Origin of the sequence: Cupriavidus sp. SW-Y-13, from assembly GCF_009793345.1 — a bacterium.
Lineage (GTDB): Bacteria > Pseudomonadota > Gammaproteobacteria > Burkholderiales > Burkholderiaceae > Cupriavidus.
This window is the reverse complement of sequence record NZ_WHLX01000001.1, coordinates 1,892,799-1,950,469: the sequence shown is the minus strand read 5'-3', so window position 1 is coordinate 1,950,469 and position 57,671 is coordinate 1,892,799. Positions and strand designations below refer to the sequence as shown.

The following is a 57,671-nucleotide window of genomic DNA, read 5'->3' as shown; positions in this document are numbered from 1 at the left end:
GGCGATGGCCATGTGCAGCGGCATCGCCATGCCCAGCACGTCAAGCGTGACGGCCGGCATGGTGTCCTTGGTATAGAACGCCATCAGCATGACGGTGGCGCCCATGGCCACCCCGAACGGCAGTACTGACAGCGAGCGGCGCAGCGGAATGCGTGCGGCAGCCGCGATGGCACCCACGGCCACACCCACGGCCACCACGGCCTGCAGCAGTGCGCCCTGCGAGAGATTCAGGCCCAGCGACTTCTCGGCCCACTTGAGCACGATGAACTGCAGCGTGGCGCCCACGCCCCAGAACAGCGTGGTCACGGCCAGCGAGATCTGGCCCAGCTTGTCGCGCCACAAGGCGATAAAGCAGTCGCCGAACTCGGCAATCAGCTTGATGGGGTTCTTTTCCTGCTGGGGATAGCGGGCGCCGGTGTCCGGAATGAAGAAGTTGAAGACCGCCGCGATCAGGTAGAAGAACATGATCACCACCATCGCCGCTTCGGCGGGGGTGGTGATGCCGGTGTCGATGAAGGGGAGGTCCCAGCTCAGCAGGATAGACGACAGGTGGACCGAGATCAGCGCGCCGCCCACGACGGTGCCGAGAATGATCGAGCCGACCGTGAGGCCCTCGATCCAGCCGTTGGCCATCACGAGTTTTTCGGGGGGGAGCAGTTCGGTGAGGATGCCGTACTTGGCGGGTGAGTATGCCGCCGCTCCGAATCCGACGATGCCATAGGCCAGCAGCGGATGCAGTCCGAACATCATGATGGCGCAGCCGACGATCTTGATCGAGTTGGTGATCAGCATCACCTTGCCCTTGGGCATCGAATCGGCAAAGGCGCCCACGAATGCAGCCAGCACCACATAGGACAACACGAAGAACAGCTTGAGCAGCGGGGTCATCCACTGCGGGGAATGCAACTCGGTGAGAAGGGCAATGGCTGCGATGAGCAAGGCATTGTCGGCCAGCGACGAGAAAAACTGCGCGGCCATGATTGTGTAGAAACCCTTCTTCATACCTTGAACTTTGTCTCCATCGCGGATATCCGTGTGGACGGGCAAAAGCGCGCCGGCCGGCAGCGCCACAGCTTGCAGGGAACCTGTCGCGCCGGCCTTGTCAAACTGGGTCGGCGGCTTGGTCCGCACGCGTCGTGCAGCTTGCCTCACAGTCATTGACATATTGCATCTCTTTCAAAACATGGCCGGAGCGTCCGGCTTTATATCACGAAACAACGACATTTCAGCACATTGCGGGACGCGTATTGGACAGTACATCCACGGATGGTTTCCCCGACGCGAGGTTCCCGATGTGTTCAAATATCGCCTGCGCTACGTGGCCACGGCTGCGCGGTCCTGCACCTCCGGAGCGTCCGGAATGCCTGCCGCTGCACAGTGCCAGCCTCAGTAACGCCCCATTCCGCCAGGATGCCGACCGGGTTTCCCCGATCGGCGGCCGGCAAAGTGCCACATCCATGCCAAGACCCATTCACGCCGTCATCCACCAGCCAGCGCTGGCCAACAACCTCGAAGTGGTGCGCCGCCATGCGCCCAACTCCCGCGTATGGGCCGTGGTCAAGGCCAATGCCTACGGGCACGGCATCCGCCGCGCCTTCGCGGGCCTGAAAGGCACCGACGGCTTCGGCCTGCTCGACCTCAACGAAGCCGTTTTGCTGCGCGAACTCGGCTGGCAGGGACCCATCCTGCTTCTGGAGGGATTCTTCCAGCCGCAAGATGTTCCCCTGATCGAGCAATACCGCCTGACCACTGCCGTGCATTGCGAGGAACAATTGCGGATGCTGGAGCAGGCCCGGCCCAAGGGGCCGCTGGCCATCCAGCTCAAGCTGAACACCGGGATGAACCGCCTTGGCTTCCGGCCGGCGCAGTACCGTGCCGCCTGGGAGCGGGCGCGGACAATGTCTTTTTTGGGAAGTATCGATCACATGACGCATTTCTCGGACGCGGACAGCCCGCGCGGGATTGCGCACCAGATCGAAGCATTCGAGGCCGCCACGGCCAACCTGCCGGGCGAGGCGTCGCTGTCCAACTCTGCAGCGGTGCTGTGGCACCCATCGGCGCACCGCAACTGGGTGCGCCCTGGCGTGATCCTGTATGGCGCGTCGCCAACCGGTCTGTCGGCCGATATCGCCGAGACGGGTTTGCAGCCGGCCATGTCGCTGCATAGCGAACTGATCGGCATCCAGGATTTGCAGCCCGGCGATACGGTTGGCTACGGTTCGATGTTCACGGCGGACCGCGCGATGCGGATTGGCGTGGTGGCCTGTGGCTATGCCGATGGCTATCCGCGCCACGCGTCCGGCTGGGGCGAGCGGCGCGCGCCAGTGCTGGTAGATGGTGTGCGCACGGAACTTGTGGGCCGGGTGTCGATGGACATGATCTGCGTGGACCTGACGCCTTGCCCCAAGGCAAAGGTCGGCGCGCCGGTCACGCTTTGGGGCCACGGCCTGCCGATCGACGATGTGGCCGCCGCTGCGGGCACCGTCGGGTACGAACTCATGTGCGCACTCGCGCTGCGGGTGCCAACCACGGTGGCCATGCTGACCACCGCCGATCCTGTCAGCCACGGCTGATCCCGCACCGTCCCGCCTCCTTTCGTATCGATTTGCAGATGGCAAAAGCGAAGACCGTTTATAGCTGTACCGAGTGCGGCGGCACCACGCCGCGCTGGGCAGGCCAGTGCCCGCAGTGCAATGCGTGGAATACGCTCGTGGAAAGCGTGGCCGAGACGGGCTCGGCTACCGCGCGGCGTTTCCAGCCGCTGGCGGCATCGGCCGTGGTGCGCAAGCTCAGTGAAATCGAGGCAGCAGATGTGCCGCGTTTTTCATCGGGAATCGACGAGTTCGACCGCGTGCTCGGCGGCGGATTGGTCTCCGGCGGGGTGGTGCTGATCGGCGGTGATCCCGGCATCGGGAAGTCCACGCTGTTGCTGCAGGCGCTGGCCAACCTGTCGGCCAGCAAGCGCGTGCTGTATGTGAGCGGCGAGGAATCGGGCGCCCAGATCGCCTTGCGCGCGCAGCGGCTGGGCGTGGAAGCGGCGTCGCTGGGCCTGCTGGCCGAGATCCAGCTGGAGAAGATCCAGGCGGCGCTCGATGCCGACAAGCCTGACGTGGCAGTCATCGACTCCATCCAGACGCTGTACTCGGAGGCGCTGACCTCGGCGCCGGGCTCGGTGGCCCAGGTGCGCGAATGCGCGGCGCAACTGACGCGCATCGCCAAGAGCACGGGCATCACGATCATCCTCGTGGGGCACGTGACCAAGGAGGGCAGCCTGGCCGGCCCCCGCGTGCTGGAGCACATCGTCGATACGGTGTTGTACTTCGAGGGCGATACCCATTCGTCGCACCGGCTGATCCGTGCCTTCAAGAACCGGTTCGGCGCAGTCAACGAACTAGGCGTGTTTGCGATGACCGAGCGCGGACTGCGCGGCATCAGCAACCCGTCGGCGCTATTTTTGTCGCAGCATGAAGAGCAGGTGGCCGGCTCCTGCGTGCTGGTGACGCAGGAGGGTACGCGACCCTTGCTGGTGGAGGTGCAGGCGTTAGTGGATACGGCCAACGTGCCCAATCCGCGCCGGCTGGCCGTGGGCCTGGAGCAGAACCGGCTGGCGATGCTGCTGGCCGTGCTGCACCGTCATGCGGGCGTGGCGTGCTTCGACCAGGACGTATTCCTGAACGCGGTGGGCGGGGTCAAGATCACCGAGCCGGCAGCCGACCTGGCCGTGCTGCTGTCGATCCATTCGTCGATGCGCAACAAGCCGCTGCCGCGCGGGCTGGTGGTGTTTGGCGAAGTGGGTCTGGCGGGTGAGATCCGGCCCAGCCCACGCGGTCAGGAGCGTCTCAAGGAAGCGGCGAAGCTGGGCTTTACGATGGCCGTGATTCCGAAAGCGAATGCCCCGAAGCAGCCGATCGAGGGGATCGAGGTGATCGCGGTGGACCGGCTGGAGCAGGCCATCGACCGGGTGCGGCATTTTGACTGAGTCTGTTTGCGCAGGGGTCAGGATCACCCGTTGAAAAATGGGTAATAATGCGCCTCGACGCCATTCCTGCTGCTAACTCATGCAAGCCAACTCCAGAGCTTATTTCCTGCTGATTGCCATCCTTTCCTTCGCGATGGTCGGCGCCGCACTCTATCTGCAGCATGTCGAGGGCTACCAGCCGTGCCCGCTCTGCGTCATGCAGCGTTTTGCTTTCGTAGGCATCGGCATCTTCTCGCTGCTGGCTGCTATCGCACAGAACATCCGCACGCTGTGGCAGGGGCTGGGCATGCTGTCCGGCGTGGCTGGCATCGCCGTGGCGGGATATCACGTGTCGCTGCTGCTGAATCCCAAGGCTTCGTGTGGCATCGACCCGCTGGAGAACTGGGTCAACCAACTGCCAACTGCCCGTCTGTTGCCGCAATTGTTCTACTCGGACGGCCTGTGCACCGCGCCGCTGCCCCCGCTGCTGGGTCTGTCGATCCCGGCGTGGTCATTGATCTGGCTGGTGATTCTGACGCTGACGCTGGCAGTGGGACTGATCCGTCGGGAGAAGCATTATCGGTATTGATGGGGCTCTCTCCCACTGATTGCTTACTCCCCTCTCCCTATGGGAGAGGGGCGGGGGAGAGGGCAAGCGGTGCAACTTGCGATGTGGTCGGCAAGCAGAACCTCATGCCCTCTCCCCCAGCCCCTCTCCCGCAAGGCGGGAGAGGGGAGCTAAAACAGAGAGATATGCAAATGCATCAAGCAATCTGCTCAATCTGCTCCTGCAACTCCAGCCACCGCTCTTCAAGCTGATCCAGTTCGCCGGTCACCTCGCCCTGGCGTTTCAGCATCTCCATCAGCTTCGACTTGTTGGCCTCTTCATAGCTTGAAGAATCGGCCATGAACGCGTCGATGATGGCCTTGTCGGCCTGCAGCGTCGACATGCGTTTCTCCACCTTTTCCAGTTCCTTGGTCAGCGGCTTGCGCAGGATCGACAGGCGTTGGCGTTCGTCGGCCTCGGCGCGGCGCTGGTCCTTGCGGTTCACGCTCGGAGCACCATCGGCCGATTCCGACGCGTGGCTAGCCGCGGCGGCGTTGCGCTTGGCGGCGGCCTGTTGCAGCAGCCAGTCGCGGTAGTCGTCAAGGTCGCCGTCGAAGGGGCGGATCGTGCCATCGGCCACGAGCATGAACTGGTCGGACGTGGCGCGCAGCAGGTGACGGTCGTGCGAGACCAGGATCAGCGTGCCTTCGAACTGGGCCAGTGCCATGGTCAGCGCTTCGCGGGTGTCGAGGTCCAGGTGGTTGGTCGGCTCGTCGAGCAACAGCAGATTGGGCTTTTGCCAGACGATCAGCGACAGGGCCAGTCGCGCCTTCTCGCCGCCCGAGAACGGTTCGATGGGCGACGTTGCCATGTCGCCCCGGAAGTTGAAGCTGCCGAGGAAGTCGCGCAGTTCCTGCTCGCGGACGTCGGGCGCCAGGCGGGCCAGATGCTGCAGCGGGGAATCATGGTCACGGAGGGTTTCGAGCTGATGCTGGGCGAAGTAGCCGATGACCAGGCCCTTGCCCAGCCGTACGGTGCCGTTCATCGGCGGCTGGGTGCCGGCCAGCGTCTTGACCAGTGTGGACTTGCCCTGGCCGTTGGCGCCGAGCAGGCCAATGCGCTGCCCGTTCTGGATCGACATCGCCAGCTTGTGCAAGATGGTGACGGGCGGCTCGGCCTCGGCGTAGCCGCAGTCCACACCTTCGAGCACCATCATCGGGTTCGGCGCCGAATCGGGCTCGCGGAACTCGAAGGCGAAGCCAGCGGCCACATGCACCGGCGCCAGGCGCTCCATCTTCTCCAAAGCCTTGACGCGGCTCTGCGCCTGCCGGGCCTTGGTGGCCTTGGCCTTGAAGCGCGTGATGAAAGACTCCAGATGCGCGATTTCCTTCTGCTGGCGCGAGTAGGCCGATTGCTGCTGGGCCATCTGCTGCAGCCGCATCGTCTCGAATTGCGTGTAATTGCCGCCGTAGCGCTTCAACTGCTGGTTCTCGATGTGCACCGTAACGGTGCAGATGGCATCGAGAAACTCGCGATCGTGCGAAATCATGACGAGCGTGCCCTGATAGCGTGCAAGCCAGTCTTCCAACCAGACGATGGCGTCGAGGTCCAGGTGGTTTGTCGGTTCGTCGAGCAGGAGCAGGTCCGAGGGGCACATCAGCGCCTGGGCCAGGTTCAGGCGCATGCGCCAGCCGCCGGAGAACGAGGCCACTGGCTGCGAGACCTGCGGCAGCGTGAAACCCAGCCCCAGCAACAGCGCCTCGGCTCGCGCAGCGGCGGTGTAGCCATCGGCATCGGCATAGGCCGCATGGGCTTCGCCTTCCGCCGATCCGTCGCCGCTGGCCTGCGCGGCGGCAATCTTCGCTTCGATATCGCGCAGGCGCGTGTCGCCATCGATCACGTACTCCACCGCAGTGCGTCCCACGGCAGGCGTTTCCTGCGCGACGTGGGCAATCCGCCATTGGGCCGGCACGAAGAGATCGCCGCCATCCGGGTGCAACTCGCCGCGCAGCATGGCGAACAGCGTGGATTTACCGCTGCCATTGGCGCCAACAAGGCCCACGCGCTCCCCGGGGTTGAGCGTGACGGTGGTGTGGTCGAACAGCACCTTGGTGCCGCGCTGGAGGACAAGCTGGTCGATTCGTATCACGGAGGGAAGCGGAAACGGGTTCTTTTGGCAGGCCGGCATTGTAGCGCGCCATGGGTTGCGGCTCTCCGAGGCTTACCGGGAGCTTTCATGTTTGCTGCCATGTATTGAGGGATTTCCCCTAATCCTGCACTTTCGTTCTGCCGGGCACAGCATTTGCGTGTAAATTTATTTACATAGATCGACGCACCGGGAAAGTGCCTTTTCATTGTGGCTCCCGGTTCATACAGAAAACCCTCGCTCAAGACATGTCCGACGGCCAGACGATTTCCGAACGCATTGCCCGCGCCATGCCCACACTGACGCCTGCACATCAGCGCATGGCGAACTACGTGCTGGACAACCTGTTCCGCGCCGCGACGATGCGTATCGACGAGTTCGCCACGGCCGTGGATGTCTCGGTGGCCACCGCCAACCGTTTCGCCAAGGCATTGGGCTTCGACGGCTATCCGCAGTTCCGCGCCGAGTTGGTGCGCGGTTTCGAAGCCACGCTGGCCCCGGTGGAGCGGCTGCGCGACGAACTGGCGCGTCCGACCACGGTGGGCGAGGTTTTCGCCGCTGCGCTGGAAGACGGCGCGCGCAACCTCGAACAGACACGCCGCAACCTCGACGCCGATGCCGTCGAGCGTGCCTGCGATGCGATCCTTGGCGCCCAGCGTGTCTACGTGATGGGCTTCGGCGCCAGTGGCTTCCTGTCCGGGCTGATGCAGCACGGGCTGGAAATGCACTGCCGCATGGTCACGTCGGTCTCTACCGTCGGCGGCGCCTCGCACGCGGCACGGCAGTTGTTCAAGCTGACGCCCGAAGACCTGGTCATCGTGGTGGCGTTTCCGCGCTACGTGACCGACACGATGCTGCTGGCGCAGCGCGTCAAGGCACATGGCGGCCGGCTGCTGGCGCTGACCGATGGACCGACATCGCCGCTGGCGCCGCTGGCCGATATCGCGCTCTACGCCAATGCCGGCAATCGCCTTTCCGCCAACTCCGACGCCACCGTGCTGGCGCTGATCGAGGCGCTGTGTGGCGCCGTGGCCTACCGTTCCGCGCGCTCCGTGAAGGCGGCGGCCGAGATGACCGAATTCCTGCTGCCGTGGCTGTACGGCGCGCCCGGTGCGCGCGATGGCCGCACTGCATCGAAAACCCAAGACTGAAGTAGAAGGACCTATGTCTCAAGCTGTTATTGCCATCCACGGCGGCGCCGGCACGATTACCCGTGCGGCCATGGACCCCCAGCGCGAACGCGAGTACACCGCGGCGCTGGAGCAGGTATTGCTGGCCGGCCAGCGCGTGCTGGCCGATGGCGGCAGTGCGCTCGACGCCGTGACCGAAGCCGTGCGGCTGCTCGAAGAGTGCCCGCTGTTCAATGCCGGCCGTGGCGCTGTGCTGACGCACGCCGGCACCTACGAACTCGATGCCTCGGTCATGGATGGCGCCACGCTGAACGCGGGTGCCGTGGCCTGCGTCAAGCGCCTGCGCAACCCGGTGCTGGCGGCGCGCGCGGTGCTGGAGCACAGCGAACACGTGTTGTTCGCGGCCGAAGGTGCCGAGGCGTTTGCCGAAGCGCAAGGCCTGGAACTCGTCTCGCCGGAATACTTCTTTACGCAGGCACGGCATGACCAGTGGCTGCGCGCCCGCGAAACCGCCGGCATGGCGCTGCTCGATCATGACGCGGCAACGCTGGCTGCGAAGGCGGCCCAGGCAGCTGATCCGCTCGACGCGGACAAGAAATTCGGTACGGTCGGTGCAGTGGCGTGCGATGCCAACGGCAACGTGGCGGCGGCTACCTCGACGGGCGGCGTGACCAACAAGCAGGTGGGCCGAGTGGGCGACACGCCGCTGCTGGGCGCTGGCTGCTATGCCGACGATTTCGCGGCGGTCTCCTGCACGGGCACCGGCGAGATGTTCATTCGTACTTCGGCGGCGTTCGATGTGTCGGCGCAGATGCGCTACGCGGGGCTGTCGCTGGAGGAATCGGCGCGGCGCGTGGTCATGGAAAAGCTACCCGCCATTCAGGGCCGTGGCGGCCTGATCGCGGTGGATCGCGCGGGCAACGTTACGCTGCCTTTCAACACCGAAGGCATGTACCGCGGCGTGGCCCGCGTGGGTGAACCGGTCAACGTCTGGATTTACGGCTGATATGGCGAATACAGTTTCAAAGCAGGGCATTGTGCTGCCGCCCAATCGTGCGGTGGCGGTGGACAACCTGACCGTGCGATTTTCCACGTCGGAGCGGACGGTGGAGGCGGTGCGCAACTTGTCCTTCCACGTCGACCGTGGCGAGACGCTGGCCGTGGTCGGTGAATCGGGATCGGGCAAGTCGGTCACGTCGCTGGCGCTGATGCGTCTGGTGGAGCACGGCGGCGGCAAGATCGCGGGCGGCAGCATGCTGCTGCGTCGCCGTAGCGGCGAGGTGCTGGATCTGGTCAACTCGTCCGAAGCGACGCTGCGCGGTGCGCGTGGTTCGGACATGGCGATGATTTTCCAGGAGCCGATGACGTCGCTGAACCCGGTGTTCCCGGTGGGCGAGCAGATCGCCGAATCGATCCGGCTGCACCAGGGCAAGTCCAAGTCCGCCGCGCGGGCCGAGGCATTGCGCATGCTCGAACTGGTGCGTATTCCCGAGGCGCGCCGCGTGCTGGACCGCTTCCCGCATCAACTTTCGGGCGGCATGCGTCAGCGCGTGATGATCGCCATGGCGCTGTCGTGCAAGCCGGCGCTGCTGATTGCCGATGAGCCGACCACCGCGCTGGACGTGACGATCCAGGCCGAAATCCTGCAACTGATCCGCAACCTGCAGTCCGAGATGGACATGGGCGTGGTCTTCATCACCCACGACATGGGCGTGGTGGCCGAAGTGGCGGACCGCGTGCTGGTGATGTTCCGTGGCGAGAAAGTGGAAGAGGGCACGTCCGACGATGTGTTCCACGCTCCGGCCCATCCATATACGCGCGCGCTGCTGTCGGCCGTGCCGAAGCTCGGCGCGATGTCGGGCACCGACCTGCCCGCGCGTTTCCCGCTGGTGCAGGTCAATGACGCGGCTGCGCCGGTCAAGGAACTGCCGCAGGACACGATTCCCGCCGGTGCCCAGCCGATCCTTCGCGTGAAGGATCTGGTCACGCGCTTCGACGTGCCGGGCGGCCTGTTCGGCAAGGTCACGCGCCGCGTGCACGCCGTGGAGCAGGTCAGCTTCGATCTCTATCCGGGCGAGACGCTCGCGCTGGTGGGCGAGTCGGGCTGCGGCAAGTCCACCACGGGCCGTTCGCTGCTGCGCCTGGTGGATGCGCAGAGCGGCACCATCGAGTTCGCCGGCCAGAACATCAGCCAGATGCAGGGCCCGGCGCTGCAGGCACTGCGCCGCAATATCCAGTTCATCTTCCAGGACCCGTACGCATCGCTCGATCCGCGCGTGCCGGTGGGTTACTCGATCATGGAGCCGCTGCTGGTGCACAAGGTAGCCAGCGGCAAGGAAGCCGAGGCCCGCGTGGCGTGGCTGCTGGAGAAGGTGGGTTTGACGGCGGCACATGCCTCGCGTTATCCGCACGAGTTCTCGGGTGGCCAGCGTCAGCGTATCTGTATCGCGCGCGCGCTCGCGCTGAATCCGAAGGTGGTGGTGGCCGATGAATCGGTCTCCGCACTGGACGTATCGATCCAGGCACAGATCGTCAACCTGATGCTCGACCTGCAGCGTGAGCTGGGCGTGGCCTTCCTGTTCATCTCGCACGACATGGCGGTGGTGGAACGCGTCAGCCATCGCGTGGCGGTCATGTACCTGGGCCAGATCGTCGAGATCGGCCCGCGCCGCGCGATCTTCGAGAACCCGCAGCACCCGTACACGAAGAAGCTGATGTCGGCGGTGCCTATCGCCGATCCGGCGCGCCGCCACCTGAAGCGCGAGCCGCTGTCCGATGAAATTCCCAGCCCGATCCGCGCGGTTGGCGACGAGCCGGTGGTGCAACCACTGGTAGCCGTTGCTGGCAGCGGGGCGCAAGGGCACTTTGTAGCCCGGCACGCCGTTGGCGGCGCCTATTGATTTGCAGTCCCTGAATTTCCCTAGAGGAGAAGAGATGTCGAAGGTTTCTTTCCGGCTGATGGCCGGTGCTGCCGCAGTGGGCGCCATGGGCATGATGGCCGCCGCGCCGGCCTTTGCCGCCAAGGATGCGGTGATGGCCGTGTATTCCACGTTCACCACGCTGGACCCGTACGATGCCAACGACACGCTGTCGCAGGCCGCTACCAAATCGTTCTACCAGGGCCTGTTCGGTTTCGACAAGGACCTGAAGCTCATCAACGTGCTGGCCGAAAGCTATGACGTGAGCAAGGACGGCCTGGTTTACACGTTCAAGCTCAAGAAGAACGTGAAGTTCCATGACGGCACCACGTTCGATGCCACCGCGGTCAAGGCCAACTTCGATCGCGTGACCGATCCGGCCAACAAGCTCAAGCGCTACACGCTGTTCAACCGCGTGGCCAAGACCGAAGTGGTGGATCAGTACACCGCCCGCGTGACGCTCAAGGAGCCGTTCTCGCCGTTCATCAACGTGCTGGCCCACCCGTCGGCCGTGATGATCAGCCCGACCGCGCTGAAGAAGTACGGCAAGGACATCGCCTTCAACCCGGTGGGTACCGGCCCGTTCGAGTTCGTTGAATGGAAGCAGACCGATTACCTGAAGGGCAAGAAATTCGCAGGCTACTGGAAGACCGGCTATCCGAAGATCGACACGATCACCTGGAAGCCCGTGGTGGACAACAACACGCGTTCGGCCGTGATGCAGACCGGCGAGGCTGACTTCGCGTTCAGCATCCCGTTCGAACAGGCTGCCGTGCTCAAGGCCAGCCCGAAGGTGGACCTGATCGACTCGCCGTCGATCATCCAGCGCTACCTGTCGTTCAACACCCAGGTCAAGCCGTTCAACGACCCGAAGGTGCGCCAGGCCATCAACTACGCGATCAACAAGGACGCGCTGGTCAAAGTGGCGTTCGCCGGCCATGCGATCCCGGCCGAGGGCGTGGTGCCCAAGGGCGTGGACTACGCCGAGAAGCTGGGCCCGTGGCCGTACAACCCGGCCAAGGCCCGCGAGCTGCTGAAGGAAGCTGGCTACCCGAACGGCTTCGAGACCACGCTGTGGTCCGCCTATAACCACACCACCGCGCAGAAGGTGATCCAGTTCGTGCAGCAGCAGCTGCAGCAGGTTGGCATCAAGGCCCAGGTGCAGGCACTGGAAGCCGGCCAGCGCGTGGAGCGCGTGGAATCGGTGCAGAAGCCGGAAGACGCTGGCGTGCGCATGTACTACGTGGGCTGGTCGTCGTCGACCGGTGAATCGGACTGGGCGCTGCGTCCGCTGCTGGCCTCGGAATCGATGCCGCCCAAGCTGCTGAACACCGCGTACTACAAGAACGACCAGGTCGACGCCGACATCGCCGGCGCCCTGCGCACGACCGATCGCGCCGAAAAGTCGAAGCTGTACAAGGACGCGCAGGAACGCATCTGGAAGGACGCACCGTGGGCCTTCCTGGTGACCGAGAAAATCGTCTACGCACGCTCGAAGCGCCTGACCGGTGCCTTCGTGATGCCTGACGGCTCGTTCAACTTCGACGAGATCGATATCAAGCAGTAAGGAGTGGGTGGTTTTCTCCCGCTGTTGATTTTCTCCCCTCTCCCTCTGGGAGAGGGGCGGGGGTGAGGGCAGGCGGTGGTTGCGCGATATGCGTGATCGGTAGCGAAAGGCTTGCCCTCACCCCCAACCCCTCTCCCGCTCGCGGGAGAGGGGAGTAGTAAAGCGGTAGCAGTTTGCCGTTGCAGTAATAAGAGAAGTGGTAGCAGTACCCATAACAAGCTGTTGCTGTAAAGCGGTAAGCCGCGAGGCCGCCTGCCTGTGTATTGCGGGGTGAAAGGGCGGGCGGCCGCCGGCCTCAAATTTCTGTTTTCTGGTGTCAGATGCTGAATTATTTCCTCAAACGTTTCCTGGGCGTGATACCCACCATGCTGATCGTGGCGGTGTTGGTATTCCTGTTCGTCCACCTCTTGCCTGGCGATCCCGCACGGCTGGCTGCCGGCCCCGAGGCCGACCAGGCCACTGTGGAACTCGTCCGCAAGGATCTTGGACTCGACAAGCCCATGCACGAGCAGTTCGTGCGTTTCTTCACGAATGCGTTGCGGGGGGAGTTCGGCACGTCGCTGCGCAGCAAGCGCCCCGTCTCCGAGGAGATCGGCGAACGCTTCCTGCCCACGCTTTACCTGACGCTGGCCTCGATGGTGTGGGCTGTCATCTTCGGCATGATCATCGGCATCACGTCGGCGGTGTGGCGTAACAAATGGCCGGACCGGTTGGGCATGACGCTGGCCGTCTCCGGTATCTCGTTCCCTGCCTTCGCGCTCGGCATGCTGCTGATGGAAGTGTTCTCGGTGCAACTGGGCTGGCTGCCGTCGATTGGCGCCGATACCTGGAAGCACTACATTCTGCCGTCGCTGACGCTGGGCGCCGCCGTGGCCGCCGTGATGGCGCGTTTCACGCGGGCATCGTTCATCGAAGTGCTGCAGGAAGATTTCGTGCGCACCGCCCGTGCCAAGGGCGTGCGTGAAACCGTGGTGGTGGCCAAGCACACGCTGCGCAACGCCATGATTCCCGTGGTGACGATGATGGGCCTGCAGTTCGGCTTCCTGCTGGGCGGCTCGATCCTCGTGGAGAAGGTGTTCAACTGGCCGGGCCTGGGACGCCTGCTCGTGGACGCCGTGGAGATGCGCGACTATCCGGTCATCCAGGCCGAGGTCCTGCTGTTCTCGCTCGAATTCATCCTGATCAACCTGGTGGTGGACATGCTCTACACCGTGATCAACCCCACCATCCGCTACAAGTAAGGAGGCTGACATGACCGAGCTTTCCACGTCCGCCGCCGCGCCCGCTACCGTTCCGGAAGCCGTTCGCACCCCCTGGACCGAGTTCTGGCGCAAGTTCCGCAAGCAGCATCTGGCGCTGGGCGCCGGTGCGTTCGTGCTGCTGCTGGTGGCCATCGCCATTCTGGCGCCGTACATCGCACCGTTCGATCCCGAGAACTACTTCGACTACGACGCGCTGAACGCAGGTCCGTCGATGGCGCACTGGATGGGTGTCGATTCGCTGGGCCGCGACATCTTCAGCCGTATCCTGGCCGGCACGCGTATCTCGCTGGCAGCAGGCTTCTTCTCCGTCATCATCGGCGCGATCATCGGCACAGTGCTGGGCCTGATGGCCGGCTACTACGAAGGCTGGTGGGACCGCATCGTCACGCGTATCTGCGACGTGCTGTTTGCCTTCCCCGGCATCCTGCTGGCGATTGCCATCGTGGCCATTCTCGGCAACGGCATGGTCAACGTGATCTTTGCCGTGGCGGTGTTCAGCGTGCCGGCGTTTGCGCGGCTCGTGCGCGGCAACACGCTGGTGCTCAAGCGCCTGACCTACGTGGAAGCTGCGCGCAGTATCGGCGCCTCGGACTTCACGATCCTGACGCGACATATCCTGCCCGGTACGGTCTCGTCGATCGTCGTGTACTTCTCGATGCGGATCGGTACGTCGATCATCACTGCCGCTGGCTTGTCGTTCCTCGGTCTCGGCGCGCAACCGCCTACGCCCGAATGGGGCGCGATGCTCAACGAAGCCCGTGCCGACATGGTCACCGCACCGCACGTTGCGATCTTCCCGAGCTTGGCCATCTTCCTGACCGTGCTCGCGTTCAACCTGCTTGGCGACGGTCTGCGCGATGCGCTGGACCCGAAGATCGATCGTCGCTGATTCCATGGCGGACGTTCCCAATGCGCCGGCTCCGGTAGTCGGCACGCTGCCCGCCGGGCCGCGCAACGCGATCACCGATGTAGCCGGCATCACGGTCGGGCACTGCACGCTGGCCGATGGCGCATGCCAGACCGGCGTGACCGTGATCCGTCCGCACGCGGGCGACGTGTACCGCGACAAGGTGCCGGCAGCGGCTACCGTGCTCAACGGTTTCGGCAAGAGCATCGGTCTCGTGCAGGTGGACGAACTGGGCGTGCTGGAAACACCGCTGGCGCTGACCAACACGTTCTCGGTAGGCGCGCTGGCGCAGGCGCAGATCCGCGCCGCCATCGCGGCCAATCCCGAGATCGGCCGCGCGTGGCCCACGGTCAATCCGCTGGTCTTCGAATGCAATGATGGTTACCTGAACGATATCCAGGCCATGGCCGTGCAGGCGTCGCACTATGACGCGGCGCTTGCGGCGGCTGGGCAGGACGTGGAGCAGGGCGCAGTCGGGGCGGGGCGCGGGATGTCGTCGTTCGGGGCCAAGGGCGGCATCGGCACTGCATCGCGCATGGCCAGCGGCTATTCCGTCGGCGCACTGGTGCTGTCGAACTTTGGTACGCCGGATTCGCTGATCCTCGCGGGCCGTCCGCTTGGCGCGGTGCTCGAGAAGACATTGAAGCAACTGGCCGAACCCGAGAAAGGTTCGATCATCATGATCGTGGCCACCGATGCACCGCTCGACGCGAGGCAGTTGCGCCGCCTCTCGATGCGCGCCGGCACCGGGCTGGCGCGTACCGGTTCCGTCTACGGACACGGCTCGGGCGATATCGCGCTGGCATTCACCACGGCCTATACCGTTCCGCACGCTGCCGAGGCACCGATGCCTGCCATGTCGATGGTGCATGAATCGAAACTCGATCCGCTGTTCCGCGCGGCCGCCGATAGCGTGGAGCAGGCCATCGTCCATGCACTGTGGCATGCCGAGGCCGTACAGGGCCGCGATGGCCATATCCGCCGCGCACTGCGCGACATCCTGCAAGACCTGAACGCATGAAGATCCTGATTTCCGCCGATATCGAGGGCGTGGCTGGCGTGTTCCATCCGGAGCAGACGCGCGCTGGCAACGGCGAATACGAACGCGCCCGCGCATGGATGACCGGCGAGGCCAATGCCGCCGTGCAGGGCGCATTCGCCGGCGGTGCCACCGAAGTCCTCGTCAATGATTCGCATGGCGGCTTCCGTAACCTGCTGCCGGACCAGATCGATCCGCGCGCCCAACTCGTGCTCGGCAAGCCGCGTTACCTGAGCATGGTGGCTGGCGTGGAGCAGGATTGCGATGGCGTGTTCATGATCGGCTACCACGGCCGCGCGCAAAGCCGGGGCGTACTGGCCCACACGATCAACAGCGGCGCGTTTGCACGCGTCTGGTTCAACGGACTGGAACTGGGAGAGGCCGGCATTTATGCCGCTTTGGCCGGCGAGTTCGATGTGCCCGTACTGATGGCCAGCGGCGACGACGTGTTCATCGCCGAAACCCGCCCGCTGATGCCGTGGGTGCACTACGTACAGACCAAGACCGCCGGCGGGCAGGGCAGCGGCACATCGCTCTCACCCGCCGCCGCCCGCGAAGCGATCGCCGCCGCAGCCGAGACCGCCACACGCGCCGCCATCGCTCAACCCCAGGCGCGCTGCTTCGAACTGGCAGGCCCGATTACCTGCCGCCTGCAGACCCAGACCCCGGCCCACGCCGACCTGTTCTGCCAATGGCCCACCTTCGAACGCGTGGATGGCGTCACGCTGACCTTCACCGCCGCCAACGTGCAGGCTGCCGTGCGCATGCTGAACTGCTGCTCGGCGATGTCTTTCATGTTGAAGTGAGGGGGGAGCTTTCGGGGCATGCGCGGAAGATGGGACAATAGCGTCCGCTATCCCCATCGTTCCTCCCCACATGACCTCACCCCTGCCCGGGAGCTGGATTCCCGTTCGCAAGGATTTTGCCGATCCGACCACCACGCGTTGCCACGCACGCAGCGCGAAGGGCGGGCGGCATCACGGCTTTCCCGAGGGGCACGCGTGGATTCTGCGCGGGCCGGACGGCCACGAGTATCCCTTCGGTCTCGAATGCGCGCGGGCCGCGCTGGCGGTGCCGGCCACGCTCGACCAGATTCCCGACTTTACCGAGCGCGATGCCATCCAGCGCGTGGATGCGGCGTTCGCGACGCTGCCGCGCCGCAAGCCCACGGCGGCGGAGTTGGCGCTGGAACGGCGCAACGCCGCCACGCGCTATGTGGTGCTGCGGATGGACAAGGTAGCCGGTGTGCCGCGCGTGCAGCCGACCGTGAGGTTTGCGGCGCTCGAAGACCTGTATCAGCAGATCGTTGCCGGGCGTCCGCTGGAGCATGCGCAGGTGCAGCGCGTACTGGCTATCGAGCGCAGCGCGGCCACGCCGCCCAAGCTCAAGAGTGTGAACCTGCTCGACGTCTATACCGCGCACGTCAAGCTTGAATGGCTGATTGCCGCATCGAACCGTGTGGATCGCATACGTTTTCTGCGCAGCCTGCATGACTGGCTGGCCAGACATCTGGTGTTGTCCGCCGCGCAGATCGAGGCGGCCGGCATCGTCATGCATCCGCATGCATTCCGCTCGGCATGGCCCGACGATGGCGCGAAGGCCGAGAACGGCAACAAGACGAATGACCGGGGCAGGGGCGGAGCAAAGGAACTGTTCTAGCGCACGGCGGTCACCACATCGCACGCCGAATGGCGGTACATTGGCGGCATCCCCACTTGGCCCAGGCCCCGTCCCGCCATGCCAGCCAGTCCCGACGCATCCCTTGTTTCCCCTGTTTCTCAATATTTCGCGCGCTCGTACGCCGAGGCGAGAAAGAAGTTTCTGAATGCCGCCCACGCCTGCGGCGCCGCGCTGACCGAGTTTCCCCATCCCACCGAAATCGGCCATGAGGGCGAGGTACTGGCCATGGACGTGGCCTGGGTGGGCGATGCCGACGCGCCGCGCGTGCTGATGGTGACCTCTGGTACACATGGCGCGGAAGGGTTCTGCGGTGCCGGCGCGCAGGTGGCGCTGCTGGCCGATAGGGGGCTGCACGATGCGTGCCGCGCGGCAAATACCGCGCTGTTGCTGGTGCATGCGGTGAATCCGTACGGTTTCTCGCACTTGCGCCGCGTGAACGAGGACAACGTCGACCTCAATCGCAACTTCATGGATTTCGAGCAGCCATTGCCCGGCAATCCGGCCTATGCCGAGGTGGCGCCGCTGCTGCTGCCCCCGCAATGGCCGCCATCATGCGAAGACCACACGGCGCTGATGGCCACCGTGTCGCGCAAGGGCATGGCGTGGTATCAGGCGGCAGTCAGTGCGGGTCAATACCAGGACCCGGCAGGCATGTTCTTCGGCGGGCAGAAGGCAACGTGGAGCAACTACACCTTGCGGCGCATCCTGGCGCGCTTCGGCGCGGGGCGTCGGTCATTGCGCTGGATCGATGTACATACGGGACTCGGCCCGTGGGGCTATGGCGAGCCGATCTACATGGGCCCGGACGATGCGGGGCAGTTGCAGCGCACGCAGGCGATCTGGGGTAACGGCGTGACGTCGATCTACGATGGATCGTCAACATCCGCGAACCTGACCGGGCTGGCGTGGCTGGCGGTGCCGCAGACGCTGCCGGCGGTGGACTACGCTGGCGTGGCGCTGGAGTTCGGTACGCTGCCGCTGGCCGAGGTGCTTGACGCGCTGCGGGGCGATCACTGGCTTCATGTGCATCCGGAAGCCGACGAGAACCAGCGGGCGCTGATCCGGCGGGCAATGTGGCAGGCGTTCTACGGGGATGCCGATGACTGGCGCGAAGGTGTGGTGACGCAGGTTACCGACGCCGTGCACAAGGCGCTGCACGCGTAAGGTTGCGAGCGGGTTCACGCATCGGCGCCGCTTTCCTCAATCAGCCACTGGCGGAAGGCCCGCGCCGCGGCTGGCTCGGCGCGATCGCGCGGCCACACCGCGTAATAGCCGCCGCCCAGTGACGCACTGGCGTCGCAGGCGCGTACCAGCAGGCCCGTATCGAGGCACCGGTCGATCATATGGCGCCACGCCAGCACGATGCCCTGGCCTTCGATGGCCATTTGCACCAGCACCGGATAGGTGTTGGCCACGAGTTCGCGCTCGAAGCGCGTCTCGCGCAGGCCGTTGTGCGCGAACCAGGTCGGCCACGACATCCAGATGCGCTGCGCATCTTCCAGCACGAGCAGCGACTCCTTCGGCAGGTCGGCCGCGCGTAATTGGCGGCCTTCGAGATAGTGCGGCGCGCAGACCGGGAAGACCTCCTCGTCATACAGCCGTCGCGACGCCATGCCGCCTGGTGCTCCTTCGCGCAGGTAGTACAGGCCGATATCGAAATCGGTGCCCGATAGCGAAGCCAGGCTATCGTTGACCAACAGCCGCACGTGGAAGTCCGGATGCCGCGCCCGGAACGTTGCCAGCCGCGGTGTCAGCCACAGCACCGCTACGCCCGAGGAACACGCGACGGTCAGCTCGACCTGGCCCTTGCGCTTCATCACGTCCTCGGTGGCCTCCGCGCAGCCTACCAGCAGCCGCTGCACCTGCTCGGCGTATTGTTGCCCGCTGACGGTCAGTCGCAACGCACGCGGTTCGCGGATGAACAGCTTCTTGCCGAGGAATCGTTCGAGCTGCGCCACCTGGCGGCTGATCGCACTTTGCGTCAGATGGAGTTCGGAAGCAGCGCGGGTGAAACTGCCATGCCGCATCGCCGATTCGAAGGCAACGAGGCAGGCAAGCGGGGGAAGAGGGGTGATGCGCATGAGGCAGGATCATTGGCGGGGGTGATGCCAATGATAGATGCAAGGGGTGTGCCTGTGGGAGCTCTTGCATGTCGATGGTTTCAAGCTCCCCTCTCCCACACGGTGGGAGAGGGGAGTTAACACCGGGAGCAAACTGGCTCAGCGAGCGTAAGCCTTCCCCGCCTGCATCACCACTTCGATCTTTGCCTGCGGACCTGCCAGCACGCCGATGTCTTTCAGCGGATCGCCATCCACCACCAGTACGTCGGCAATCGCGCCGGCCTGGATCACGCCGAGTTCGCCTTCACGCTGCAGGATTTCCGCGGCAATCGACGTTGCCGAGCGCACGGCTTCCGCATTGCCGAGCAGTTCTGCGCGGATCAGGAATTCCTCGGACTGGTATTGATGCATCTCGCCCAGCAGGTCGGAGCCGTAGCCCATCTTCACACCGGCTTCGGCGTAGATGGCCAGCGAGTCGCGGCCGGCCTGACGCACGGTTTCGATCTTGGCCACGGAGTCGGGCGGCAGGCCCAGACGCGCACCATCACGCGCCAGGGCGTCGTAGGTGATCAGCGTCGGCACTACGAAAGCGCCATGCTCGCGCATCACGCGTGCCGCTGCGGCATCCACGAGGTTGCCGTGCTCGATGGTGCGCGCACCGCAACGCACGGCGCGGGTAATCGCGCGCGGCGTGTAGGCGTGGGCCATGACATAGGTCTGTGCAGCCTCGGCTTCGGCCACGATCGCACGGATCTCGTCCTCGCTGTACTGCGTATTGCCGATGGGATCGGTCGGCGATGCCACGCCGCCCGAGGCCATGATCTTGATCTGCGTGGCGCCCTTCTGGATTTCCTCGCGCACAGCCAGACGCACGGCGTCCACGCCATCCACCACGCGCGCAATCGCGCCGGCACGGAAGGCGCAGGAGCAGGGCTCCAGCGTATCGGAGCGCGGACGGAAATCGCCGTGGCCACCGGTCTGCGACAGGGCCTTGCCCGACGGGAAGATGCGCGGGCCGGGAATCAGCCCCGTGGCTACCGCCTGGGACAGGCCCCAGTCGGCGCCGCCCGCATCGCGTACGGTCGTGAATCCGCGTTCGAGCATGCTGCGCATGATCGGCATGGCGCGGAACGCCACCAGCACGTTCGGTTGCACAGCGTTCAGGCCGAGGTTAGCCAGCGAGGCCAGCACGTGGACGTGCAGGTCGATCAGGCCCGGCATCACGGTCTTGCCGGTGACGTCGATCACGCGGGCATTGGGCGCGTGGATGGCCGAGGCGGACACTTCGACGATGCGCTCGCCGTCAATCAGCACATCATGGCGCGGCAGCAGGGCGCCGCGCACGGGATCGAGGACGTTGCCGCCCTTGAGCAGGATCTGGGTCATGGTGTTACTTGTTCTGGAGATAGGCGGGCTCGCGCACCAGACGCGTGCCGAAGAAACTGATGGCAGCGGCGATCATCACGTAGAACGCCGGGGCCATCGTGCTGCCCGTGCTGGCAATCAGCCACGTGATGAAGAACGACGCGAAGCCGCCGAAGATCGTCACGGCGAGGTTGTACGACACCGACAGACCCGTGGACAGCACCTTGGCCGGGAACATTTCCGAGAACGCGGCCAGGATCGGGCCGGTGTACGCGGCAATCAGCACGCCGAAGACCAGCTGGAACACCAGCAACGTGGCAAGGCTCGGTGCCTGGTTGATGTAGACGAACATCGGCCATGCCAGTACGAAGATCAGCGCGGCAGCGCCCGACAGGAAGCGGCGACGGCCATAGCGGTCAGCCAGCATGCCCACGATGGGCGCGAACACCAGGATGGCCAGGCCGCCCGCCATGCCGGCGATGAAGCCGGTGGACTGCGGCACCTTCAGCACCTTCACCGAGTAGGTCGGCATGTAGAACAACAGCACGTAGGTGCAGACCGTCCACAGGATCACCATCGAGAAGCTGGCGGCGGTCTGGCGCGGATAGTCGCGCAGCACTTCGGTCAGCGGCGAATCGGTCTTGTCGGTCGTGGCCTGGAACGTCGGCGTTTCGTCGAGGTTGTGGCGGATATAGAAGCCAACCGGTCCGATGATCATGCCGATCAGGAACGGCAGGCGCCAGCCCCAGCTATTCAGCGCTTCGGCACTCAGCGTGGACGTGACGAACGTGCCCACCGCAGCGCCCAGCAACACGGCCACGCCGATGCTCGCCTGGATCCAGCTCGAGTAGTAGGCGCGCTGCTTCTCCGGCGCGTATTCGGTCAGGAATGCGGTAGCGCCGCCCATCTCGCCACCGGCAGAGAACCCCTGCATCAGACGCGCAATCACGATCAGCATCGGCGCGAACACACCGATCTGGTCATACGTCGGCGCGATGCCGATCAGCGTGGTGCCAGCCGCCATCAGCAGGATGGTCAGCGACAACGCTGCCTTGCGGCCCACGCGGTCTGCGTAGACACCGAGGATGATGCCGCCCACCGGACGCATGAAGAAGCCCACGCCGAACGTGGCCACGGCCAGCAACAGCGACGACAGGTCGTTACCAGTGGGAAAAAACAGTTTGGCGATGATCACGGCGAAGAAGCTGTACACCGTGAAGTCGAACCACTCGAGTCCGTTGCCGATCACCGTGGCGATGATGGCGCGGCGGCGTTGCGTGACCCCGACCTGGGGCCGCGTGTCCGCGTAGGCGGGGGCGCTGGCTTGCATGTCTCTCTCTTCCTTTGATAGCCCTCTGTCCAGCACCAGGATCGGACGGCTGGCAGGCTTCGGGCGATCTTAGGGGCGGCACCGTGACACGAAAAACGAATTCTGCGCATGCAGCCATGACGCCAGCGCATGGCTGGCCTGCGCGCGCCGCAGGCGAGGCCGCGTTTCCGTTTTGCAGATGCTACCGGCGCGGGTATCAAATCTACCGGCAAAACTACACCTGATAGCGGTACCGAGTGATCACGAAGCCAAGTGATCCGAACCCTATTTATTTCCCAACCTGTTGAATATATGGGACAAATTTCGATGCAAGCGATGAGGGGCATGGGCTCCGCCTTATGCGGGCCTCGCATTTGCTACTAAGCTTGGTTGGGACTGTCCGGTTCGCGGGCAGTCTGACGTGTTCCATCTTCCATCTGTGAGGAGATCACGATGCAAAAGAAGACGTTGATTCCCGCTGTCCTGATCGCGCTAGGCATGCTGGCGGCGCCCATCGCGCAAGCCCAGCAACCGCAGCCGATGCCGGGACAACCCCAGCCGTCCGGTCCGCGACCGATGCCCGCACCGGGCCAGGCCGGCGCGATGCCGCCGAATGCACAGCCAATGCCGCCCGCGAGCGGCGGAAGAAGCCCGGGCATGACGCCAGGCATGCGCGGCGGTCCGGGCCAGGGCATGCAGGACCCCGGCATGCGGCAAGGCATGCCGCCGCCCTCCGGCAACATGCCAATGGGCGCGCAGTCGCCGTACACCCCCAAGACCTGGCAGAAGGGCGACAAGCTGCCAACCGAGTTTCGGGATCGTCAGTACGTGATCGACAAGTACAAGGACTACAACCTGCCCGCGCCGAGAAAGGGTCATCACTGGGTAGGCGTGGGAGCGGATTACTACCAGGTATCGTCGAATGGGACGATCTATTCGGTGGGGCCGAATTGATAGGGCCTGCGCCATGCGGATGACGCCGGGAGACGGGCGCGTTTTCGAGGCGCCAAGTCAAAACGCGCCGTGGATGTCACGGCGCGTTTTTTTTGTTGTTTGCTGCGGAGTTTCAATCAGGCAGCGCTTCGTAAGTCACCAGGAACACCTGGTCGTCCCCCGCGCTGACCGACAGCCAGACGATTTCCAGATCCGGGAAGGCCGCTTCGACATACGCGCGTTCGTTACCAATTTCCACTACCAGCGCGCCGCCCGGGTTAAGGCGCTTCTTGGCGCCCGCGACGATGCGGCGCACGATGTCCATCCCGTCGTCGCCGCCGGCCAGCGCAATGCGCGGTTCGGCCTGGTATTCGGCAGGCAGTTCGCGCATCGACTGTTCGTTGACGTAAGGCGGGTTGGTCAGGATCACGTCATAGGTGGCGCCCGACGGCAGCGGCGCGTAAAGATCGCCCTCGTACAGCGAGATGCGGCCTTCCATCTTGTAGTCGGACACATTGCGGCGGGCCACTGCCAGCGCATCGGGAGAGATGTCCACCGCGTCGATCTTCGCGTTCGGCCAGACGTGTGCAGCGATGATCGGCAGGCAGCCGGAACCCGTGCAGAGTTCGAGCACGGGGCCGATCTTTTCGATATCACCGATCCACGGCTCCAGCCCGTCATGCAGCAGTTCGCCGACAAAGCTGCGCGGCACGATCACACGGGAATCCACGTAGAAGCGCAGGCCATGCATGAACGCTTCGTGCGTGATGTAGGCGGCCGGAACGCGTTCGGTCACGCGGCGGTCGATGACCTTGAGCACCGCATCCACTTCCTCGGGCAGCAGGCGTGCATCGAGGAAGGGGTCGAGGGTGTCCAGCGGCAAGTTCAGCGTATGCAGCACCAGGTAGGCGGCTTCGTCGTAGGCGTTGGCACTGCCGTGTCCAAAGGACAGCCGGGCGGCCGTGAAGCGTGAGACGGCCAGGCGCAGCAGGTCGCGCACGGTTTGCAGGGGGGAAGTCGTAGCCATGGTGTCAGCAGTAATGATGGGTGAGGCTCAGGCGATCAGGCGTTCCAGCACGCCACGGTAGACGTTCTTGAGCGGCTCGATAAAGCGCACTTCCACGTGTTCGTCGATCTTGTGGATGCTGGCATTCGGCGGCCCGAACTCGATGACCTGCGGGCAGATCTTCGCGATAAAGCGGCCGTCCGAGGTGCCGCCCGTGGTCGACAGTTCGGTGGTCACGCCCATCTCGGCCGAGATCGCTGCCGACAGCGCATCGGACAGATCGCCACGCGGCGTCAGGAACGGCTCGCCGCCCAGCGTCCAGTCCAGCGTGTATTCGAGCCCATGCTGATCGAGGATGGCGTGCACGCGGGATTTCAGTTGCTCAGGCGTGCTCGCCGTCGAGAAACGGAAATTGAAATCGATCGTCACATGGCCCGGAATCACGTTCGTGGCGCCCGTGCCGGCGTGGATGTTCGACATCTGCCACGTGGTCGGCGGGAAGTACTCGTTGCCCTGGTCCCAGGTCTCGGCCACCAGCGCGGTCAGTGCCGGCGCAGCCTGATGGATCGGGTTGCGTGCCAGGTGCGGATACGCGATATGGCCCTGCACGCCCTGGATGGTGAGCTTGCCCGACAGCGACCCGCGACGGCCATTCTTCACCATGTCGCCGAGCGTATCGACCGAAGTCGGCTCGCCGATCACGCAATAGTCGAGACGCTCGCCGCGCGCCTTCAGCGCTTCCACCACCTTGACGGTGCCGTCGTGCGCCGGGCCTTCCTCGTCGCTGGTGATCAGGAAGGCGATGGAGCCTGCGTGATCGGGATGCCTAGCGACGAATTCCTCGCAGGCCACCACGAAGCCGGCAATCGACGTCTTCATGTCTGCGGCGCCCCGGCCATAGAGCTTGCCGTCACGGTGGGTCGGCTCGAACGGATCGGAGGACCATTGCTCGACCGGGCCCGTGGGCACCACATCGGTATGCCCGGCGAAGGCCAGCAGCTTGCCAGCCGTGCCCTGCGTGCCGCGCCTCACCGCCCAGAGGTTGGTCACGCGAAACGTGTCGGGGCCGCTGACGAGGTTCTCGCAGCTGAAGCCAATCGCCTTGAGGCGCGCTTCCAGCACGGACTGGCAGCCTTCGTCGGCGGGGGTGACCGAGCGGCGGCGCATCAGGTCTTCGGTCAGGGCAAGGGTCGGATTCATGGTGTCTACAGAAAACTTCAGAACAGCGAGGCGTAGTTGTCAGCGGAGAAACCCACGCTGACCTTGCCGTCGCGATCCAGTACGGGGCGCTTGATCAGCGAGGGGCTGGCCTGCATCAGTGCGATGGCGCCGGCTTCGCTCTCGGCCTTGGCCTTGTCCGCATCGGACAGCGCACGATACGTCGTGCCTTTCTTGTTCAGCAAGGTTGCCAGCGGCACGTGCTTGAGCCAGGCGCGCAGCATCTTTTCATCGATGCCTTGCTTCTTGAAATCGTGGAACGTGAAATCGACCCCGTTCGCGTCCAGCCACGTACGGGCCTTCTTGACGGTGTCGCAGTTCGGAATGCCGTAGAGCAGGACGGTCATGGTGTCGGGGCTCCGAAAATCAACGGAACAGCAGGTTAAGGGCAATCACGAGCCCGCCCAGGCCCAGCGCCACGCCGGCCATGGCCACGCCCGTCATCAGGCGCAGGCGCCGATCCAGGCGCGCTGCCTCTTTCCGCAGGGCCTCGATGGTGATGGCGTGCTGCTCGGCCAGCATCTTGACGGCCTCGGCCTGCTGCATGGCAACGGCTTCCAGCTCGGCGATGCGGGCTGCGGCGTCGCGTGGCTCGGCAGCTTCGGCAGATTCAGATGGCGCGCCGTCTTCCTTGCGCTTGCCTTTCTTGAACCGGTCGATGGTCTTGTTGGCCTGTTCGAGAATGGTGGGGAGCAGGGAGAGCACGGTGCTGACGGTGGCGGGGTCGAGGGCCATGAGTCGCTTGCGGAGGGATGGCATCGGCGGGGCTTGCATCGCCGCCGGCAGGGCCGGCGGCTCGGACAACAAACGGCGTAACAGCGTAACCAGCGAGGGGCGATCAGTCGCCGCGCAGCAGATCGTTCAGGCTGGTCTTTGCGCGGGTTTGCGCGTCCACCTTCTTCACGATCACGGCGCAGTACAGGCTGTACTTGCCATCCTTCGACGGCAGGTTGCCAGCGACCACGACCGAGCCGGCCGGCACGCGGCCATAGTGGATCTCGCCCGTTTCACGATCATAGATCTTGGTCGACTGGCCCAGGTACACGCCCATCGAGATCACCGAATTTTCTTCGACGATCACGCCTTCCACCACTTCCGAACGCGCGCCGATGAAGCAGTTGTCCTCGATGATGACCGGGTTGGCCTGCAGCGGCTCCAGCACGCCGCCGATGCCCACGCCACCCGACAGGTGAACGTTCTTGCCGATCTGGGCGCACGAACCGACGGTGGCCCACGTGTCGACCATCGTGCCTTCATCCACATAGGCGCCGATGTTCACGTACGACGGCATCAGCACGGCGTTCTTGGCGATGAACGAACCACGGCGGGCCACGGCCGGCGGCACCACGCGGAAACCGGCGCGGGCGAAGTCTTCCTGCGACCAGTTGGCGAACTTGGTCGGCACCTTGTCGTAGAACTGGGCGAAGCCGCCAGCGCTCATCGGCGCGTTGTCTTCCAGACGGAACGACAGCAGTACGGCCTTCTTGACCCACTGGTTGACGATCCATTCGCTACCCTGCTTCTCGGCCACGCGCAGCGTGCCGGCGTCCAGTTGCGAAATCACGTTGGCCACGCCTTCACGGATATCGTTCGGGGCGGACTTCGGGCTCAGGCTGGTGCGGTCTTCCCAGGCTTGATCGATCAGGGCTTGCAGCGCTTGCGTCATGATGTGTGTTCTCGATTTGATAGGTGAAAGGAATGCGGCGCCGGCAACGTTTGCCCCGGCGCCGGGGCGTTCAATCGGTGATGCGGTAGAGCGTACTGCGCCGGCTCAGGCCAGCGACTTGCAGAATTCAACGATACGGCGCGCACCTTCGACGCATTCGTCAGGCGTGGCAACCAGCGCCATGCGCACCCGGTTCTGGCCCGGATTCACACCATGCGCCTCACGGGCAAGATAGCTGCCGGGCAGGACCGCCACGTTTTGCTCGGCCAGCAAGCGCACCGCGAACTCGGTGTCGGAGAGGCCAGTGCGGGAGATATCGGCCCACAGGTAGAACGCGGCATCCGGCAGGGCCACGTCCATCACTTCGGCCAGCATCGGCGTGACTTCGGCAAACTTCTTCACGTAAGCGGCGCGGTTCTCGCGCACATGCGCTTCGTCATCCCATGCGGCTGCGCTGGCGGCCTGTACAGCGGGGTTCAGCGCAGCGCCATGGTAGGTGCGGTACAGCAGGAATTTCTTGAGGATTGCAGCATCGCCGGCCACGAAGCCAGAGCGCAGGCCCGGCACGTTCGAACGCTTGGACAGGCTCGAGAACATCACGAGCCGCTCGAAGCCGCGTCCGAGCTTGTGGGCAGCTTCCAGCGCGCCCAGCGGCGGGTTGGCTTCGTCGAAATAGATCTCGGAGTAGCACTCGTCCGAGGCAATCACGAAGCCATATTGATCGGACAGGGCGAACAGGCGCTTCCAGTCATCGAGCGACAGCACGGCACCCGTGGGATTGCCGGGCGAGCAGACGTACAGCAGTTGCACCTTCGGCCAGACATCGGCATCGACCTGGTCGAAGTCAGGCGCGAAGTTGCGCGCCGGATCGCTGTTGGCGAATACCGGCCGCGCCCCGGCCAGCAGGGCCGCGCCTTCGTAAATCTGATAGAACGGGTTCGGGCACACCACCAGCGGATCGGGTTGGCTGGCATCGATCACGGTCTGGGCGAAGGCAAACAGTGCTTCGCGCGAACCGCTGACCGGCAGCACCTCGGTGGCCGCATCGACCTTCGGCAACCCGTAGCGGCGCTCCAGCCAGCCGGCGATGGTCTTGCGCAGCGCTTCGGTACCTGCCGTGGCCGGATAGACGGCGAGACCGGACAGGGAGGCCGTCATCGCGTCCTTGATGAACTGCGGCGTCGGGTGCCGGGGTTCGCCAATGCCAAAACTGATCGCCGGCTTGTCGGCGGGTTTCACATCGGCCACCAGCACGCGCAATTTCTCGAAAGGATAGGTCTGGAGCAGGTCGAGGCGCGGATTCACGGTGGCAGGCGATGGGGCGGTGGAAACGCAGCATTATAAAGGAATGCCGCCCGCCGCCGTAGTGGCGTCCGGCGGTGACGCGTCGGGCCCTCGCCGGACCTGGCCGGCCCGCATGGCGCTGCTCAATACAGCATCACCCGCGACACCATCGCCACGATCGGACGGCGGACCAGATCCTCGAAGCGGGCGTGCAGGTGCAGCGGCCGCAACAGCATGCGCACGGTCATCTCGATGGGCAGGTGACGGCGGACCACCGCGCTGCAGCGGGAGTTAAGGGCGCGGACCTCGCGCTCCGCCACGTCTTCGCGGCCTTGTTCGATACGCAGCACATTGCGCAGGGCGATCTCGGCATCCTCGTTCTTGATTTCGAGAAGGCGGCGCGCCAACGCGACGAACACCTTGCGGCGTCCGAGTTGCTCCCGTTCACGCAAGGTATTGAAATAGCGGAAGAAATACTTGTAGTGCCGGACTTCGTCGTTGGCGATGCGATGGCTCAGGTCGCGCAACACCGGCTCAGCGCTGGCCTGTTCGAGGGCGCGATAGTACGTGGCCGTGCCGGTTTCCACCACGCAGCGAGCGGCCATTTCCAATGCCTGCGAAGGTTCGAAGTTATCGATCGAGCAGGTCTTGTTGTATTCGGCGAAGAATCGGTCATAGCCGCGCTGCCAGTCGAACTCGGGCCAGACATGGGCCACGTAACGGCGCAATGCCAGGCCATGCTGCAGTTCCTCCGATTCCCAGTGTTGCGCCAGCCACGCGGCGGCGTCGGGCACATCGGCGAAATACGTGGAGAGATTGCTGGCGTAGGTATCAGACCCGCTTTCGATGAAGGAAGCGGCGGTGAGCAGGTAGAACAATGTGCGATTGTCGCGCACGCTGGCGATATCGATCGATGCGTAGTCGATGTCGGCCAAAGACCAGGACAGTTCAGCCGGCGGCGGCGCCGGTTGCGGTACGGTCATGCTCGAATCCTCCAGGCTGCTGCAATGGACTTCAGCTGCAGCCGCCACGGCGCCAGGCAGGAACCGGGGGCGGCGGGAAATGCGCTCGACCCGAAGGACTCCGGGATCACGCGGGCATTTTGGGAGACTAGCACTAACCCTAGGAAGTTTCAGTCGCCAATCGGACTGTGACATTTCTGCGAATCCCGTCGCGAGGCTCGAAAAAGCTTGCAACATGGTGGGTAAGTCACGGAAAGAGAACAGTTTTCCGACTCGTCAAGACAGCGTTGGGGGGTGTGCGCAACGGTCGATAAAGCGGCCGGCGAGCGGTTTGGCGATGGTATGATTAGCCCCAATCTAGCGGGTGCAGCAGGCTATTTGCGGTGAAGACGTTACTTCCGCCGTGGCATTGGCACTGGCCCGGCATTCCATTCCGTATCGCCCAAACCACACGACAACCGTGCGACTGTCCTCGATAAAACTGGCGGGCTTCAAGTCCTTCGTCGATCCCACCAATTTCCAAGTGCCTGGCCAGCTGGTGGGCATCGTAGGTCCCAACGGCTGCGGCAAATCCAATATCATCGATGCGGTGCGCTGGGTGCTCGGCGAATCACGCGCATCGGAGCTGCGTGGCGAATCCATGCAGGACGTGATCTTCAACGGCTCCACGGCGCGCAAGCAGGCGGGCCGCGCCAGTGTCGAACTGGTATTCGACAACGCCGAGGGCCGCGCTGCCGGCCAGTGGAGCCAATATGCCGAAGTGGCCGTCAAGCGCGTGCTGACGCGCGATGGCACGTCTTCCTACTACATCAACAACCAGCCGGTCCGACGCAAGGACATCCAGGACATCTTCCTGGGCACCGGCCTCGGTCCACGCGCCTACGCGATCATCGGGCAGGGCATGATCTCGCGGATCATCGAGGCCAAGCCCGATGACATGCGGATTTTCCTGGAGGAAGCCGCGGGCGTATCCAAGTACAAGGAGCGCCGCCGAGAGACCGAGAATCGTCTTGGCGATACGCGCGAGAACCTGACACGCGTCGAGGACATCCTGCGCGAGCTGGGCAGCAACCTCGACAAGCTCGAAGGCCAGGCCGAAGTGGCACAGCGCTTCAAGCAACTGCAATCCGAAGGCGAAGAGAAGCAGCACCTGCTGTGGCTGCTGCGCAAGCGCGAGGCACAGGCCGAGCAGGAGCGTCACGCCCGTGCCATCGACCAGGCGCAGATCGATCTCGAAGCCCAGACCGCACAACTGCGCCATGTCGAGGCGGAACTCGAAACCATGCGTGCCGCGCACTACGCGGCGTCCGATGGCATGCATGTCGCACAGGGCGCGCTCTACGAAGCCAATGCCGAAGTCAGCAAGCTCGAAGCCGAGATCCGCTATGTCGTGGAATCGCGCAACCGTCTGCAGGCGCAGATCGCCGCGCTGAGTACGCAGCGCGAACAATGGCAGGGCAAGGCAGACCAGGCCGGTGAAGACATCGCCCAGGCCGAGGAAGACCTGGCGCTGTCCGAGGCCCGCACGATCGAGGCACAGGAAACCGTTGCGCAAAAGAGCGACGAGCTGCCGACGCTCGAAGCCCAGTGGCGCGATGCGCAGCAGAAGCTTAACGACCAGCGCAGCGGCATCATGCAGGCCGAGCAGGCGTTGAAGCTCGAAGCCGCGCACCAGCGCAACGCCAACCAGATGCTGCAGCAACTGGAGCAACGCCGCGAACGGTTGCAAGGCGAAGAAAAGGGCCTGGATCGCCCGGATGAAGTGCGGCTCGAAGAGTTGCGCATGGATCTGGCCGAGCAGGAAGCCACGCTTGAGGAAGCACAGGGCACGCTCGGTGACGCCGAGGAATCCGTGCCGCGCCTCGATGCCGAGCGCCGTGCCGCGCAGGAGCGTGTGCAGAGCGAGGCCGCTGCGATTGCCTCGCTGGACGCACGGCTGTCTGCGCTGCGCCAGCTTCAGGAGAACGTGCAGACCGATGGCAAGGTGCAGCCGTGGCTGGAGCGCCATGGCCTGGCCGAACTGCCGCGTCTGTGGAAGAAGGTTCATATCGAGCCGGGCTGGGAAAACGCGCTGGAATCGGTGCTGCGCGAGAAGCTGGCCGCGCTCGAAGTCTCGAATCTCGACTGGGTGAAGGGTTTCCTTGGTGATGCCCCGCCCGCCAAGCTCGCGTTCTACGCACCGCCGGCCGCCGCGCGTCCCGTGGAAGCGCCTGCCGGGCTGCGTCCGCTGATGTCGCTCGTGCAGATCACCGAGCCGGGCATTCGTGCGGTGATGCAGGACTGGCTGGCCGATGTGTTCACGGCCACCGATATGTCGCAGGCCCTCGCCGCGCGCAATTCGCTGCCGGAAGGCGCGCAGTTCGTGGTGGCGGAAGGCCATCTGATCGGCCGCAATGCGATTCAGATCTACGCGGCGGATTCGGAACAGGCCGGCATGCTGGCCCGCGAGCAGGAAATCGAGAACCTGCAGAAACAGTCGCGCGCCCAGATGCTGCTGTCCGATGAAGCGAAGTCTCAATCGGTCCGCGCCGAAACCGCTTACACGCACGCCAGCACGCAACTGATCGAAGCCCGCGCGCGCGCCGAACAGGCCACGCGCCGCGTGCACGCACTGCAGATGGATGTGCTCAAGCTGTCGCAGGCCATGGAGCGATTCTCGGCGCGTAGCAACCAGATCCGCGAGGAACTGCACGAAATCGACGGGCAGATCGAGGAACAACGTGCCATCCGCGCCGAGTCCGAGGCGAGCTTCGAGCAACACGACACGCAACTGGCCGAGTTGCAGGCTTCGCACGAAGACCAGCAGATGGCCTTCGATGCGCTGGATGCCAAGCTGACCGGTGCCCGCCAGCAGTTGCGCGATCTCGAACGCGCCGCACAGGAAGCCACGTTCGCCGAACGTAATCTGGCTGGCCGCATCGACGAACTGCGCCGCAATATCCAGATGGCGGCCGACCAGAGCGAGCGCATTGCGGAATCCCTGGAGAACGCGCGCGCCGAACTCGAAACGATCAACGAGCAGACCGCCAACACGGGCCTGCACGAGGCGCTGGAAATCCGCTCCGAGAAGGAGCAGAAGCTGTCGGCCGCGCGTATCGAACTCGATGCGCTGTCTGCGCAGTTGCGCCAGTTCGACGAGCAGCGTCTGGCCGCCGAGCGCAGCTTGCAGCCGCTGCGCGACCGCATCACCGAATGCCAGCTCAAGGAGCAGGCCGCGCGCCTGAATCAGGAGCAGTTCACCGAGCAACTGGCCACGGCCGAAGTGGATGAAGCCACGTTGGCCGAGAAGCTGACCGGCGACATGAAGCCGTCGTACCTGCAAGGGGAAGTCACACGGCTGAATAACCTGATCAACGGGCTTGGGCCGGTCAACATGGCCGCGCTCGACGAACTGGCTGCCGCGCGCGAGCGCAAGACCTTCCTCGATGCGCAATCGGCGGATTTGCTGGACGCGATCACGACGCTCGAGGACGCGATCAACAAGATCGACCAGGAAACGCGTGCGCTGTTGCAAGGCACGTTCGACCAGGTCAACCATCATTTCGGCGAACTGTTCCCGGCGCTGTTCGGTGGCGGCCAGGCGCGCCTGATCATGACCGGCGAGGAAATCCTCGATGCCGGCGTCCAGGTGATGGCCCAGCCTCCGGGCAAGAAGAATTCGACGATTCACCTGCTGTCCGGTGGCGAAAAGGCGCTGACCGCGATTGCACTGGTGTTCGCGATGTTCCAGCTGAACCCGGCGCCGTTCTGCCTGCTGGACGAGGTGGACGCGCCGCTCGACGATGCCAATACCGAGCGCTACGCCAACATGGTGGCGCGCATGTCAGACAAGACTCAATTCGTGTTTATTTCCCACAACAAGATTGCGATGGAGATGGCCCACCAACTGATTGGCGTGACGATGCAGGAGCAAGGCGTCTCGCGGATCGTGGCAGTGGATATGGATGCAGCCGTATCGATGGCGGAGGCCGCTTAAGATGGAACTGCAGAACGCACTGATCATTGCGGGTGTTGTATTGCTCCTGCTGCTGGTGGCCTATAACCGCTGGCAGATCCACAAGGCACGCCGTGTCCGGCCGCTGTTGCCCGAAGACGATCTGCCGCCGATGCGCGAGCCGGTCGTCAGCAAGACCACGCATCCCGAGACGCAGGCCAAGCTCAAGGAATCGGCGCCCGAGCACATCGCGCGCCGCGAGCCGACGTTTGGCGAGGCAAGCGGGGCGTCGCAGCGCGATGAAATCGACGATCCGGCTGATGTGGCCGTTGCCACGGCGGCCGCGCAGTCTGCGGCACGTACCGCCGATGCCGACGAAATCGTTGCCGATGAAGTGGCCGTGGCCGCTGCACCGTCGGCGGTGCACGATGCGGCGGAAGTGACTGACGCGGCCGAGATGGACGAACGGGAGCCAGCGACCGAAGTCAGCACGAAGCCTGCCGCAACCCACGCAGCGGCTGCGCAACCCGCTCCGGCTGTCATGGACGGCCAGCCCACGCCGGCCGTGATCGATCCGCTGGTGGACTGCATCGTGCCGATGCATCTGGAGCGCAAGGCATCCGGCGACCGTATCCTGCCGCTGACGGGCCGTCTGCGTCGCGCAGGCACCAAGCAGGTCCATATCGAAGGCTTGCGCGTCGAGGCCAATGCCTGGGAGCCGGTGACCGCCGGCCATCAGTACGAGGATCTGCAGGTGGCCGTGCAACTGGCCAACCGCAGTGGCCCGCTCAACGCGCTGGAATTCTCGGAATTCGTGAACGCCGTGGAGGCGCTGGCCGAATCGCTCGACGCTTCCGCCGATCTGCCGGACATGACCGAGATTGTTGCCAACGCGCGCGAACTCGACGGGTTTGCGGCCGGTGCCGATGTCCAGTTGGGCGTCAATGTGATTTCCGATGGCGCGCCGTGGTCGGCCGCGTACGTGCAGAGCGTGGCCACGCAGGACGGCCTGGTGCTGTCGCGCGATGGCACCCGCTTCATCCGCTACGAGCCCGGTGCGGACGGCGTGCAGAAGCCGCTCTTCACGCTGCAGTTTGGCGAGACCAACTTCCTGCGCGACGACCTGACGCTGAACGCGGGCCGCCAGATCACGCTGTTGCTCGACGTGCCGCAGGCATCCCATGCAATCAAGCCATTCAAGACGGTTTGCGAGTATGGGTATAGCCTCGCGCAGCGCATGGGCGCGCAACTGGTGGACGACAATATGCGTCCGCTGACCGAGGCATCGTTCGTGGCTATCTTCAATCAGCTCGAAAAGCTGTACGAGAAGCTCGAAGCGCGCGGCATGCCCGCCGGGTCTCCCGTGGCCACGCGCCTGTTCAGCCTGTAACCGGAGCCGACAATGACCGCCACGTCCCCGGGCGCGAAGGCTTCGGCCTCCGCGCCGGCTGCTGCATTGCCTGCCGATGCGACACCTGCTCAGCGCGTGCATTGGCTGCGCGACGAACTGGATCGTCATAGCTACCAGTATTACGTGCTCGACGCGCCCACGATTCCCGATGCGGATTACGACGCGCTGTTCAGCGAACTCCAGGCACTGGAAACCGAACATCCCGAACTGCTGACGGACGATTCGCCCACCCAGCGCGTGGGCGGTGCGCCGCTCTCGGCATTCGATTCCGTGCGCCATCGGGTGCCGATGCTGTCGCTGAACAACGGCTTCGAAGACGAGGATGTCGTCAGTTTCGACCGCCGTTGTGCGCAAGGCCTTGGCAAGACGGCCGTGACCGTGCCTGCCGATGACCTGTTCGGCAAGGCCGACGCCGAAGACAACGCCGTCGAATATTCCTGCGAACTGAAGTTCGACGGACTGGCGATGTCACTGCGCTACGAGGACGGCAAGCTCGTACAGGCCGCTACGCGTGGCGATGGCGAGACCGGCGAGGACGTGACGGCCAATGTGCGGACCATCAAGGCGATTCCGCTGAAGCTGCGCGGCAAGGCGCCCGCCGTACTCGAGGTGCGCGGCGAGGTCTTCATGTATCGCGCCGATTTCGACAAGCTCAACGCGCGACAGGCTGAAGCCGAGGAGAAGACTTTCGTCAATCCACGCAATGCAGCAGCAGGCAGCCTGCGGCAGCTTGATCCGCGCATTACGGCCAAACGTCCACTGTCGTTTTTTGCTTATGGACTGGGCGAACTGCAAGGCGCGGACCGGCCGCCGACGCATAGCGTGATGCTTGAAGGCTTTGCCGCGCTGGGTCTGCCGGTCTGTAGCGAGCGCCGCGTGGTAAAGGGCGCAGAGGGCCTGCTGTCGTTCTATCACGATATCGGCGAGCGCCGTGACCAGTTGCCGTACGACATCGACGGTGTGGTCTACAAGGTCAATGCGATCCCCGAACAGGAGCAGCTTGGCTTTGTCTCGCGCGCGCCGCGCTTTGCCCTTGCGCACAAGTTTCCTGCGCAGGAGATGACCACCACGGTGGAAGACATCGAAGTGCAGGTTGGCCGCACGGGCGCGATCACGCCCGTGGCGCGACTGGCGCCGGTGTTCGTCGGCGGAGTGACCGTGACAAACGCCACGCTGCACAACGAAGACGAGATCCGCCGTAAGGACGTGCATATCGGGGATACCGTGATCGTCCGTCGCGCTGGCGATGTCATTCCCGAAGTAGTGGCCGTGGTGCTGGAGCGCCGTCCTGCCGATGCTCGTGCGTTCGTCATGCCGACGGCTTGCCCGGTATGCGGCTCGCATGTGGAAAAGCTCGAAGGCGAGGTCATCGCGCGTTGCACGGGCGGCCTGATCTGCGCCGCGCAGCGCAAGCAGGCGTTGCTGCATTTTGCGCAGCGCCGCGCGATGGATATCGAAGGGCTCGGCGACAAGGTCGTGGAGCAGTTGGTCGATAACGGCATCGTCCATACACCGGCGGACCTGTACAAGCTCGGCGTTGCCAAGCTTGCAGCGCTGGATCGCATGGCCGACAAGTCGGCGTCGAATATCGTGGCGGCCATCGACAAGTCGCGCGAGACCACGCTGAACCGCTTTATCTTCGCGCTCGGCATCCGCCACGTAGGTGAGGCGACGGCGAAGGATCTGGCCAAGCACTTCGGCAAGCTCGACAACCTGCTGGCTGCCGATGAAGCCGCGTTGCTCGAAGTGAATGACGTGGGCCCCGTTGTCGCACAATCCATCGCCAACTTTTTGGCCGAAGACCACAATGTCGAGGTCATCGAGCAACTGCGTGCGGCGGGCGTACACTGGGTCGAATCGGAGCCAGCGGCCCGCGCGGCACCGCTGCCATTGGCTGGCAAGACCATCGTGCTGACAGGTACGCTGCCGACGCTCTCGCGCGAGGAGGCAAAGGAAAGGCTCGAAGCCGCCGGCGCCAAGGTGGCCGGCTCGGTATCGAAGAAGACCGACTACGTGGTGGCCGGTGCCGAGGCGGGCAGCAAGCTCGAGAAAGCGCAGGCACTGAACGTGCCGGTGCTCGACGAGGACGGCATGCTCAAGCTGCTGGCCGAAGCCGGAGCAGCGGCATCTGACGCCGACAACAGCGGAGACGCACAATGATTCGCGAAATCCTCAAGATGGGCGATGCACGCCTGCTGCAACACGCGCGGCCCGTGACGCAATTCAATACGCCGGAGCTGCGGCTGCTGATCGATGACATGTTCGACACGATGGAACATGCCAACGGCGCCGGCCTGGCCGCGCCGCAGATCGGCGTGGACCTGCAGGTCGTGATTTTCGGGTTCGACCGCAATCCGCGATATCCGGATGCGCCGACGGTGCCGAAGACCGTGCTGATCAACCCGGTGCTGGAGATGCTGTCCGACGAGATGGAGGATGGGTGGGAGGGTTGCCTGTCCGTCCCGGGCATGCGCGGCGTGGTGCCGCGCCACGTGCGACTGCGCTATACGGGCTTCGACATGCAGGGCAACCCGATTGACCGCGTGGCGGAAGACTTCCATGCCCGCGTCGTCCAGCATGAATGCGATCACCTGATCGGTACGCTGTACCCGATGCGCATCAAGGATTTTTCGAAGTTTGGGTTTACGGAGATTCTGTTTCCGGAGTTGCCGGCGAATTACGACGATTGAGTGAAGCGTCGCCGCTTCGCTGGTTTTCTCCCCTCTCCCGCAAGCGGGAGAGGGGAGAAAACACTGAGAGAGTAAAACTCCCTCAGAACTTCTCGAACGCCCCCAGGAAGCGCCACTGCCCCACCGGCAGATCGCCCAGTGCGATGCGGCCCATGCGGACGCGCTTCAGCCCCACGACCCGCAGTCCCACCTGTTCGCACATCCGGCGAATCTGGCGCTTGCGGCCTTCGCGTAGCACGAAGCGCAACTGTTCCTCGTTCTGCCAACTGACCTTGGCTGGCTTTAGCACCACGCCGTCCAGTGACAGGCCGAAACGCAGGCGCTCAAGCATGTCTTCCGGGAACACCTTGCTGATGTCACGCTCCACCGGGCCCTCAGGCGATTCCCACACCACGCGGACCAGGTATTCCTTTTCGACATTCGAATCGTCACCGATCAGGGCGCGGGCAATGCGGCCATCCTGCGTCAGCACGAGCAGGCCGGTGGAGTCGATGTCGAGGCGGCCAGCGGGTGCCAGGTTCTTGCGTTGCCACGGCGCAAAGCGCTTGCGCGTGGGATCGTTCTCCCACTGGTTTTCCGGGGCAAACAGCACGGCTGCCGGATCGTAGCCATCTTCGGCCTGGCCGGAAACATAGCCCACCGGCTTGTTCAGCAGCACCGTCACACGTTCGCCTTGTTCGGAACGGGCTTCCTGCCTGATTTCGATGGCGGCATCCGGGCGGATGCGGGTGCCGAGTTCGGTCACCGGGTTGCCATCGACCAGCACCCAGCCGAGCGGAATCCACTCGTCGGCTTCGCGGCGCGAGCACAGGCCGAGTTCTGACATGCGCTTGGACAGCCGGACGAGTCCGTCTTCACGCGCTTCCACCGGCGCGGCTTCGCTACGCGGCGCAGGGCGATCCGAACGTTCGCTGCGTTCCGCACGGAACGGCCGCGCACGATCCGAGTTATCGCTGAAGCGCCGCGACGGTGCGGTGCCCTGACGCGGTGCGCCGTCGTCGCGACGCGGTCGCTGCGGACGGGAGTCGTCACCAAAACGACGGGGGCGCTCGGCACGGTTGTCATCGCTGAACTGACGCGGACGCTCGCTGCGGTTGTCGCCCTCGAAACGACGCGGACGCTCTGGGCGATTCTCGCCTTCGAAACGGCGCGGGCGCTCGGAGCGGTTGTCATCGCTGAACTGGCGCGGACGCTCGCTGCGATTGTCTCCTTCGAAGCGACGCGGACGTTCCGGACGATTCTCGCCTTCAAAACGACGCGGACGCTCCGGACGATTGTCGCCTTCGAAGCGTCGCGGACGCTCCGGACGGTTCTCGCCTTCAAAACGACGCGGACGCTCCGGACGATTCTCGCCTTCAAAGCGGCGCGGACGTTCAGCACGGCCTTCATCATCGAAACGACGCGGACGTTGCGCGCGATCCTCGTCGCCGAAGCGGCGCGGTGCGCGTTCGCCATCGGCCGGGCGCGGCCGGGCAGGGCGTGCCGGGCGCTCCGCGCGTTCGGCGCGCTGCATGCCCTCGGCCGGTGCCTTGCGCTTGCCCTTTTCGGAAGCGCGCTCCTTTGCCTGCTTGATGCCGGTGACCACATCCTGCACGCGCTTGCGGTTCAGGTCGGACACGCGCACGGGACGGGTCGCCTTGCGCGGCGCGTCCGAGGTGGAGGAGGGGGTCTTGATACCCAGCGTCTTGCGGGGAGGGGAGTTGCTATCGGTCATATCGTTCCAAACGCTCGCGCGCGGGACATCGGAGGATCAGATGTCCAGTGCGTCGAGCAAATCCTGTTCAAGCTGAATCTGCAATCGGTTGTCGGCGGTCAGGCGCGAGCCATCGACCAGGAACACGTCTTCCACGCGTTCGCCGAGCGTATTGATGCGCGCCGAATGCACGGACACGCGATGTTTGGCCAGTACGCCAGCCAGGGCGTACAACAGGCCGGTGCGGTCGTTGGCGGACACCGACAGCAGGTAGTACTGGCCGCGCTCGTCGGGACGCAGGTCCACGCGCGGCTTGATCGGAAAGCTGCGCGACTGGCGCGACAGACGTCCCTGGGTGGTTTCGGGCAGCGGGCACTCCAGCCGCACCCGCTCGGCAAGCTCGTGCTCCACCAGCGCGAGGATGTCGCGGTAGTCCCCATCGAGACCGGGGTCCGTGATCTGGAACGTGTCCAGCGCATATCCGTCGCGCGTGGTCTCGATCTTGGCATCCTGGATCGAGAATGCCTTGCGCTCGAAGTATCCGCAGATGCGCGCGAACAGATCGGGCTGGTCCTTCACGTAGACCACCACCTGCAGACCCTCGCCGGCCGGCGAGACGCGTGCCTTGACCACCGGGTCGGGGCTGTTCACCTTGTTGTACAGGTGCCGCGTGAGCCAGGCGATGTCGCGCGCATCGTGACGCATGAAAAACGACATGTCGAGCTTGTCCCAGAGCGGCTTGGCCTGCTCCGGGTCGAACGCGTTCAGCCGGAGCTGGGCGATCGTGTCGTCGCGCTTCTGCGCCCACAGCGAGTGCGGATCGATCCGCGCGCCGCCGAGCACGCGCAGCGTGATGCGGTACAGGTCTTCCAGCAGCTTGCCCTTCCAGGCATTCCACACCTTCGGGCTCGTGCCGCGGATATCGGCCACGGTCAGCAGGTACAGCGCCGTCAGGTAGCGCTCGTTGCCCACCACCTGGGCGAATGCCTTGACCACGTCGGGGTCGGTCAGGTCCTGTTTCTGGGCCACATGGCTCATCGTCAGGTGATGTTCGACCAGCCACGCAATCAGGTCCGTGTCCTCGCGCGAGATGCCGTGCTGCTTGCAGAAGCGACGCGCATCCACCGTGCCCAGCTTCGAGTGATCGCCGCCGCGTCCCTTGGCGATGTCGTGGAACAGCGCGGCCGTCCACAGCACCCATGGGCGATCGAAGCTCGCCATCAACTGGCTGCAGAAGGGGAATTCGTGCGTGTGCTCCACGATGGCGAACCGGCGCATGTTGCGCACGACCATCAGGATGTGCTGATCCACCGTGTAGACGTGGAACAGGTCGTGCTGCATCTGTCCGACGATGCGACGGAAGTTGATCAGGTAGCGACCCAGCACGCTGGTCTGGTTCATCAGCCGCAGTGCGTGCGTGATGCCCTGCGGCTCCTGGATGATGGCCAGAAAGAGCCGGCGGTTCTCGGGATCATTGCGCCAGCTTGCATCCATGACCGTACGCGCGTTGTAGAGCCCGCGCAGCGTGCGTGGCGTCAGGCCCTTCACGCCCGGCGTGCGCTCGTACAGCAGGAACGTCTCCAGGATTGCGTGCGGATTCTTCTCGTAGAGATCGTCGCTGGTGATCTCCAGCATGCCCTGGCGTTCCACGAATCGATCGTTGATCACTCGCGTGACCTTCGACTCGCTCGGGAACAGCATGGCCTCGATATTCAGCAGCAGCACGCTGTTGAGTTGCGTCACTGCCTTGGCTGCCCAGTAATAGCGGCGCATCAACTGCTCGCTGGCGCGCTTGGCGGTGGTCTGCCGATAGCCGAACGATTCGGCCAGTGCCGTCTGCAGGTCGAAGACGAGCACGTCCTGGCGTCGTCCCGCCAGCAGGTGCAGCCGTGCGCGGATGGTGCGGAGCAGACGTTCGTTGCGTGCCAGCTCCTGCGATTCGCGCTCGGTCAACAAGCCACGTTCGAACAGTTCCTTCCAGCTATCGCCCAGGCCAGCCGCCTTGGTCATCCACAGGATCACCTGCAGGTCGCGCAGGCCGCCCGGGCTTTCCTTGCAGTTCGGCTCAAGTGCGTAAGGCGTGTCCTGGTACTTGGCATGGCGCTGGCGCAGCTCCAGCAGCTTGGCCTGGAAGAAGTCGCCCGCATCCATGTCGGCCAGGTAGCGCGCCTGCATTTCCCTGAAGAGCGCCTTGTTGCCGGTCAGCAGGCGAGCTTCGAGCAGCGACGTGCGGATGGTGATGTCGGCTTCCGACTCACGGATGCAATCGTCGACCGTCCGTACCGCCGAGCCGATCTCGAGACCAAGATCCCAGCACAGTCCGATAAAGCGCTCGAGCCGCGTGGCCGTGTCGGAGTCCGGCTCGTCGCGCAGCAACAGCAGGACATCGACATCCGAATGCGGGAAGAGCTCGCCGCGGCCATAGCCCCCCACGGCGATCAGCGCGGTATCGTCAGGCAACCCGAGACCCGTCCATGCTTCGATCAACGCGGCATCGACGGCACGGCGCAGTCGCGTGACCAGCGGCGCGACCTGATTGTTTGCGTCGAACTCCGCGAACAATGCCTGCTTGTCAGCCTTGAGGCGGTCGCGAATGCGCTGGCACAGCAGCAGTTCCGGCGTGGTGTCCATGGGAGGTTGGAGGAGGGGCGTGGGCACGGCTGGAAGAAGAAAGGGCGCCTCGGTGGGCGCCCTGGCGATTGTTGCGGATCAGGCTGCGACGGTTTCCGTGATGAACGCGGGCGGCAGCGGCGTGCCTTCGGATTTCGTCAGCACCTCGTAGCCGGTTTCCGTGACGAGGATCGTATGTTCCCATTGCGCAGACAGACTGCGGTCGCGCGTCTTGACGGTCCACTGGTCCGGCATCGTGCGGATATCGCGCTTGCCGGCGTTGATCATCGGCTCGATCGTGAAGATCATGCCGGTCTTGATCTCCATGCCCGTACCGGGACGGCCATAGTGCAGGATCTGCGGGTCCGAGTGGAACACCTTGCCAATGCCGTGGCCGCAGTACTCGCGCACGACGCTGTAGCCGGCACCTTCGGCATGCACCTGGATCGCATGGCCGATGTCGCCAAGGCGCGCACCATTGCGTACCTGCTGGATACCCTTCCACATGCATTCGTAGGTGATCTGGGCCAGCCGCTTCGCCAGGATAGATGCTTCGCCGACCACGAACATGCGGCTCGTGTCGCCGTAGTAACCTTCCTTCGTGATGACCGTGATGTCCAGGTTCACCGCGTCGCCGCTCTTGAGCACGCGGTCACCGGGGATGCCGTGGCAGATCACGTCATTGACCGACGTGCAGATCGCGCCCGGGAAAGGCGGATAGCCCGGGGGCGCGTAGTTCAACGGCGCTGGCACCGTGCCCTGCACGTCACGCATGTATGCATGGCAGAGCTTGTCGATTTCGCCGGTCGTGACGCCGGGCTTCACGAAGGGCGTGATGTAGTCGAGGACTTCGGAGGCAAGGCGGCAAGCCACGCGCATCTGGGCGATGTCTTCGGCGGTGTTGATATGGATACTCATGCTGCTTCGCCTGAAATGTGATGACCCAGCCACCGGCCGCGTCGGAATGTTCGCAAATCGGGATTATCTCACCTTCGTGCGCGGAAAGCAGGGAATTGGTGGGTGTGTTCCCGTGGCGGCGTGGTGTGGGGGGCGCTTTGCGGTCATGCCTGGGGGGCTTGAGCGGATCGCCACTTTGTTGCTACAATCGCGGGCTGACTTGGTGAGTCACCGGAAACGGTCTGCCGGTCAGGAATTCTTGTAGCAAAGATTCTTTTAGTAAATCGCTGGTCCGCCCATCCGGGGTGTTCCTTTTCAGGAATGTCGGGGCGGACTTCAGAAACCAACCCTTTTGGAGTACCTCACATGTCCGTGACCATGCGCGAAATGCTGGAAGCCGGTTGCCACTTTGGCCACCAAACCCGCTTCTGGAACCCGAAGATGGCCCCCTATATCTTCGGTCACCGCAACAAGATCCATATTATCAACCTCGAAAAGACCCTGCCGATGTTCCAGGACGCGCTGAAGTACGTGCGCCAACTGGCAGCAAACCGCGGCACCGTGCTTTTCGTGGGTACCAAGCGTCAATCGCGCGAAATTCTGGCTGAAGAAGCTGGCCGCGCTGGCATGCCCTACGTCGACGCCCGCTGGCTCGGCGGCATGATGACGAACTTCAAGACCGTCAAGATCTCGATCAAGCGCCTGAAGGACATGGAAGCCGCCAAGGAAGCTGGCGCGCTGGAAACCATGAGCAAGAAGGAAGCGCTGATGTTCGAGCGCGAAATGGACAAGCTGCAAAAGTCCATCGGCGGCATCAAGGACATGGGCGGCGTGCCTGACGCCATCTTCGTGGTCGACGTCGGCTACCACAAGATCGCCGTGACGGAAGCCAACAAGCTGGGCATCCCCGTGATCGGCGTGGTTGACACGAACCACACGCCGGAAGGCATCGACTACGTGATCCCGGGCAACGACGACTCGAGCAAGGCTGTGGCCCTGTACGTGCGCGGCGTGGCTGACGCCATCCTGGAAGGCCGCGCCAACGCGGTTCAGGAAGTGGTGGAAGCCGCTCGCGGCGACGACGAATTCGTCGAAGTCCAGGAAGGCTGATTGCCCGCTCGCGCCTGAGGCCGGGATACACCGGCCACCGGCGCCTGCTGTGCGGCAACAAAAAAGGGGGCACTCGGGCGCCCCCTTTTTGCAAACAGATTTCAGTTGTCATCCGCCGCGGATACGATTCGCCCCGGATGAAGCCAACCAATCAAGGAGTGACAAATGGCGGCTATTACCGCAAGCATGGTTGCAGAACTGCGCGCAAAGACCGACGCGCCGATGATGGAATGCAAGAAGGCCCTGACGGAAGCCGACGGCGACCTGGACAAGGCTGAAGAGCTGCTGCGCGTCAAGCTGGGCAACAAGGCCAGCAAGGCTGCTTCGCGCGTGACCGCCGAAGGCATCGTGACGACGTTTATCGACGGCACCACGGGTGCGCTGGTCGAACTGAACTGCGAAACCGACTTCGTGTCGAAGAACGACGACTTCCTGGGCTTCGGTGCCAAGGTTGCCGAACTGGTGGCCAAGCAGAACCCGGCCGACGTGGCAGCCCTGCTGGCTCTGGAAATGGACGGCTCGACGGTTGATGCCGTGCGCGCCGCCCTGATCGGCAAGATCGGCGAGAACATGACGGTCCGTCGCTTCGTGCGCTACGCCAATGGCGGCAAGCTGGCTTCGTACCTGCACGGTACGCGCATCGGCGTGATGGTCGAGTTCGACGGCGACGAAGTGTCGGCCAAGGATGTGGCCATGCACGTGGCCGCCATGAAGCCGGTCTCGCTGTCGTCGGAGCAAGTGCCCGCCGAGCTGATCGCCAAGGAGCGCAGCATCGCCGAGCAGAAGGCTGCCGAATCGGGCAAGCCGGCCGAGATCGTCTCCAAGATGGTCGAGGGTTCGGTTCAGAAGTACCTGAAGGAAGTTTCGCTGCTGAACCAGCCGTTCGTGAAGAACGACAAGCAGACCGTGGAACAGATGCTGAAGGCCAACAACACCAGCGTAAAGGGTTTCACCCTGTACGTGGTGGGTGAAGGCATCGAGAAGAAGCAGGACGACTTCGCTGCTGAAGTGGCCGCCCAGGTGGCTGCCGCCCAGAAGGGTTGATGTCCAGGTGATCGAGCCGTTTCTCCTCCGGGAGGTTGGCCCGGTCACCGTATAATGCCGAGGGGCGCCGCAAGGTGCCCCTCTGCACAAGTACGGCACACGATGTGCGCCGTACAGTCAGTTTTCGCGGTCACCGGCCTCTGCGCGTCTTTTTAAAGGACGTTGCCGGCAGATGACCGCGAAAACCGGCTATCCAGTTGTCCAGTTTTTCCAAATTCATGCGCGGCCGGTGCGCAGAAGCCTTGTGCCGCCCGCGCCCATCCATCCGTTCAAACGAGCGATCAAGAACCAGCCCGAGGGTGACCATGCCAGCCTACAAGCGCGTCCTTCTGAAACTGTCCGGCGAAGCCCTCATGGGCGACGATGCATTCGGCATCAACCGTGCCACCATCGAGGGCATGGTCAATGACATTGCCGAAATCGTGAAGCTGGGTGTCCAGGTCGCCGTCGTCATCGGCGGCGGCAACATCTTCCGCGGCGTGGCCGGGGGTGCAGCCGGCATGGACCGGGCCACGGCCGACTACATGGGCATGCTGGCCACGATGATGAATGCGCTGGCGCTGCAGGATGCCATGCGCCACGCCAACATCGAAGGCCGTGTTCAGTCCGCACTGCGCATGGATCAGGTGGTCGAACCGTACATCCGTCCGCGCGCCATCCGTCAGCTCGAAGAGGGCAAGGTCGTGATCTTTGCCGCTGGCACGGGCAATCCCTTCTTCACGACTGACACGGCAGCAGCGCTGCGAGGCTCGGAAATCGGCGCCGAGATCGTGCTGAAGGCCACCAAGGTGGACGGCGTCTACACGGCGGACCCCAAGAAGGATCCGAGCGCCACGCGCTACGCCACGATTACGTTCGATGAGGCCATCTCCCGCAACCTGCAGGTCATGGACGCTACCGCCTTCGCGTTGTGCCGTGACCAGAAGCTGCCCATCAAGGTGTTCTCGATCGTCAAGCCGGGAGCGCTCAAGCGCGTGATCCTGGGTGACGACGAAGGTACGCTAGTACACGTTTGAGCAGTCGGGGCCGCGTCAGAATACGGATTCGGCCCGACCTCAGAGTAGAATGTTTCATTTTCGATCCCGCCTGGGCGGGATCCTGTCTGGTAGTTTCCCGGAGGTAAACATGACCGTCGCCGACACAAAGAAGAGCGCCGAGCAGAAGATGCAGAAGTCCATCGAAGCTTTCAGGACCGATCTGGCGAAGATCCGCACCGGCCGCGCGCACACCGGCCTGCTCGATCACGTGCAGGTGGATTACTACGGCTCGCCCGTGCCCATCAGCCAGGTGGCCAACGTTGGTCTGGGCGATGCGCGCACCATTACCGTGCAGCCGTGGGAAAAGAAGATGGTCCAGGCCGTCGAGAAGGCTATCCGCGATGCGGACCTGGGCCTGAACCCCGCCACGATGGGTGACGTGATTCGCGTGCCGATGCCAGCCCTGACCGAAGAGCGCCGGAAGGAACTGATCAAGGTGGTGAAGAGCGAGGCCGAGGGCGCCAAGGTGGCCGTGCGCAACCTGCGCCGCGACGCCAACGAGCAATTCAAGAAGCTCGTCAAGGACAAGACGATTTCGGAAGACGACGAACGTCGTGGCACCGAAGAAGTCCAGAAGCTGACGGACAGGTACGTCGGCGAAATCGACAAGCTCGTGACCGAGAAAGAGAAGGAAATCATGACGGTGTAAGGCCGTCCCGGCGCCTGGGCGCCGGGATCGTTCCGCATCGTCCACGCATCCATGCAGCATATCAGTTCGACGCTCGGCGTTCCCGATACTACTTATGTGCCTCGCCACGTTGCCATCATCATGGATGGCAACGGTCGCTGGGCGACGCAGCGTCATCTGCCGCGCGTGGCTGGCCATACGCGCGGGCTGGATACGGTGCGCGACATCGTGCAGGCATGTGCCTCGCGTGGTGTGCAATTCCTGACGCTGTTTGCATTCAGTTCAGAGAACTGGCGCCGTCCCGCCGACGAGGTGTCCTTCCTGATGCGCTTGTTCATGACCGCTCTGCGCCGCGAAGTGGTCAAGATGCATGCGAACAATATCCGCCTGCGGGTCGTGGGTGACCTGGACCGGTTCAGCCCGCGCATCCAGCAACTCATCAAGGACGCCGAAGCCCGCACGGCATCTAACACCGGCCTGACCGTGACCATCGCCGCCAACTACGGCGGACGCTGGGATCTGCTCCAGGCAATGCGCAAGATGCTGGCACGCTCGCCCATGCTCGATACCGAAACGATCGACGAGTCCGTGCTGGCACCGCACCTGGCCATGGCCTATGCACCGGAGCCGGACCTGTTCATTCGCACCGGTGGCGAGCAGCGCATCAGCAATTTCCTGCTTTGGCAGCTCGCGTATTCCGAGCTGTACTTCACCGATACCTTCTGGCCGGATTTTGACGCCGCCGAGCTCGACAAGGCTTTTGCCTCGTACCGTCAGCGCGAGCGTCGTTTCGGCAGGACCAGCGCGCAGCTGGTGGCGCCGGGTCTGTCCGGCACGGCCTGATACCGGTCCGAACCATCTTTCACAACAACGGGAAACCGCAGCCGCATGCTTCTTACCCGCGTCATCACCGCCGTATGCCTGTTGTTGTTGATCCTGCCCATCCTGTTCCTGGCGCCACCCGTTGCGCTCGGCGCGCTCGTCGTGGTGATCGTTGCGCTTGCCGGGTGGGAGTTCGGGCGGCTGATCGGGCTGCGTGGGCCATGGCCGTATGCGTATGCGATGGCGTGCCTGGCGGTGCTGCTTGGCGCCTTCCTGACCGCGGATACAGGGTCCGTCGAGTGGCTGCTCAAGGCGTCGCTGGTAGCCTGGGGCGTTGCGCTGGTGCTGCTGGCGCGTGGCGTGCGCAAGGCTTCTCCGGGATTCACCGTGCTGGGTGCGGTACTCGGCCTGATCATGCTGCCGGCTTTCGGGCATGCGACGATGGGGCTGCGCTTTGCCGGAGTGGGCGTGTTGCTCACGGCCGCCGTGCTGGTCTGGGCGGCAGATATCGGCGCATATTTCGTGGGCAAGGCAATTGGCCGTCGCAAGCTGGCACCGACCATCAGTCCCGGCAAATCCTGGGAAGGAGCGATTGGCGGCTGGTTGTTGGCAATGGCCGTGGCACTGGGGCTGGCAGCTAGCCATGCGTTTGCGCCGACCTGGTATTCGACGATCGCCGACAAGGGTGGCCTGGGTCTGCTGGCTGTGCTGACCACGCTGCTTGTGGCTGCCAGTGTGGTCGGCGATCTATTCGAATCGCTGCTCAAGCGGCAGGTGGGCATGAAAGATAGCAGTCGTCTGCTTCCCGGCCATGGGGGCGTGCTGGATCGCATCGACGCCCTGATTCCGGTGTTCCCGCTGGCGGCGCTGCTGCTATCGTGGGTCTGATCAAACTTTGAGTTTCACGGGTTCTATGCAACGCATTACGATTCTGGGCGCCACGGGTTCCATTGGCGAAAGCACGCTCGATGTCGTGCGCCGTCATCCGGACCGGTACACGGTGCATGCGCTCAGCGCCCATCGTCAGGTGGACAAGCTGGCCGCTGCCTGCAAGGAATTCCGTCCGGCGCGTGCGGTAGTGGGTTCACCCGAGGCGGCGCGCGAACTGGAATCTCTGTTGCGCAGCGCGGGTCTCGATACCCAGGTCGAGCACGGGCCCGAAGCGCTCGAATCGATTGCCTCCGACGCCGGCACCGACGCCGTGATGGCGGCAATCGTGGGAGCGGCGGGGCTGCGCTCCTCGCTGGCTGCCGCCCGATCGGGCAAGCGCGTGCTGCTGGCGAACAAGGAATCGCTTGTGATGTCGGGTAGCATCTTCATGGATGCCGTGCGCGAACACGGCGCCACGCTGCTGCCGATCGACAGCGAACACAACGCGATCTTCCAGTGTCTGCCGACGAGCGATCCCCGTTATGGCATGGGCGTGTCCAAGGTTTTGCTGACGGCTTCGGGTGGCCCGTTCCGCACGCGCGACCCGTCCACGCTGCATGACATCACGCCCGACCAGGCTTGTGCGCATCCGAAGTGGGTGATGGGGCGCAAGATCTCGGTCGATTCGGCCACGATGATGAACAAGGGCCTCGAAGTCATTGAGGCGCACTGGTTGTTCGGTGCGCCTGCGGACAAGATCGAGGTACTGATCCATCCGCAGAGCATCGTGCATTCGATGGTGGCCTACGCGGATGGTTCGGTTCTCGCGCAGTTGGGTAATCCAGACATGCGCACGCCGATCGCCTACGGCATGGCGTATCCGGAGCGGATCGATTCGGGTGTCACGCCACTGGACCTCACCCTTGCCGGCGGACTGCATTTCGAGACGCCTGATCTCGAGCGTTTTCCGTGTCTGGGCCTCGCCTTCGATGCACTGCGCGCCGGTGGCCTGGCGCCAGCAGTGCTCAACGCCGCGAACGAGGTCGCTGTCGACGCGTTCCTGGCCGGAGATATCCGCTTTACCGATATCGCTCGCGTAGTCGATGGGGTGCTTGATCAGCCCGTGCAAGGCTCCGCTGACAGGCTGGACGATGTGCTCGCCGCCGACGCCGAAGCGCGCCGGGCAGCGACGGCACTGCTCACACAACTGGCCACGCATTGATCGATCACGGCGCAGCCGGATCTGAAAAAGGGTGATTTACCATGCAAACCGTCATCGCATTCGTTGTCGCCCTCTGTGTCCTGATCTTTGTCCATGAGATGGGGCACTACCTGGCTGCGCGTGCCTGCGGCGTAAAGGTCCTGCGTTTCTCCATTGGTTTCGGGCGGCCGCTGGCACGTTGGGTCAGCAAGAGACGGGACAAGACCGAGTGGACGCTGGCGATGATTCCGCTGGGCGGCTATGTCAAGATGCTTGACGAGCGTGAGCGCGATCCGGAAACCGATCCGCCCATCGACGCCGCCGAGTTGTCGCGTGCGTTCAATCGTCAGTCGGTAGGCAAGCGGTTCGTGATCGTGGCCGCCGGGCCGCTGGCCAACTTTGCGCTGGCTATCGCGCTGTATGTCGTGCTGTTCGCGGGCGGCATGCGCGAACCGTTGCCGGTGCTGGCAGCGCCAGCCGACGCCACCGTGGCCGCACAGGCCGGCGTGCGCGATGGCGACCGTGTGCTGTCGTTGACGGCGAACGGCGCAACCGAGACCGTGCAGTCGTGGAATGACCTGCGCATGGCGGTGTTCTCCCAGGGTTTCGGTGACGCCCGCGCGGTATTGCATGTGCGCGGCACCGATGGCACCGAACGCGATATCCAGCTTGGGCGCCTACCTGATACGGGTGGCAATCCGGAACAGGATCCACTAGCCACGCTGGGACTGGCGCTCAAGGGCGGACCGGTCAAGGTTACGGAAATTGTGCCGGATTCAGCCGCCCAGCGGGCTGGCCTTCAGGCCGGCGACACGATCACGACGTGGCAGGGCCAACCGTTGACCCAGGCCGGCGAACTGATTCGTGGCGTCCGCGCCCGCCCGGGGCAGGACGTGACACTGGGTATCGAGCGTAACGGGCAGCGGTCCGATCTGGTCGTGAAGCTGGATGCCGCGCCCGGGGGCAAGCCTGCTGCGGACGGGCAGCCGGCAGCCATGGTCGGCAAGCTCGGTGCAGCGTTGAACCAGGCGGTGCAGACCGAGGTGGTGCGCTACCCGGTCACTCAGGCGCTTGCCCGCGCCGCAGACCAGGTCTGGAGTACCAGTACGCTGTCGCTCAAGCTGCTCGGCAAGATGCTGGTCGGGCAGGCGTCGTTGCAGAATCTGAGCGGTCCGCTGACGGTTGCGGACTACGCCGGCCGGGCCGCGAACATGGGTTGGCAGCCTTTCGTCAGTTTTCTGGCCTTGGTCAGTGTCAGTCTTGGTGTACTGAATTTGTTACCTATTCCGGTGCTGGATGGGGGGCATTTGCTGTATTATTGCGTGGAATTTTTGACTGGCAAGCCTGTACCAGACCACTGGCAAGCGATGCTGCAGAAGGTTGGCATCGCGTGCATCCTGCTCCTGACTTCACTCGCATTATTTAATGACGTCAGCCGACTGTTTCTCGCGCGCGGCTAGATTCGCGCAGCTGGAAACGCCTGTCGGCCGGGGGCGGTCGTTTTTCCGGGAGGAGTTTCTCCACCGGAGAGGATCAGTTGTGCCGGCGTAGTTGCACTGGTGTACCAACAACGCTGGAGCCGGCACTGGAGCCAATACCCTGCATGAAATCGATGAGGAAGAGGGGATCGACTTTGATCAGAAATAAGCGCATCTCGCTGGGCTTGCTGACGAGTGCCATTATTGCTGCGTGGAGCCCGGCGGGCTGGGCCGCAGATCCGTTCGTGGTCAGGGATATCCGCGTTGAAGGCTTGCAGCGCGTGGAACCGGGTACCGTATTTGGCTATCTGCCTGTCCGCGTTGGTGAAACATTTACCGACGACAAGGGCGCCGACGCAATTCGTGCGCTCTACAATACCGGTTTCTTCAAGGACGTGCAGATCCGCGCCGAAGACGGCGTGCTGGTCGTGCAGGTCGAGGAACGTCCGGCGATTTCCCAGCTTGAATTCGTCGGCATCAAGGAATTCGACAAGGACACGCTGCGCCGCTCGTTGCGTGCCGTTGGCGTGGCCGAAGCGCGTTACTACGACAAGGCGCTGATCGACAAGGCCGAGCAGGAGCTGAAGCGCCAGTACGTGGCGCGCGGCTACTATGCTGCCGACGTTCAGACGACCGTGACCCCCGTTGACCGCAATCGCGTGTCCGTGGTGTTCAACGTGGAAGAGGGTCCGGTCGCCAAGATCCGCCAGATCAATATCGTCGGCAACAAGGCTTTCAAGGAAGGTACGCTGCGCGATGAAATGCAGCTGTCCACGCCGAACTGGCTGTCGTGGTACACGAAGAACGATCTGTACTCGAAGCAAAAGCTTACGGCCGATCTGGAAGCGCTGCGCTCTTTCTACCTGAACCGCGGTTATCTGGAATTCCAGATCGAATCGACCCAGGTGTCGATTACCCCGGACAAGAAGGATATTTACCTGACGCTGAATATCAGCGAAGGGGAGCAGTTCAAGGTCTCCGATATCCGTCTCGCTGGCGAACTGCTCGGCAAGCAGGACGAGATGGAGAAGCTGCTGAAGCTCAAGAAGGGCGACATCTTCTCGTCCGAGAAGCTGACCGCCAGCACGAAGGCCATCACGGACCTGCTGGGTACCTATGGCTATGCCTTCACGACGATCAACCCGCAGCCGCAGATCGACAAGGAAAAGCGTGAAGTTGCGCTGACCCTGATGGTCGACCCGGGCCGCCGTGTCTATGTGCGCCGCGTGAACGTGGTGGGCAACAGCAAGACGCGGGACGAGGTGGTGCGTCGCGAAATGCGCCAGATGGAAAGCTCGTGGTTCGATAGCGAGAAGCTGCAGCAGTCGCAGGCTCGTATCAACCGGACCGGCTATTTCACGGACACGAATATCACCACGGAAGACGTGGCGGGTGCGCCCGACCAGGTGGACGTGAACGTGAACGTGACCGAAAAGCCGACTGGCCAGATCAGCCTGGGCCTGGGTTTTTCGTCGACCGACAAGCTCGTGCTGCAAGCTGGCCTGCGTCAGGACAACGTGTTCGGTTCGGGTACCAGCCTTGGCCTCGACGTGAACACGGCGAAGTCATTCCGTACGATCGCGCTGACGCAGTATGACCCGTACTTCACGGTGGACGGCATTAGCCGCTCGACCGATATTTACTACCGTACGTCGCGTCCGCTGTACTACACGGGCGACCAGGACTACAAGATCGTCTCGGCCGGTGGTGGCTTCAAGTTCGGCGTGCCGTTCTCCGAGAACGATACGGTGTTCTTCGGTATCGGCTATGAGCGGACCCAGGTCTATACGTCGTCGAACACGCCTAGCCAATATGCGGCCTGGCTGCAGAAGATCGGCAAGAACAGCGGCGATCCGATCAATAACTTCCCGTTCACGATTGGCTGGGCCCGCGACCGTCGCGACAGCGCACTGATCCCTACGAAGGGACCCTATACCCAGGCCAACCTCGAAGTCGGTGTGCCGGGCGGCGATACCCAGTACTATCGCGCCAGCTTCCAGCAGCAGTATTTTTACCCGCTGTCGAAAGCATTCACACTGGCTTTCAACGGTGAAGTGGCCTATGGTCACGGCTACGGCGATACGCCGTTCCCGGTGTTCAAGTACTTCTACGCTGGCGGTATCGGTTCGGTGCGTGGTTACCAGACCAGCACGCTGGGTCCGAAGGACCAGAACGGCAACCCGGTGGGTGGTGCGTCGAAGCTGATCGGTAACGTGGAATTCGTGTTCCCGCTGCCCGGTTCGGGTGTCGACCGCACGCTGCGGCTGTTCACGTTCTTCGACTTTGGTAACGTCTATCAGGAAGGCGCCCCGATTACCTTCAGCGACCTGAAGTACTCTACCGGCTTTGGTTTGTCCTGGCTGTCGCCGATTGGTCCGCTCAAGGTCAGCATGGGCTTCCCGCTGAAGAAGGACGAGACCGACAAGGTTCAGCGGTTCCAGTTCCAGATCGGTACCGCGTTCTGATCCCCAGAAGGATTTGCTTGATGAAACTCCACACTCCACTGATGAAATCCCTGAGCGCGGCTGCTCTGGCCGCAGTGGCCCTTTGCGCGGCGGCGCCGGCAATGGCGCAGGAAACCCGCATTGCCGCGGTGAACTCCGAGCGTATCCTGCGTGATTCGCAGCCGGCAAAGGTTGCACAGGTCAAGCTCGAGCAGGAATTCTCGAAGCGCGATCGCGAACTGCAGGACATGGCCCAGAAGATCAAGGGCATGGCCGACAAGCTCGACAAGGACACCGCCGTACTCGCAGACGCAGACCGTCAGCGTCGTCAGCGCGAAGTGGCCGATCTGGATCGCGAGTTCCAGCGCAAGCAGCGCGAGTTTCGTGAAGACCTGAACCAGCGCCGTAACGAGGAACTGGCGCAGGTGCTGGAACGTGCGAACCGCGTGATTCGTTCACTGGCCGAGCAGCGCAAGTACGACCTGATCGTCCAGGAAGCGGTCTACGTGAATCCTCGCATCGATATCACGGATGACGTGATGAAGGCGCTGAACGCCGGCGCGAAGTAAGCAGCGTCGCCCGCGTCGATCACCGTTTTCGTTTTTCAAGGAAGTACCGCCATGCAGACACCCACACTGGGTCAGCTCGCCACCGAATACGGCGCGCAGGTTGTGGGTGATCCCGACCTGCCCGTGAGCGGTCTCGCGCCGCTCGACCAGGCCGGTTCCGGCGACCTGTCGTTCCTGTCCAATCCGCTTTACCAGGCCCAGGCGCTTGCGTCGAAGGCCGGTGCCGTGATCGTTTCACAGGCGGATCTGGACCGCATCCATGCGGAAGGCCATGCCGAAGGCCGTAACTGGCTGGTCGCACGCAATCCCTACGTTTGTTTCGCCCGCGTTGCGCAACGGTTCGACCGTGCGGCCAATGCGGACCCGCGATTGGGTATCGATCCGCGCGCGACGGTGGCGTCAGACGCAGTGGTCCCGGCATCGTGCTTTATCGGCCCGAATGTCGTGATCGAGGCTGGTGCCCGACTTGGCGAACGGGTGCGTATCCTGGCAAATGCCTTTATCGGCGCAGGCGTCGAGATTGGCGAAGATACGCTCATCTATGCCAACGTTTCTGTCTATCATCGTTGCGTAGTGGGCGCGCGCAATATCCTGCATAGCGGGGCGGTCATTGGCGCGGATGGTTTCGGCTTTGCGCCCGATATCGGTCCGGCTGGAGTGGAGTACGTCAAGATTCCGCAGGTTGGACGCGCGATACTGGGCAATGACGTTGAGATCGGTGCAAATACGTGCGTCGATCGTGGCGCCATGGCCGACACGGTGATCGAGGACGGGTGCAAGATCGATAATCAGGTACAGATCGCGCACAACGTGCATGTGGGCGCGCATACCGTGATTGCGGGTACGGCGGCCGTTTCGGGTAGCACCCGGATCGGCAAGTTCTGCGTGATCGGCGGCGCAGCGAATTTTTCCGGCCATCTGAATATCGCTGACCGGACCACCGTGTCCGGCGGCACCTCGATTACCAAATCGATTACAAAACCCGGTGGGCATTTCACCAGCGTGTTTCCGTTTACTTCGCATGGTGAATGGGAACGCAATGCCGCCATCGTACGCGGCTTGTCGAAGCTGCGCGAACGCGTGGTACAGCTGGAACGCCGCCTGCGCGGCACGCCGGCCGGGTCCAATAGCAACAAACAAGACGAAGAGAGATCATCATGACAGCCTCCGATATCGATATCCGCAAGATCCTGAAGCTGCTGCCGCATCGCTACCCGATCCTGCTGGTCGACCGGGTGCTCGAGTTCGAGCCGCAGAAGCGCATCAAGACCCTGAAGAACGTGACGATCAACGAGCCGTACTTCATGGGACATTTCCCGGAACAACCGGTCATGCCCGGGGTCATGATCCTGGAGGCGCTGGCCCAGTCGGCCGGGCTGCTGACGTTTGGCGCGGACATGGAGCGCAAGGAAGGTTCGCTGTACTACTTCGTCGGCATCGATGGCGCGCGCTTCAAGCGCGTGGTGTACCCCGGCGATCAACTCCACCTGAATGTGACCGTGGAACGCTACATTCGCGGCATCTGGAAGTTCAAGGCCAACGCCACTGTGGACGGTGAAGTTGCCTGCGAGGCCGAGCTGATGTGTACGGTCAAGCAGGCCGACGCCTGATTGACCCGACTTCGGGCACAACCGCAAGAACAGGACACGACGTATGACGCAAATCCATCCTACCGCACTGGTCGATCCGAAGGCTGAACTGGCTGCCGATGTCGAAGTCGGCCCATTTTCCATCATCGGACCGAATGTACGCATCGGCAGCGGTACACGGGTTGGCGCGCACACCACGGTCGAGGGTCATACGACCATCGGCGCGGACAACCGCATCGGCCCGTATGCCTCGGTGGGCGGCGTCCCGCAGGACATGAAGTACGCCAACGAGCCGACCCGGCTCGATATCGGCGATCGCAACACCATCCGCGAATTCACGACGATCCATACCGGAACCGTGCAGGATCGTGGCTTGACCAGCCTCGGCAATGACAACTGGATCATGGCCTATGTCCACATCGCGCATGACTGCCGTGTGGGCAACCATACGGTGTTCTCGAGCAATGCCCAGATTGCCGGCCACGTGGAAGTGGGTGACTGGGCAATTCTCGGCGGCATGAGCGGAGTCCACCAGTTTGTCCGCATCGGCGCGCACGCCATGCTCGGTGGCGCTTCGGCGCTCGTTCAGGACGTGCCGCCGTTCGTGATCGCGGCCAGCGACAAGAACGGCAACAAGGCCACGCCGCACGGTGTCAACGTGGAAGGTTTGCGTCGTCGTGGTTTCGACGCCGCACAGATTGCCTCGCTGCGCCAGGCATACAAGCTGCTGTACAAATCAGATCTGAGCTTCGACGATGCGCGTAATGAAATCACCGCGATGCTCGGGCAAACGGATGCCGCAACCGCTGCGCCGCTGAAGTCGTTCGTGGAGTTCCTCGCCGCCACCCAGCGCGGCATCGTTCGCTGATTCCGGCTGCACATGGTCGAGGCTGCCGTACAGGCCGCGCTTCCCGTCGAAGGGGCTGCGGATAGGAACAAGCGAGGCACGATTGCCATGGTCGCCGGCGAGGCGTCGGGCGATCTGCTCGCATCGCTGTTGCTCGAGGGGTTGCAAGCCCGGCTCGGCGAGTCAGTCAGCTATGCAGGCATCGGCGGGCGGCGCATGATGGCGCAAGGGTTCGTCTCGCACTGGCCGATGGATACGCTGTCGGTCAACGGCTACGTGGAAGTGCTGGGCTCGCTGCGAGAGATTCTTGCCACGCGTCGCGCGATTCGCGAACAGTTGATTGCCCAGCCCCCGCTGTGTTTTATCGGTGTGGATGCGCCCGATTTCAATTTCGGGCTCGAGGTGCCACTGCGTCGCGCTGGCATTCCGGTCGTGCATTTCGTGAGTCCCTCGATCTGGGCGTGGCGAGGCGGTCGTATCCGCACTATCGCCCGCGCGGTGGATCACATCCTCTGCTTGTTCCCTTTCGAGCCCGAGATTTACGCCAAGGCGGGGATTCCGGCGACTTACGTCGGCCATCCGCTTGCCGACGTCATCCCGATGGTGCCGGATGTGGCTGGCGCGCGCGAGAAGCTGGGCCTGCCGGCCGGCAAGCGCATCGTCGCGGTGCTGCCGGGCAGCCGCCAATCGGAAGTCCGCAATCTTGGCGCGACATTTTTCGAGGCCATGGCACGGATGCATCGCATGGACGGTAACCTGGCGTTTGTCGTGCCGGCAGCCAGTCCTGCACTGCGCGACATTATCGAAGGTCTTCACAACCAGCATCCCGAGCTGGATATTCAAGTTGTGGATGGTCAGTCGCATCTGGCAATGGAGGCGTCGGATGTAGTGTTGCTGGCCAGTGGCACGGCCACGTTGGAAGCAGCCCTGTACAAGAAGCCGATGGTTATCTCCTACAAGGTGCCCTGGCTGACCGCGCAGATCATGAAACGGCAAGGCTATCTGCCGTACGTGGGACTGCCTAATATTCTGTCAGGACGTTTCGTCGTGCCCGAACTGTTGCAGGACGATGCCACGCCGGATGCGCTGGCACGAGAAACGCTGCTCCAACTCAATGACGAGGGCAACGTGGCCTTCCTGCGCGAACACTTCACCGCAATGCATCACACGCTGAAGCGCGACACGGCGAATCTGGCTTCGGGAGTGGTAGTCGACCTGATGCACAGTCGGGGAGTGCGCTGATGGCCCGGCCCAAGGCAGGCACTTCCACGCAAATCGGACTGGATCTGACACAGACGGTAGCGGTTGTGCAGCGTTTGTGTGGCGTGGACGAGGCCGGTCGGGGCCCGTTGGCGGGCCCGGTCTACGCTGCGGCGGTTGTCCTGAATCCCGCGCGTCAGGTTCGTGGGCTGGCAGATTCCAAGATCCTGACTGCAGCAAAGCGGGAATCGCTTTTCGAACGGATTTGCGAGCATGCGCTGGGCTGGCATATCGCATTCGCCACTGTCGAGGAAATCGACTCGATCAACATCCTGCACGCGTCGATGCTCGCCATGCGACGGGCCGTGCAGGGCTTGGCCGCCAGCGGAGTGATTCCCGATCTTGTGCAGGTCGACGGAAATCGTTGCCCCGAGGTGCCGTTCCCCGTCGAGGCGATTGTCAAGGGAGACGCCAAGGTTCGCGCGATTTCCGCTGCATCGATCCTGGCGAAAGTGGCACGCGATCGCAATCTGCTCGAACTGCACGCCAAGTATCCGGAGTACGGATTCGACAGCCATTTCGGTTATCCGACGCCACAGCATTTTGCCGCGCTGGACAAGCATGGTGCAACGCCTCATCA

General features: G+C 63.7%; 48 protein-coding genes (2 of these 48 cut by a window edge). 33 read left to right on the top strand and 15 right to left on the bottom strand.

What is annotated here, in order from left to right:
* On the bottom strand, nucleotides 1-1,002 hold the 5' portion of the coding sequence (gene lplT, locus GA566_RS08690; protein ID WP_137924036.1) for a lysophospholipid transporter LplT. Its footprint begins 318 nt before the window's first position; 1,002 of the gene's 1,320 nt are visible here — the first part of the coding sequence; the start codon lies at nucleotides 1,000-1,002; its stop codon lies beyond the left edge, outside the window.
* 455 nt (nucleotides 1,003-1,457) lie between these two features.
* Here lplT and alr point away from each other — a divergent pair, with 455 nt between their 5' ends.
* The 3 genes from alr to GA566_RS08675 all read left to right on the top strand — a co-directional run bounded on the left by alr (nucleotide 1,458) and on the right by GA566_RS08675 (nucleotide 4,547).
* A complete protein-coding gene (gene alr / locus GA566_RS08685; RefSeq protein WP_137924018.1) occupies nucleotides 1,458-2,573 on the top strand; it encodes an alanine racemase in 1,116 nt (371 codons plus the stop codon).
* A 38-nt stretch (nucleotides 2,574-2,611) separates the two neighbouring features.
* Nucleotides 2,612-3,979: a DNA repair protein RadA gene (gene radA / locus GA566_RS08680; RefSeq protein ID WP_160472516.1), complete on the top strand. Its 1,368-nt coding sequence runs from the start codon at nucleotides 2,612-2,614 to the stop codon at nucleotides 3,977-3,979.
* A gap of 79 nt (nucleotides 3,980-4,058) precedes the next feature.
* Nucleotides 4,059-4,547: a disulfide bond formation protein B gene (locus tag GA566_RS08675; RefSeq protein ID WP_137924020.1), complete on the top strand. Its 489-nt coding sequence runs from the start codon at nucleotides 4,059-4,061 to the stop codon at nucleotides 4,545-4,547.
* A gap of 175 nt (nucleotides 4,548-4,722) precedes the next feature.
* Here the strand turns inward: GA566_RS08675 and GA566_RS08670 are convergent, their stop codons facing one another.
* Nucleotides 4,723-6,654 (bottom strand): ATP-binding cassette domain-containing protein, encoded by a 1,932-nt coding sequence (locus tag GA566_RS08670; RefSeq protein WP_160473262.1) that lies wholly within the window; start codon nucleotides 6,652-6,654, stop codon nucleotides 4,723-4,725.
* Nucleotides 6,655-6,899: 245 nt separating this feature from the next.
* Between GA566_RS08670 and GA566_RS08665 the strand changes: the two genes are divergently transcribed.
* The 10 genes from GA566_RS08665 to GA566_RS08620 all read left to right on the top strand — a co-directional run bounded on the left by GA566_RS08665 (nucleotide 6,900) and on the right by GA566_RS08620 (nucleotide 18,318).
* Nucleotides 6,900-7,802: a MurR/RpiR family transcriptional regulator gene (locus GA566_RS08665; protein WP_137924021.1), complete on the top strand. Its 903-nt coding sequence runs from the start codon at nucleotides 6,900-6,902 to the stop codon at nucleotides 7,800-7,802.
* 13 nt (nucleotides 7,803-7,815) lie between these two features.
* The gene (locus tag GA566_RS08660) at nucleotides 7,816-8,787 is read left to right on the top strand and encodes an isoaspartyl peptidase/L-asparaginase family protein (RefSeq protein ID WP_137924022.1); all 972 of its coding nucleotides are present in this window, start codon (nucleotides 7,816-7,818) and stop codon (nucleotides 8,785-8,787) included.
* Between the two features lies 1 nt (nucleotide 8,788).
* Entirely contained in the window at nucleotides 8,789-10,681 is a 1,893-nt protein-coding gene (locus GA566_RS08655) for a dipeptide ABC transporter ATP-binding protein (RefSeq protein ID WP_137924023.1), read from the top strand.
* A 58-nt stretch (nucleotides 10,682-10,739) separates the two neighbouring features.
* The gene (gene gsiB / locus GA566_RS08650; RefSeq protein ID WP_370459304.1) at nucleotides 10,740-12,266 is read left to right on the top strand and encodes a glutathione ABC transporter substrate-binding protein GsiB; all 1,527 of its coding nucleotides are present in this window, start codon (nucleotides 10,740-10,742) and stop codon (nucleotides 12,264-12,266) included.
* Between the two features lie 320 nt (nucleotides 12,267-12,586).
* Nucleotides 12,587-13,507 (top strand): glutathione ABC transporter permease GsiC, encoded by a 921-nt coding sequence (gene gsiC, locus GA566_RS08645; protein WP_160472515.1) that lies wholly within the window; start codon nucleotides 12,587-12,589, stop codon nucleotides 13,505-13,507.
* A gap of 10 nt (nucleotides 13,508-13,517) precedes the next feature.
* Entirely contained in the window at nucleotides 13,518-14,417 is a 900-nt protein-coding gene (gene gsiD, locus GA566_RS08640) for a glutathione ABC transporter permease GsiD (protein ID WP_160472514.1), read from the top strand.
* Between the two features lie 4 nt (nucleotides 14,418-14,421).
* A complete protein-coding gene (locus GA566_RS08635; RefSeq protein ID WP_160472513.1) occupies nucleotides 14,422-15,456 on the top strand; it encodes a P1 family peptidase in 1,035 nt (344 codons plus the stop codon).
* The gene (locus tag GA566_RS08630; RefSeq protein WP_160472512.1) at nucleotides 15,453-16,280 is read left to right on the top strand and encodes a M55 family metallopeptidase; all 828 of its coding nucleotides are present in this window, start codon (nucleotides 15,453-15,455) and stop codon (nucleotides 16,278-16,280) included. Before GA566_RS08635 ends, GA566_RS08630 begins: the two co-directional genes overlap by 4 nt.
* 70 nt (nucleotides 16,281-16,350) lie before the next feature.
* The gene (locus tag GA566_RS08625; protein ID WP_137924030.1) at nucleotides 16,351-17,133 is read left to right on the top strand and encodes a hypothetical protein; all 783 of its coding nucleotides are present in this window, start codon (nucleotides 16,351-16,353) and stop codon (nucleotides 17,131-17,133) included.
* Between the two features lie 78 nt (nucleotides 17,134-17,211).
* Nucleotides 17,212-18,318, top strand: a complete 1,107-nt coding sequence (locus tag GA566_RS08620; protein ID WP_160472511.1) for a M14 family metallopeptidase — start codon at nucleotides 17,212-17,214, stop codon at nucleotides 18,316-18,318.
* A gap of 14 nt (nucleotides 18,319-18,332) precedes the next feature.
* Here GA566_RS08620 and GA566_RS08615 read toward each other — a convergent pair whose 3' ends face one another.
* From GA566_RS08615 to GA566_RS08605, 3 genes are all read right to left on the bottom strand, one after another.
* Entirely contained in the window at nucleotides 18,333-19,235 is a 903-nt protein-coding gene (locus tag GA566_RS08615; protein WP_160472510.1) for a LysR substrate-binding domain-containing protein, read from the bottom strand.
* A gap of 138 nt (nucleotides 19,236-19,373) precedes the next feature.
* On the bottom strand, nucleotides 19,374-20,600 hold the full coding sequence (locus tag GA566_RS08610) for an amidohydrolase family protein (RefSeq protein ID WP_160472509.1): 1,227 nt from the start codon (nucleotides 20,598-20,600) through the stop codon (nucleotides 19,374-19,376).
* Nucleotides 20,601-20,604: 4 nt separating this feature from the next.
* The gene (locus GA566_RS08605) at nucleotides 20,605-21,909 is read right to left on the bottom strand and encodes an MFS transporter (protein ID WP_160472508.1); all 1,305 of its coding nucleotides are present in this window, start codon (nucleotides 21,907-21,909) and stop codon (nucleotides 20,605-20,607) included.
* A 432-nt stretch (nucleotides 21,910-22,341) separates the two neighbouring features.
* On the opposite strand from GA566_RS08605, the gene GA566_RS08600 reads away from it, so the two are divergent.
* Nucleotides 22,342-22,842: an RcnB family protein gene (locus GA566_RS08600; protein ID WP_237380109.1), complete on the top strand. Its 501-nt coding sequence runs from the start codon at nucleotides 22,342-22,344 to the stop codon at nucleotides 22,840-22,842.
* A gap of 112 nt (nucleotides 22,843-22,954) precedes the next feature.
* Here GA566_RS08600 and prmB read toward each other — a convergent pair whose 3' ends face one another.
* The 7 genes from prmB to GA566_RS08565 form a co-directional block, all read right to left on the bottom strand.
* Complete coding sequence (gene prmB, locus GA566_RS08595) at nucleotides 22,955-23,848, bottom strand: 50S ribosomal protein L3 N(5)-glutamine methyltransferase (protein WP_137924580.1); 894 nt, start codon at nucleotides 23,846-23,848, stop codon at nucleotides 22,955-22,957.
* 27 nt (nucleotides 23,849-23,875) lie between these two features.
* Nucleotides 23,876-25,027, bottom strand: coding sequence for a succinyl-diaminopimelate desuccinylase (dapE, locus tag GA566_RS08590; protein WP_160472507.1), 1,152 nt, complete (start codon nucleotides 25,025-25,027; stop codon nucleotides 23,876-23,878).
* A gap of 17 nt (nucleotides 25,028-25,044) precedes the next feature.
* A complete protein-coding gene (locus GA566_RS08585; protein ID WP_137924582.1) occupies nucleotides 25,045-25,392 on the bottom strand; it encodes an arsenate reductase in 348 nt (115 codons plus the stop codon).
* Between the two features lie 19 nt (nucleotides 25,393-25,411).
* Nucleotides 25,412-25,780, bottom strand: a complete 369-nt coding sequence (locus GA566_RS08580) for a hypothetical protein (protein WP_237380107.1) — start codon at nucleotides 25,778-25,780, stop codon at nucleotides 25,412-25,414.
* A 103-nt stretch (nucleotides 25,781-25,883) separates the two neighbouring features.
* Nucleotides 25,884-26,711 (bottom strand): 2,3,4,5-tetrahydropyridine-2,6-dicarboxylate N-succinyltransferase, encoded by an 828-nt coding sequence (gene dapD, locus GA566_RS08575; RefSeq protein ID WP_137924584.1) that lies wholly within the window; start codon nucleotides 26,709-26,711, stop codon nucleotides 25,884-25,886.
* A gap of 105 nt (nucleotides 26,712-26,816) precedes the next feature.
* Nucleotides 26,817-28,016: a succinyldiaminopimelate transaminase gene (gene dapC, locus GA566_RS08570; RefSeq protein ID WP_160472506.1), complete on the bottom strand. Its 1,200-nt coding sequence runs from the start codon at nucleotides 28,014-28,016 to the stop codon at nucleotides 26,817-26,819.
* A 122-nt stretch (nucleotides 28,017-28,138) separates the two neighbouring features.
* On the bottom strand, nucleotides 28,139-28,978 hold the full coding sequence (locus tag GA566_RS08565; RefSeq protein ID WP_160472505.1) for a ferritin-like domain-containing protein: 840 nt from the start codon (nucleotides 28,976-28,978) through the stop codon (nucleotides 28,139-28,141).
* Nucleotides 28,979-29,417: 439 nt separating this feature from the next.
* Between GA566_RS08565 and smc the strand changes: the two genes are divergently transcribed.
* From smc to def, 4 genes are read left to right on the top strand one after another with little or no spacing between them, the layout of a single operon-like run.
* Nucleotides 29,418-32,933, top strand: coding sequence for a chromosome segregation protein SMC (gene smc / locus GA566_RS08560; protein ID WP_160473261.1), 3,516 nt, complete (start codon nucleotides 29,418-29,420; stop codon nucleotides 32,931-32,933).
* A 1-nt stretch (nucleotide 32,934) separates the two neighbouring features.
* Complete coding sequence (locus tag GA566_RS08555; RefSeq protein WP_160472504.1) at nucleotides 32,935-34,281, top strand: cell division protein ZipA C-terminal FtsZ-binding domain-containing protein; 1,347 nt, start codon at nucleotides 32,935-32,937, stop codon at nucleotides 34,279-34,281.
* 12 nt (nucleotides 34,282-34,293) lie between these two features.
* Nucleotides 34,294-36,462, top strand: a complete 2,169-nt coding sequence (gene ligA, locus GA566_RS08550) for an NAD-dependent DNA ligase LigA (RefSeq protein WP_160472503.1) — start codon at nucleotides 34,294-34,296, stop codon at nucleotides 36,460-36,462.
* The gene (gene def, locus GA566_RS08545) at nucleotides 36,459-36,992 is read left to right on the top strand and encodes a peptide deformylase (protein ID WP_160472502.1); all 534 of its coding nucleotides are present in this window, start codon (nucleotides 36,459-36,461) and stop codon (nucleotides 36,990-36,992) included. Before ligA ends, def begins: the two co-directional genes overlap by 4 nt.
* Before the next feature lie 82 nt (nucleotides 36,993-37,074).
* Here the strand turns inward: def and GA566_RS08540 are convergent, their stop codons facing one another.
* The 3 genes from GA566_RS08540 to map form a co-directional block, all read right to left on the bottom strand.
* Complete coding sequence (locus GA566_RS08540; protein ID WP_160472501.1) at nucleotides 37,075-38,706, bottom strand: pseudouridine synthase; 1,632 nt, start codon at nucleotides 38,704-38,706, stop codon at nucleotides 37,075-37,077.
* A gap of 36 nt (nucleotides 38,707-38,742) precedes the next feature.
* Complete coding sequence (locus GA566_RS08535) at nucleotides 38,743-41,316, bottom strand: [protein-PII] uridylyltransferase (protein WP_160472500.1); 2,574 nt, start codon at nucleotides 41,314-41,316, stop codon at nucleotides 38,743-38,745.
* A gap of 78 nt (nucleotides 41,317-41,394) precedes the next feature.
* Entirely contained in the window at nucleotides 41,395-42,213 is an 819-nt protein-coding gene (gene map / locus GA566_RS08530) for a type I methionyl aminopeptidase (RefSeq protein ID WP_137924593.1), read from the bottom strand.
* Between the two features lie 345 nt (nucleotides 42,214-42,558).
* Between map and rpsB the strand changes: the two genes are divergently transcribed.
* The 15 genes from rpsB to rnhB form a co-directional block, all read left to right on the top strand.
* Nucleotides 42,559-43,302 carry a 30S ribosomal protein S2 gene (gene rpsB / locus GA566_RS08525; RefSeq protein WP_137924594.1) on the top strand — a complete coding sequence of 248 codons (744 nt, stop codon included), beginning with the start codon at nucleotides 42,559-42,561 and terminating at the stop codon, nucleotides 43,300-43,302.
* 165 nt (nucleotides 43,303-43,467) lie between these two features.
* Nucleotides 43,468-44,346, top strand: coding sequence for a translation elongation factor Ts (gene tsf, locus GA566_RS08520; protein WP_137924595.1), 879 nt, complete (start codon nucleotides 43,468-43,470; stop codon nucleotides 44,344-44,346).
* Nucleotides 44,347-44,651: 305 nt separating this feature from the next.
* The gene (gene pyrH / locus GA566_RS08515; protein ID WP_137924596.1) at nucleotides 44,652-45,362 is read left to right on the top strand and encodes a UMP kinase; all 711 of its coding nucleotides are present in this window, start codon (nucleotides 44,652-44,654) and stop codon (nucleotides 45,360-45,362) included.
* A gap of 109 nt (nucleotides 45,363-45,471) precedes the next feature.
* Nucleotides 45,472-46,032, top strand: a complete 561-nt coding sequence (frr, locus tag GA566_RS08510) for a ribosome recycling factor (protein WP_137924597.1) — start codon at nucleotides 45,472-45,474, stop codon at nucleotides 46,030-46,032.
* A gap of 51 nt (nucleotides 46,033-46,083) precedes the next feature.
* Nucleotides 46,084-46,854 (top strand): isoprenyl transferase, encoded by a 771-nt coding sequence (locus GA566_RS08505; protein ID WP_137924598.1) that lies wholly within the window; start codon nucleotides 46,084-46,086, stop codon nucleotides 46,852-46,854.
* Between the two features lie 45 nt (nucleotides 46,855-46,899).
* Nucleotides 46,900-47,721, top strand: a complete 822-nt coding sequence (locus GA566_RS08500) for a phosphatidate cytidylyltransferase (RefSeq protein ID WP_137924599.1) — start codon at nucleotides 46,900-46,902, stop codon at nucleotides 47,719-47,721.
* A gap of 25 nt (nucleotides 47,722-47,746) precedes the next feature.
* Nucleotides 47,747-48,925: a 1-deoxy-D-xylulose-5-phosphate reductoisomerase gene (ispC, locus tag GA566_RS08495; protein ID WP_137924600.1), complete on the top strand. Its 1,179-nt coding sequence runs from the start codon at nucleotides 47,747-47,749 to the stop codon at nucleotides 48,923-48,925.
* A 41-nt stretch (nucleotides 48,926-48,966) separates the two neighbouring features.
* Nucleotides 48,967-50,364: an RIP metalloprotease RseP gene (gene rseP / locus GA566_RS08490; RefSeq protein WP_160472499.1), complete on the top strand. Its 1,398-nt coding sequence runs from the start codon at nucleotides 48,967-48,969 to the stop codon at nucleotides 50,362-50,364.
* Nucleotides 50,365-50,537: 173 nt separating this feature from the next.
* On the top strand, nucleotides 50,538-52,847 hold the full coding sequence (gene bamA / locus GA566_RS08485; RefSeq protein ID WP_137924602.1) for an outer membrane protein assembly factor BamA: 2,310 nt from the start codon (nucleotides 50,538-50,540) through the stop codon (nucleotides 52,845-52,847).
* A gap of 20 nt (nucleotides 52,848-52,867) precedes the next feature.
* Nucleotides 52,868-53,395 carry an OmpH family outer membrane protein gene (locus tag GA566_RS08480; RefSeq protein WP_137924603.1) on the top strand — a complete coding sequence of 176 codons (528 nt, stop codon included), beginning with the start codon at nucleotides 52,868-52,870 and terminating at the stop codon, nucleotides 53,393-53,395.
* A 51-nt stretch (nucleotides 53,396-53,446) separates the two neighbouring features.
* Complete coding sequence (lpxD, locus tag GA566_RS08475; protein ID WP_160472498.1) at nucleotides 53,447-54,556, top strand: UDP-3-O-(3-hydroxymyristoyl)glucosamine N-acyltransferase; 1,110 nt, start codon at nucleotides 53,447-53,449, stop codon at nucleotides 54,554-54,556.
* Nucleotides 54,553-55,005 (top strand): 3-hydroxyacyl-ACP dehydratase FabZ, encoded by a 453-nt coding sequence (gene fabZ / locus GA566_RS08470; protein ID WP_137924605.1) that lies wholly within the window; start codon nucleotides 54,553-54,555, stop codon nucleotides 55,003-55,005. Before lpxD ends, fabZ begins: the two co-directional genes overlap by 4 nt.
* Nucleotides 55,006-55,048: 43 nt before the next feature.
* Nucleotides 55,049-55,852, top strand: a complete 804-nt coding sequence (lpxA, locus tag GA566_RS08465) for an acyl-ACP--UDP-N-acetylglucosamine O-acyltransferase (protein WP_137924606.1) — start codon at nucleotides 55,049-55,051, stop codon at nucleotides 55,850-55,852.
* Nucleotides 55,853-55,939: 87 nt separating this feature from the next.
* On the top strand, nucleotides 55,940-57,073 hold the full coding sequence (lpxB, locus tag GA566_RS08460; protein WP_370459303.1) for a lipid-A-disaccharide synthase: 1,134 nt from the start codon (nucleotides 55,940-55,942) through the stop codon (nucleotides 57,071-57,073).
* Nucleotides 57,073-57,671, top strand: partial view of a ribonuclease HII gene (gene rnhB, locus GA566_RS08455; RefSeq protein WP_137924608.1) — the 5' portion only. The gene runs 94 nt beyond the window's last position; only the first 599 of its 693 coding nucleotides appear in the window; the start codon lies at nucleotides 57,073-57,075; its stop codon lies beyond the right edge, outside the window. The genes lpxB and rnhB overlap by 1 nt, the downstream gene beginning before the upstream one ends.

What these genes read in the sequence shown, in the direction of transcription:
- GA566_RS08665 (WP_137924021.1), top strand. Translation starts at nt 6,900, where the DNA reads ATGTCCGACGGCCAGACGATTTCCGAACGCATTGCCCGCGCCATGCCC.
- gsiD (WP_160472514.1), top strand. Translation starts at nt 13,518, where the DNA reads ATGACCGAGCTTTCCACGTCCGCCGCCGCGCCCGCTACCGTTCCGGAA.
- def (WP_160472502.1), top strand. Translation starts at nt 36,459, where the DNA reads ATGATTCGCGAAATCCTCAAGATGGGCGATGCACGCCTGCTGCAACAC.
- alr (WP_137924018.1), top strand. Translation starts at nt 1,458, where the DNA reads ATGCCAAGACCCATTCACGCCGTCATCCACCAGCCAGCGCTGGCCAAC.
- GA566_RS08625 (WP_137924030.1), top strand. Translation starts at nt 16,351, where the DNA reads ATGACCTCACCCCTGCCCGGGAGCTGGATTCCCGTTCGCAAGGATTTT.
- lpxB (WP_370459303.1), top strand. Translation starts at nt 55,940, where the DNA reads ATGGTCGCCGGCGAGGCGTCGGGCGATCTGCTCGCATCGCTGTTGCTC.
- GA566_RS08605 (WP_160472508.1), bottom strand. Translation starts at nt 21,909, where the DNA reads ATGCAAGCCAGCGCCCCCGCCTACGCGGACACGCGGCCCCAGGTCGGG.
- ispC (WP_137924600.1), top strand. Translation starts at nt 47,747, where the DNA reads ATGCAACGCATTACGATTCTGGGCGCCACGGGTTCCATTGGCGAAAGC.
- prmB (WP_137924580.1), bottom strand. Translation starts at nt 23,848, where the DNA reads ATGGCTACGACTTCCCCCCTGCAAACCGTGCGCGACCTGCTGCGCCTG.
- GA566_RS08540 (WP_160472501.1), bottom strand. Translation starts at nt 38,706, where the DNA reads ATGACCGATAGCAACTCCCCTCCCCGCAAGACGCTGGGTATCAAGACC.
- GA566_RS08535 (WP_160472500.1), bottom strand. Translation starts at nt 41,316, where the DNA reads ATGGACACCACGCCGGAACTGCTGCTGTGCCAGCGCATTCGCGACCGC.
- fabZ (WP_137924605.1), top strand. Translation starts at nt 54,553, where the DNA reads ATGACAGCCTCCGATATCGATATCCGCAAGATCCTGAAGCTGCTGCCG.
- rseP (WP_160472499.1), top strand. Translation starts at nt 48,967, where the DNA reads ATGCAAACCGTCATCGCATTCGTTGTCGCCCTCTGTGTCCTGATCTTT.
- GA566_RS08565 (WP_160472505.1), bottom strand. Translation starts at nt 28,978, where the DNA reads ATGACCGTACCGCAACCGGCGCCGCCGCCGGCTGAACTGTCCTGGTCT.
- frr (WP_137924597.1), top strand. Translation starts at nt 45,472, where the DNA reads ATGACCGTCGCCGACACAAAGAAGAGCGCCGAGCAGAAGATGCAGAAG.
- gsiB (WP_370459304.1), top strand. Translation starts at nt 10,740, where the DNA reads ATGGCCGGTGCTGCCGCAGTGGGCGCCATGGGCATGATGGCCGCCGCG.
- pyrH (WP_137924596.1), top strand. Translation starts at nt 44,652, where the DNA reads ATGCCAGCCTACAAGCGCGTCCTTCTGAAACTGTCCGGCGAAGCCCTC.
- GA566_RS08585 (WP_137924582.1), bottom strand. Translation starts at nt 25,392, where the DNA reads ATGACCGTCCTGCTCTACGGCATTCCGAACTGCGACACCGTCAAGAAG.
- GA566_RS08555 (WP_160472504.1), top strand. Translation starts at nt 32,935, where the DNA reads ATGGAACTGCAGAACGCACTGATCATTGCGGGTGTTGTATTGCTCCTG.
- ligA (WP_160472503.1), top strand. Translation starts at nt 34,294, where the DNA reads ATGACCGCCACGTCCCCGGGCGCGAAGGCTTCGGCCTCCGCGCCGGCT.
- gsiC (WP_160472515.1), top strand. Translation starts at nt 12,587, where the DNA reads ATGCTGAATTATTTCCTCAAACGTTTCCTGGGCGTGATACCCACCATG.
- dapD (WP_137924584.1), bottom strand. Translation starts at nt 26,711, where the DNA reads ATGACGCAAGCGCTGCAAGCCCTGATCGATCAAGCCTGGGAAGACCGC.
- GA566_RS08615 (WP_160472510.1), bottom strand. Translation starts at nt 19,235, where the DNA reads ATGCGCATCACCCCTCTTCCCCCGCTTGCCTGCCTCGTTGCCTTCGAA.
- radA (WP_160472516.1), top strand. Translation starts at nt 2,612, where the DNA reads ATGGCAAAAGCGAAGACCGTTTATAGCTGTACCGAGTGCGGCGGCACC.
- GA566_RS08630 (WP_160472512.1), top strand. Translation starts at nt 15,453, where the DNA reads ATGAAGATCCTGATTTCCGCCGATATCGAGGGCGTGGCTGGCGTGTTC.
- GA566_RS08600 (WP_237380109.1), top strand. Translation starts at nt 22,342, where the DNA reads ATGCAAAAGAAGACGTTGATTCCCGCTGTCCTGATCGCGCTAGGCATG.
- GA566_RS08675 (WP_137924020.1), top strand. Translation starts at nt 4,059, where the DNA reads ATGCAAGCCAACTCCAGAGCTTATTTCCTGCTGATTGCCATCCTTTCC.
- lpxA (WP_137924606.1), top strand. Translation starts at nt 55,049, where the DNA reads ATGACGCAAATCCATCCTACCGCACTGGTCGATCCGAAGGCTGAACTG.
- GA566_RS08620 (WP_160472511.1), top strand. Translation starts at nt 17,212, where the DNA reads ATGCCAGCCAGTCCCGACGCATCCCTTGTTTCCCCTGTTTCTCAATAT.
- GA566_RS08505 (WP_137924598.1), top strand. Translation starts at nt 46,084, where the DNA reads ATGCAGCATATCAGTTCGACGCTCGGCGTTCCCGATACTACTTATGTG.
- tsf (WP_137924595.1), top strand. Translation starts at nt 43,468, where the DNA reads ATGGCGGCTATTACCGCAAGCATGGTTGCAGAACTGCGCGCAAAGACC.
- GA566_RS08580 (WP_237380107.1), bottom strand. Translation starts at nt 25,780, where the DNA reads ATGGCCCTCGACCCCGCCACCGTCAGCACCGTGCTCTCCCTGCTCCCC.
- GA566_RS08480 (WP_137924603.1), top strand. Translation starts at nt 52,868, where the DNA reads ATGAAACTCCACACTCCACTGATGAAATCCCTGAGCGCGGCTGCTCTG.
- rpsB (WP_137924594.1), top strand. Translation starts at nt 42,559, where the DNA reads ATGTCCGTGACCATGCGCGAAATGCTGGAAGCCGGTTGCCACTTTGGC.
- dapE (WP_160472507.1), bottom strand. Translation starts at nt 25,027, where the DNA reads ATGAATCCGACCCTTGCCCTGACCGAAGACCTGATGCGCCGCCGCTCG.
- GA566_RS08610 (WP_160472509.1), bottom strand. Translation starts at nt 20,600, where the DNA reads ATGACCCAGATCCTGCTCAAGGGCGGCAACGTCCTCGATCCCGTGCGC.
- GA566_RS08635 (WP_160472513.1), top strand. Translation starts at nt 14,422, where the DNA reads ATGGCGGACGTTCCCAATGCGCCGGCTCCGGTAGTCGGCACGCTGCCC.
- lpxD (WP_160472498.1), top strand. Translation starts at nt 53,447, where the DNA reads ATGCAGACACCCACACTGGGTCAGCTCGCCACCGAATACGGCGCGCAG.
- map (WP_137924593.1), bottom strand. Translation starts at nt 42,213, where the DNA reads ATGAGTATCCATATCAACACCGCCGAAGACATCGCCCAGATGCGCGTG.
- GA566_RS08655 (WP_137924023.1), top strand. Translation starts at nt 8,789, where the DNA reads ATGGCGAATACAGTTTCAAAGCAGGGCATTGTGCTGCCGCCCAATCGT.
- GA566_RS08660 (WP_137924022.1), top strand. Translation starts at nt 7,816, where the DNA reads ATGTCTCAAGCTGTTATTGCCATCCACGGCGGCGCCGGCACGATTACC.
- GA566_RS08500 (WP_137924599.1), top strand. Translation starts at nt 46,900, where the DNA reads ATGCTTCTTACCCGCGTCATCACCGCCGTATGCCTGTTGTTGTTGATC.